Source organism: Prevotella brunnea (genome assembly GCF_008016795.1).
Taxonomy (GTDB): domain Bacteria; phylum Bacteroidota; class Bacteroidia; order Bacteroidales; family Bacteroidaceae; genus Prevotella; species Prevotella brunnea.
In genome coordinates this window covers 1-43,806 of sequence record NZ_SDIK01000015.1, presented here as the reverse complement: position 1 = coordinate 43,806, position 43,806 = coordinate 1, and the positions used below count along the sequence as shown (strand labels likewise).

At 44.4% G+C, this 43,806-nt stretch carries 41 protein-coding genes and 4 pseudogenes; 30 read left to right on the top strand and 15 right to left on the bottom strand.

The genetic code is table 11. From position 1 onward, the window contains the following. Positions 1–348: 348 nt before the first annotated feature. Both ETF27_RS02285 and ETF27_RS02280 read right to left on the bottom strand, forming a co-directional pair. A pseudogene (locus tag ETF27_RS02285) lies at positions 349–1,296 on the bottom strand (DNA topoisomerase); the annotation flags it as partial. Positions 1,297–1,317: 21 nt separating this feature from the next. Beyond that, positions 1,318–2,718, bottom strand: a complete 1,401-nt coding sequence (locus ETF27_RS02280; RefSeq protein WP_007173278.1) for a DUF4099 domain-containing protein — start codon at positions 2,716–2,718, stop codon at positions 1,318–1,320. Between the two features lie 243 nt (positions 2,719–2,961). Between ETF27_RS02280 and ETF27_RS02275 the strand changes: the two genes are divergently transcribed. The 9 genes from ETF27_RS02275 to ETF27_RS11625 all read left to right on the top strand — a co-directional run bounded on the left by ETF27_RS02275 (position 2,962) and on the right by ETF27_RS11625 (position 12,751). Then, positions 2,962–5,445: an outer membrane beta-barrel protein gene (locus ETF27_RS02275; RefSeq protein WP_147785424.1), complete on the top strand. Its 2,484-nt coding sequence runs from the start codon at positions 2,962–2,964 to the stop codon at positions 5,443–5,445. Positions 5,446–5,562: 117 nt separating this feature from the next. Next, complete coding sequence (locus ETF27_RS02270; protein WP_048741237.1) at positions 5,563–6,975, top strand: leucine-rich repeat domain-containing protein; 1,413 nt, start codon at positions 5,563–5,565, stop codon at positions 6,973–6,975. Between the two features lie 61 nt (positions 6,976–7,036). Beyond that, a complete protein-coding gene (locus ETF27_RS02265) occupies positions 7,037–7,567 on the top strand; it encodes a hypothetical protein (protein ID WP_007173281.1) in 531 nt (176 codons plus the stop codon). A 6-nt stretch (positions 7,568–7,573) separates the two neighbouring features. Beyond that, a complete protein-coding gene (locus ETF27_RS02260) occupies positions 7,574–8,251 on the top strand; it encodes a DUF4903 family protein (RefSeq protein ID WP_007173282.1) in 678 nt (225 codons plus the stop codon). Then, positions 8,238–10,394, top strand: coding sequence for a TonB-dependent receptor plug domain-containing protein (locus ETF27_RS02255; protein WP_048741232.1), 2,157 nt, complete (start codon positions 8,238–8,240; stop codon positions 10,392–10,394). The genes ETF27_RS02260 and ETF27_RS02255 overlap by 14 nt, the downstream gene beginning before the upstream one ends. Further along, positions 10,394–11,140, top strand: a complete 747-nt coding sequence (locus ETF27_RS02250) for an HmuY family protein (protein WP_007173284.1) — start codon at positions 10,394–10,396, stop codon at positions 11,138–11,140. Before ETF27_RS02255 ends, ETF27_RS02250 begins: the two co-directional genes overlap by 1 nt. Positions 11,141–11,159: 19 nt before the next feature. After that, positions 11,160–12,041 (top strand): hypothetical protein, encoded by an 882-nt coding sequence (locus ETF27_RS02245; protein ID WP_007173285.1) that lies wholly within the window; start codon positions 11,160–11,162, stop codon positions 12,039–12,041. 77 nt (positions 12,042–12,118) lie between these two features. Further along, the gene (locus tag ETF27_RS02240; RefSeq protein ID WP_048741229.1) at positions 12,119–12,508 is read left to right on the top strand and encodes a hypothetical protein; all 390 of its coding nucleotides are present in this window, start codon (positions 12,119–12,121) and stop codon (positions 12,506–12,508) included. A 108-nt stretch (positions 12,509–12,616) separates the two neighbouring features. Then, positions 12,617–12,751: a hypothetical protein gene (locus ETF27_RS11625; RefSeq protein WP_007173288.1), complete on the top strand. Its 135-nt coding sequence runs from the start codon at positions 12,617–12,619 to the stop codon at positions 12,749–12,751. A gap of 309 nt (positions 12,752–13,060) precedes the next feature. Here the strand turns inward: ETF27_RS11625 and ETF27_RS02230 are convergent. Then, a pseudogene (locus ETF27_RS02230) lies at positions 13,061–13,366 on the bottom strand (hypothetical protein); the annotation flags it as partial. Between the two features lie 475 nt (positions 13,367–13,841). Here ETF27_RS02230 and ETF27_RS11690 point away from each other — a divergent pair. From ETF27_RS11690 to ETF27_RS02215, 3 genes and pseudogenes are all read left to right on the top strand, one after another. After that, positions 13,842–14,613: pseudogene (locus ETF27_RS11690) on the top strand (class I SAM-dependent methyltransferase). A 77-nt stretch (positions 14,614–14,690) separates the two neighbouring features. Further along, positions 14,691–15,305 (top strand): tail fiber domain-containing protein, encoded by a 615-nt coding sequence (locus tag ETF27_RS02220; protein WP_007173291.1) that lies wholly within the window; start codon positions 14,691–14,693, stop codon positions 15,303–15,305. A gap of 6 nt (positions 15,306–15,311) precedes the next feature. Further along, a complete protein-coding gene (locus tag ETF27_RS02215) occupies positions 15,312–17,120 on the top strand; it encodes a S8 family peptidase (RefSeq protein ID WP_080975323.1) in 1,809 nt (602 codons plus the stop codon). Between the two features lie 99 nt (positions 17,121–17,219). Here ETF27_RS02215 and mobC read toward each other — a convergent pair whose 3' ends face one another. The 3 genes from mobC to ETF27_RS02200 form a co-directional block, all read right to left on the bottom strand. Then, complete coding sequence (gene mobC, locus ETF27_RS02210) at positions 17,220–19,223, bottom strand: conjugal transfer protein MobC (protein WP_007173293.1); 2,004 nt, start codon at positions 19,221–19,223, stop codon at positions 17,220–17,222. 65 nt (positions 19,224–19,288) lie between these two features. Continuing rightward, positions 19,289–20,569 (bottom strand): conjugal transfer protein MobB, encoded by a 1,281-nt coding sequence (gene mobB, locus ETF27_RS02205; protein ID WP_007173294.1) that lies wholly within the window; start codon positions 20,567–20,569, stop codon positions 19,289–19,291. A gap of 6 nt (positions 20,570–20,575) precedes the next feature. Then, positions 20,576–20,989, bottom strand: a complete 414-nt coding sequence (locus tag ETF27_RS02200) for a plasmid mobilization protein (RefSeq protein ID WP_007173295.1) — start codon at positions 20,987–20,989, stop codon at positions 20,576–20,578. 590 nt (positions 20,990–21,579) lie between these two features. Between ETF27_RS02200 and ETF27_RS02195 the strand changes: the two genes are divergently transcribed. The 17 genes from ETF27_RS02195 (at position 21,580) to ETF27_RS02115 (ending at position 35,262) form a co-directional block, all read left to right on the top strand. Beyond that, positions 21,580–22,374 carry a division plane positioning ATPase MipZ gene (locus ETF27_RS02195; protein WP_130828315.1) on the top strand — a complete coding sequence of 265 codons (795 nt, stop codon included), beginning with the start codon at positions 21,580–21,582 and terminating at the stop codon, positions 22,372–22,374. After that, positions 22,361–22,888, top strand: a complete 528-nt coding sequence (locus ETF27_RS02190) for a DUF3408 domain-containing protein (protein WP_006045106.1) — start codon at positions 22,361–22,363, stop codon at positions 22,886–22,888. Before ETF27_RS02195 ends, ETF27_RS02190 begins: the two co-directional genes overlap by 14 nt. Next, the gene (locus tag ETF27_RS02185) at positions 22,885–23,658 is read left to right on the top strand and encodes a hypothetical protein (protein ID WP_130828316.1); all 774 of its coding nucleotides are present in this window, start codon (positions 22,885–22,887) and stop codon (positions 23,656–23,658) included. Before ETF27_RS02190 ends, ETF27_RS02185 begins: the two co-directional genes overlap by 4 nt. 158 nt (positions 23,659–23,816) lie before the next feature. After that, positions 23,817–24,119 (top strand): DUF4134 domain-containing protein, encoded by a 303-nt coding sequence (locus ETF27_RS02180; protein ID WP_004378854.1) that lies wholly within the window; start codon positions 23,817–23,819, stop codon positions 24,117–24,119. 5 nt (positions 24,120–24,124) lie between these two features. After that, on the top strand, positions 24,125–24,460 hold the full coding sequence (locus ETF27_RS02175) for a DUF4133 domain-containing protein (protein WP_147785423.1): 336 nt from the start codon (positions 24,125–24,127) through the stop codon (positions 24,458–24,460). Further along, positions 24,457–26,970 carry a TraG family conjugative transposon ATPase gene (locus tag ETF27_RS02170; RefSeq protein WP_147785422.1) on the top strand — a complete coding sequence of 838 codons (2,514 nt, stop codon included), beginning with the start codon at positions 24,457–24,459 and terminating at the stop codon, positions 26,968–26,970. The genes ETF27_RS02175 and ETF27_RS02170 overlap by 4 nt, the downstream gene beginning before the upstream one ends. Positions 26,971–26,998: 28 nt before the next feature. Then, entirely contained in the window at positions 26,999–27,628 is a 630-nt protein-coding gene (locus ETF27_RS02165; protein ID WP_147785421.1) for a DUF4141 domain-containing protein, read from the top strand. Positions 27,629–27,680: 52 nt separating this feature from the next. Next, the gene (gene traJ / locus ETF27_RS02160) at positions 27,681–28,718 is read left to right on the top strand and encodes a conjugative transposon protein TraJ (RefSeq protein ID WP_004358249.1); all 1,038 of its coding nucleotides are present in this window, start codon (positions 27,681–27,683) and stop codon (positions 28,716–28,718) included. 50 nt (positions 28,719–28,768) lie between these two features. Beyond that, a complete protein-coding gene (traK, locus tag ETF27_RS02155; protein ID WP_130828320.1) occupies positions 28,769–29,392 on the top strand; it encodes a conjugative transposon protein TraK in 624 nt (207 codons plus the stop codon). A gap of 4 nt (positions 29,393–29,396) precedes the next feature. After that, on the top strand, positions 29,397–29,699 hold the full coding sequence (locus ETF27_RS02150) for a hypothetical protein (RefSeq protein ID WP_040555682.1): 303 nt from the start codon (positions 29,397–29,399) through the stop codon (positions 29,697–29,699). Then, entirely contained in the window at positions 29,692–30,960 is a 1,269-nt protein-coding gene (gene traM, locus ETF27_RS02145; protein ID WP_130828321.1) for a conjugative transposon protein TraM, read from the top strand. Before ETF27_RS02150 ends, traM begins: the two co-directional genes overlap by 8 nt. A 48-nt stretch (positions 30,961–31,008) precedes the next feature. Beyond that, complete coding sequence (traN, locus tag ETF27_RS02140; RefSeq protein WP_147785420.1) at positions 31,009–31,959, top strand: conjugative transposon protein TraN; 951 nt, start codon at positions 31,009–31,011, stop codon at positions 31,957–31,959. Further along, on the top strand, positions 31,953–32,543 hold the full coding sequence (locus tag ETF27_RS02135; RefSeq protein ID WP_061315496.1) for a conjugal transfer protein TraO: 591 nt from the start codon (positions 31,953–31,955) through the stop codon (positions 32,541–32,543). Before traN ends, ETF27_RS02135 begins: the two co-directional genes overlap by 7 nt. Positions 32,544–32,555: 12 nt before the next feature. Beyond that, the gene (locus ETF27_RS02130; protein WP_004336250.1) at positions 32,556–33,008 is read left to right on the top strand and encodes a DUF3872 domain-containing protein; all 453 of its coding nucleotides are present in this window, start codon (positions 32,556–32,558) and stop codon (positions 33,006–33,008) included. An 18-nt stretch (positions 33,009–33,026) separates the two neighbouring features. Beyond that, positions 33,027–33,536: a glycoside hydrolase family protein gene (locus tag ETF27_RS02125; RefSeq protein WP_004336251.1), complete on the top strand. Its 510-nt coding sequence runs from the start codon at positions 33,027–33,029 to the stop codon at positions 33,534–33,536. Positions 33,537–33,732: 196 nt separating this feature from the next. Then, a complete protein-coding gene (locus tag ETF27_RS02120) occupies positions 33,733–34,698 on the top strand; it encodes an IS30 family transposase (RefSeq protein ID WP_147785419.1) in 966 nt (321 codons plus the stop codon). Between the two features lie 69 nt (positions 34,699–34,767). Continuing rightward, on the top strand, positions 34,768–35,262 hold the full coding sequence (locus tag ETF27_RS02115; RefSeq protein WP_449421271.1) for a Csac_0668 family 2Fe-2S cluster-binding (seleno)protein: 495 nt from the start codon (positions 34,768–34,770) through the stop codon (positions 35,260–35,262). A 324-nt stretch (positions 35,263–35,586) separates the two neighbouring features. Here the strand turns inward: ETF27_RS02115 and ETF27_RS02105 are convergent, their stop codons facing one another. Further along, on the bottom strand, positions 35,587–37,713 hold the full coding sequence (locus ETF27_RS02105; protein ID WP_147785418.1) for a heavy metal translocating P-type ATPase: 2,127 nt from the start codon (positions 37,711–37,713) through the stop codon (positions 35,587–35,589). A 275-nt stretch (positions 37,714–37,988) separates the two neighbouring features. On the opposite strand from ETF27_RS02105, the gene ETF27_RS11410 reads away from it, so the two are divergent. Further along, positions 37,989–39,236 carry a TIGR02391 family protein gene (locus ETF27_RS11410; protein ID WP_060941326.1) on the top strand — a complete coding sequence of 416 codons (1,248 nt, stop codon included), beginning with the start codon at positions 37,989–37,991 and terminating at the stop codon, positions 39,234–39,236. Between the two features lie 144 nt (positions 39,237–39,380). Here the strand turns inward: ETF27_RS11410 and ETF27_RS02095 are convergent, their stop codons facing one another. From ETF27_RS02095 to ETF27_RS02060, 8 genes and pseudogenes are all read right to left on the bottom strand, one after another. Continuing rightward, on the bottom strand, positions 39,381–39,611 hold the full coding sequence (locus tag ETF27_RS02095) for a hypothetical protein (protein ID WP_130828328.1): 231 nt from the start codon (positions 39,609–39,611) through the stop codon (positions 39,381–39,383). Positions 39,612–39,615: 4 nt separating this feature from the next. Next, the gene (locus tag ETF27_RS02090; protein WP_130828329.1) at positions 39,616–39,870 is read right to left on the bottom strand and encodes a hypothetical protein; all 255 of its coding nucleotides are present in this window, start codon (positions 39,868–39,870) and stop codon (positions 39,616–39,618) included. Positions 39,871–39,897: 27 nt separating this feature from the next. After that, entirely contained in the window at positions 39,898–41,172 is a 1,275-nt protein-coding gene (locus tag ETF27_RS02085) for a PcfJ domain-containing protein (RefSeq protein ID WP_130828330.1), read from the bottom strand. A gap of 4 nt (positions 41,173–41,176) precedes the next feature. Beyond that, a complete protein-coding gene (locus ETF27_RS02080; protein ID WP_130828331.1) occupies positions 41,177–41,596 on the bottom strand; it encodes a PcfK-like family protein in 420 nt (139 codons plus the stop codon). A 5-nt stretch (positions 41,597–41,601) separates the two neighbouring features. Further along, positions 41,602–42,033, bottom strand: a complete 432-nt coding sequence (locus ETF27_RS02075) for a hypothetical protein (RefSeq protein WP_130828332.1) — start codon at positions 42,031–42,033, stop codon at positions 41,602–41,604. 412 nt (positions 42,034–42,445) lie between these two features. Then, entirely contained in the window at positions 42,446–42,865 is a 420-nt protein-coding gene (locus ETF27_RS02070) for a hypothetical protein (RefSeq protein WP_240048105.1), read from the bottom strand. 140 nt (positions 42,866–43,005) lie between these two features. Continuing rightward, a complete protein-coding gene (locus tag ETF27_RS02065; RefSeq protein WP_147785417.1) occupies positions 43,006–43,473 on the bottom strand; it encodes a DUF1896 domain-containing protein in 468 nt (155 codons plus the stop codon). A 37-nt stretch (positions 43,474–43,510) separates the two neighbouring features. Beyond that, a pseudogene (locus ETF27_RS02060) lies at positions 43,511–43,774 on the bottom strand (tyrosine-type recombinase/integrase); the annotation flags it as partial. Between the last annotated feature and the right edge of the window lie 32 nt (positions 43,775–43,806).

Below are 43,806 nucleotides of genomic sequence, written 5' to 3'. Positions count from 1 at the left end.
TTTAATTTGCAAGGAATTGCATGGATTTTTTTGTTTTTGATATATAAAAGGGCGAAAAGAACAATAAAAAGGAAGTTTTTAACAGCAAATTCACGATGAGATGGGCTTTGGGCATAAAACGGCAATTCAAGTGCGGAAAAATGAAACGGACTGATAAAAAAGTGTGGCTTTCTCTTGTTTTCATCGAAAATAAAGACTACCTTTGCAACGTTAGGTAAGTGGTCTTTGAGACATTGCAGAATAAAGAAGGGGAAAGAAACTCGCTCGTTTCCAAATCGTAACCCTTTTCTTCTTTATTCGGTGTTATTCTATTGATTATCTGAAAGATATAAAATTCTGAAATCTTTTGCGGGGATAGGTCGTGATTTTCTTCTCATAGAGGCTCTGGGCAATCGAGAGGGTCTTGTCTGCTGAAAAGCCGTGGCGTCTGTTGGTTTCCTTCTGCAAGGCAGTAAGGTCGTACAAGAGTGGTGGTGACGTATGTCCCACCTTTCTTGCGACCGATTCAACTTTAAGCTGGCTCTGACTGCGAAGCGAGGCAAGAGCAGTCTGTGCCAATGCTTCATTCTCATAGTCTTTACAGCCAACGGCTTTCAGCGATATGCCCTCTTTCTCCATGAGTGCGGAGAGTTTCCAATAAGGTACGGAAGAAAAATCATGGTTCTCTATGTACCGACGGCAGACCATAGCAAGGGTTGGAGTCTGTACCCGTCCCAAGGAATAGCCGCCTTTGCGGACGATGGACAATGCACGGCTGGCATTGATACCCACGAGCCAGTCGGCTTCGCTTCTTGACTTGGCGGAGTAATATAGATTGTCGTAGTTGTTTCCCGGTTTGAGATTGGAAAGTCCTTCACGAATGGCTTTGTCCGTCAATGATGAAATCCAAAGACGGTCGAAAGGCTTTCTGCAACCAAGATGTTGATAGATGTAGCGAAAGATGAGTTCACCCTCACGTCCTGCATCGGTGGCTACGATGATGCGGTCTGCTTTGTCAAAGCAGGAGCGTATCACTTTGAGCTGTTTGAGTGCTGCGGGGTCTGACGTGTAGTCCTTATCCTTACGAACTTGTCGCACGATAAGCTGGAAAGGATTGGGACGGATGGGCAGATCTTCGGCTTTATAGGCTGCAAAACCGTAGGCTTCGGGCATGGCAAGGGTGATGAGATGTCCCATCGCCCATGTTACCACATAACCGCTACCTTCCAAAAATCCGTCTTGTCTGGTATTAGCTCCTACTATACGGGCTATATCTCTGGCTACCGAGGGTTTCTCGGCAATAATACAAGTAATCATAGTCGGGTTTGGTTTTAAGGGTTACATCTTGGGTCCACGGCGCTGCTGTTTCTTCTCGTCCTGTTTCTGCTTTTGGGCGGCAGTGGGCTGTGTCTGCCCGGACTTTAACGGCTCGTTCACGTTCTTGGTGGCTTCGTTGGTCTTGCCTTGGTTGTTCACTGCAACCTGTGTCTTGTGTTCTTCGGCTACGGCTACCACCTTTTCCTTGCCGGTCTCCTGCTTCTTGTCTGGATTCCACTTGTAGAAACGCGGGCGGTTCTGTTCCTTGTCCATCTTGACGTAGGCATTAAAAGGTTGCCCTTCCTTGTCCACCATGTTCTTCAGATAAAGTGTGCGACCGCTGTCCAAGGCTTCACGCTGCTTGTCGGAGAGTTCCAAACCGCAGAGCTTATGTGGTGCGCCTTGTTGTTGGCTGTGCTGCTGTCGCTCCTTCAAGCCTTGCTTGTTGTTGAAGATAAACTCGATGCCTTTCTTCTCGGCATTGACTTGCAGGGTAGCATCAAAGGACTTACCACTCTTAGCGGTCATTCCTTCCACTTTCACGGCTTTGCCCTCTACAAGGTCTTTGTACTGCGCATCGGAAAGCGTAACGCCTTTGATTTCCTTTGGAATAGCCACACGGTCGGCACGAAGGGCAATGAGTTCGTTGGTCTGAGGGTCAATGGAGACGTATGCGGCAAAAGGTTCGCCCTTTTTGGGCGTTATCTCGATGGTCTTTCCAAGATTACCCGTTGCAAGGAGTTGTTCTTTCTCTTCATTAGAGAACTTGTGTCCCATATAGGGGAAGTCGAGCTGTGGCTCTTTGCGAAGCGGGTGAACTGCCAAGCCGATATTACCCTCGCCATCGGTACGAAATGCCAAACGGGCATCGGTGTAGATGGTGGTATCACCCATAGGTATGGCAATGGTAACAAGGTTACTCTTCTGCCAGTTGAGCATTTTTGCCAACTCTCCACTCTGTTCCAATCGCTCACGGGTAAGTCCGAGGTTGTCGAGCTGCTTCCAATCTATCTTTGACTCGTCAATCGCAGTGGCATTCTTCTGTTTGGGTAGGAAGTCGTCAAAGCGCACTTGACTATCTGCCAACTGCTGCTTGTTCTCTGGCTTCTCACGGTTCTGAAGCATGGTGTGGAGCGATGCCACACCTTGTTCTACGTTGTTAGCTACTACTTTGTAGAGTCCGAAACGGGACGGCTCGTTGAACTGTTTGAGGAAATTGGTCATGAAGTTCTTCAACAAGCCATCCTTGTTGTTGAACTTCAAAAAGGCTACCTGATGCACGTTTTTGGCTTCCGTTGTTTGGAGCTTGCCTTTGTCGTCAATCCCAGAGACCACTGAGAGTTTCCCAGCTTCATTCTCGTTCTTCACTTCCGCGCGGTCTTCTAATACCAGCACATAATTGTCATTGTTGTTCGATTCCATAAATCATTTATTATTGAATGAATAATTCATTATCGAACAGCAAAATTATAGCAATAATATTATGAATTTAGAAATGAGGAAATGTTGGGAAGTAGTAGGAAATACCAGGAAAAGAAAATTATTGGTTGAGCAAACAATAATCAAAAGCAGAATTAAAAATACAAATTTATGTATTTATGATTTTTGCAAAATCGCCATTTTAAGGTATTGCATATTCTGATTGACAACCATAACTTTGCAAAAATGATGACTCTAAGGCCTTTTTTGACATTTGTCCTTCTGTTTCTGTTTAATCTCACAGCTAATTCCATCATATTGGATATTGTTGTGGGTGATACCATATCCCCCACACTCAGGTCGGATTCTTTACTCAAAAAAACGATAGAACTTGATGAAGTTCTGGTTATCGGCGAGCGCAAACTGATTACAATGCGGAAGGATACGACCTTTATCAATACCAATTGTCTGCGGGTGAGACAGGGAGCTAATCTGGAAGACCTGATACAGGAAATTCCGGGTATGGAGTATGACAGGAACAACAAAACTTTGTCGTTCAAGGGAAAAATTCTCAATGGGGTAAATATCAACGGAGAAAAGTTCATGGGCAACGACATCATTGCTGCTTTGGAAAACCTGCCTGCCGATGCCGTGGAGTTGCTGAAGCTATACGACATGCTCAGTGCTCTAGAGAAAATGACGGGTGTGGACGACGGGGCTGACAACTTCGTGCTGGATATCAAGACGAAATCTTCCTATAATGGCAGCCTGACGGGTTCTCTTACGGCAGAGCATGGCAGCCAAGACAGGCGTAAGGATGAGATGCAGGGTAATCTGTTCAATGCGAATGGCGAAAACGCGACGCTGACAATCCGTTCAGACAACCTGAGCAACACGAGCGTGGGAAAAGATAATTTTCAGAATATACTGGCGGGAAACATCGTGAAGAAATTCGGTAAAAAAATTACGTTTAATGCTAACCTCTCGCTCAACACCTTCCATAATGAAAGCACGAGCGACGACTTCTATGAGCAATACCTTACATCTGGAACAAATTATCAAAAATCCACGTTATTCTTCCTTGGTAAAAGTCATAACCATTCGGCAATTATAAGCTTTCAGTACAACATCAACGAAAAGACACTGTTGAATGTCATGTTCAACGGAATCCTCGGGAATTCGGACAACCTGACTGACAACACGACCTCTCTTTATGAGCAAAACAGCACGAGGGCAGACACGTTGACCTCGGGAATGCTGAGAAGCGGTGCTAAGGGAAACAACAGGAAATATTACTTTTCTTCCGACTTCACCCGACGCATCGGTAAGGGTGGAGCCTCCATCACTTTTGAGACATCACTCAGCGGCAGTTCAGACAGAACGGAGAACAGCAGCCTTTCAAAGACCAGATTCCATCATCTGCTCAATGCGTTAGGTAATGACTCCGTTCTCCTTCGCAACCTCTGCCAGCAGATGCCTTCACGACGAAACGAAGCCCTGATGTCTCTGCGCTACACACAGCCCATTGGCAAACAGCTGAGATTGCAGGTCAGTTATGGGTTGCGAAACGAGAAGAGCATGAACACAAGCGATACTTATGACGATGCCATGCAGCATCTACATATCGACAGCCTTAGCTATGAAAGCGCACTATCTACATTGGGACAGCAGATCAGGCTGCAAATGGACTATAAGGGCAGTCGATGGAAAATCAACGGAGGCATTAATGTGGAGTGGCAGCAGCGCCACATCAGCCGCCGGCACACACTGCAAGCCGTGGACTCCACCGTCAGAGCCGTTGAATACAAGCCTATGTTCAATGTGAAATGGAACGGACGAAGCCTGGATATGGAACTGCGTTACAGCGGCAGCAGTCAGCTGCCCTCCATTCAGGAACTATTGACGATTGACGACAAGCGTAATCCGCTTTACCATGGACTGGGAAATCCTAACCTTAATCCATCATTTCGTCAGCAGCTGTCTTTTAGTTTGGATCATCAAAAATCCGGATTGACCCTGACGGGCAACTGGAGGAACACATTCAATGATCTTGCGAACGAGGTGTCGTATGAAGAAAATACGGGCGCACGGACCTACAGGACGGTAAACGTTGGAGGAAACTATTCCGTTTCCGGAATGCTGCAATGGCAAAAGCAGATAAAGCGTCTCGTGCTGTCGGGCAGTACAGGAGGTTCTTTTCAGAACCACGTCTATTTCCTGAACGAACAAACGCAAGGCAACTCCTCGAAATGTAAGACGCACATATACGGAAACTCTATCTCCATTAGAGGCAGTTATCAGCCTAAATGGGGAAGTATAGACCTGCATGGCAGTTTGCAGACGAGTCGTTCACATAACCTTCTGACAGACATTCGTGTCAACACTTTTGATTACGATTTTGGTGTCAGTGGCACAATCGACATTCCCCATGATGTGCAGATTTGGGGCGACGCAAACGGTCGCCTGCATCGCGGAACCTATGCGGTGACTGATGACGACCAGTGGCTGCTGAACATCGGAGCATCGTGGCGTTTCCTCAAAAAGAAACAGGCAACCCTCTCGTTCAAGTGGAACGACATTCTGAACAGGCGCACCCCCCTTATGCGCTCTGTTACGGAATACGGTTATCACGAGAGCTATCGTCCACAAATCAGAAGCTATGTCCTTCTCTCTTTGAGATACCGTTTTAGCATAAGTAAGCGTAAATCAGAGGGAAATCACCACAAATAGTTATATCCTCATAAATGAGGATAGGGAGTTGTCCGCTAAAATCATAGATTTTGGGTATTGTGGCATCATTATAAATAACCTATCTTTGCACCAAAACAGTTTAATTAATATAAAAAAATGAGAACCATAAGAAAAATCGCACTGCCAGTAATGGCATTTCTTGTAATGGGGCTTGCCTCATGCAACAAGGACGAGGCAATTAATTACAGTACAAAGTCCCTTAAAAACACAGAGTTGATGGACATTCTGAAAAAGAGGGGCTTTGCCTTTGACAAAGACGGCAAGTTGGAACTCAACGACTTGGCGGAGAAAACCACCACATTGGATTTAAGTGGAACCAAACTCAAAGATCTCAGCGGACTTGACATTCTGCCCAACCTGAAGGAGGTGAAGCTGTCGAACAATGACTATAAACTTTCATTCGACTTTTCACAACTCCCCTCGCAAATCACCGGTGTTGATTTAACCGGCAATGAGATTTATGAGTTTACAGGGTTGACCAAAGAGGACGAAACCGGCAATATCACGATATTGCATCATCTTAACAAACTTTACCTGCCCAACAGTGCAAAATACAACGAGGACGAAATCGTGAATTTCTTCACGACTGCAAAAGACGTTGATATGCAGATGAGCGATGAAAAAGGAACTTTGCAGAAGTACAACACACTGCGCGAGGTGCCGGACGAAGTGCTGCGCAAGGGTATGAAAGAGGTTTTCCCCAGTATTTTTACTGGCGACAAGGTAGATATTGCCAAACGAATTGTTAATCCAGAGGAGGCTGTCATGCCAACGGCATTTATGGAGGCAGATATTAATAATTTCGAGGGATTGCAATATATCATACACAACAAGGGCTGGAGAGGTACTACAGTTGTTACCTACACGGAAAGCGAGAAAGAATTTACAACGTCGATACCATATCTCAAGATTCCTAAGACGGTGCAGGGCTTGATATTGACCAATGTCAGTACGCCAAATGGTATAGACATCAGTGCTTGCACGGATCTCATGAAAGTGAGCATCAACGATAACCCATCTCTCAAGGAACTGGATTTTAGCATGGTAAAGGCATGGGGACAGCGAGGTTATCAGACGGAAATAGCCTCTGAAGGGATGAGCTATATGGAAATCGTGAACTGTGCGAATTTGGAGAAGATAACGCTACCAAAAGAAGCGAAGCACACCAGTACACTGAGTTTCATTGCACTGCCGAACTTGAAAGAGCTGAATTTTGCGAACTTCGCCTTTGTGCCAAACATGGACCTATACGATTTACCTAAGTGTAAAATAACTTATCCGACGAACAAGCTTGAAGAGCATACAGTTACAATGCCTAATGGCACAACTGAGAAAAAAGAGGCTATATTTACTATTTCCAAGGAATTGTTTGATGCGACTAATGCAAAGGAATATGTTATGAAAAACAAGGGAACTTTGCGTAGTGGCACGTCGTTTTCTTGTATGAACTCCGTTCTCGACAAAATGGCAAGAAAAATGAAAGCCTATGACTGGTCTAAGGATTATTAAGTGATTTCACCACTTATGTTCTTTCATTTTATTCATTCACAACTTTTTGATTTTTTAAAACATGAGAAAGTTATTTTTGATGCTTGCGTTTATCGCAACAAGTTTATTCACTGCCAATGCGCAGGTGAATGGGTTTAACAACGTTCTTTTCGCACAAGGAAGCGAGAAAGTGGCAGGAGTTTACACGGGCAAAATCATTCATGCCTATATGAACAAAAAGAAGGATGTGGCCTACCGTTTCCAAGACTATGTGAATTTCGAACTGGTTGACAGGGGAGGCGGTATGTACGCACTTCGCGGTATTTTGGAATTCCAAGCTGGACCTGCAAAACACGAGATTGACTTCTCGGACGAACGGGTTACGCTCAACACCGATGCCAATGGCAACATCATCAGCGCGACTGGCAAAGGGCATATCAGAGTGTCCGTTTGGAAACAGGATTGGGTGAACAGTGATTTCACGGTAACAGTTCCCGTTGGCACATCATACGCAAGGGACGGAGTCCTCAATCTCAGGTTGGAGTGCGATGTAGTTGGTGGTGTACTTGGCAAGCCGTATAAGGCCATCTTCGAGTTTAATGGTAATAAGTAAGGAGACATGACTAAGGAAAAGTTTTCGCTTTTACTTGGTTTGGCACTCACCGCCTGTTTGGTCTTCTCGTCGTGCAATAGCGACGAGAAGATTAACTCCACTCCCATTCAGGACGAGGTGATACTCGCTAAAGCCAAGGAATTGCTGACCAAGGAAGAATTTATAGTGCTTCGTGCACGCGCGATGATGGGCCCTGAGGACAAGACGCGGTTGCCCGAGGGGTGTCCGCTTAAATATTATTTCTCGTGGAACACCGCTGCAGGTAAAGCCGACCGTCCGCTCAACATCAAACTCATCAAATTCACGGTAGGAAGTATGCCACTCACGGTAGATTTCAACATCCACTGCAAGTTCATTCCGCTTAACAAGTGGGAACGCGACGAGTACAAGGGCGACGGATGGATAAAGTTCGTAGGCGAGAAAGGCGACGTGGGATACATACCTAACGAGAAAGACGAGAAGGGTATCTACACCGATGGAGAAGGTGGATTGGGCACCGTAGTGGGCTATCTCAACGTAGACACCAAAGAGATAGAATTCTCAACCAATTTCAACGTGATGCTGATGCAGAGTTTTGTCTACCGACAAAAGATTGATTACTCTAAAAAACTTACTTATGAACAGGACTTCAAGCAGTACGAAGAGGATCTTGCGAAGTATAAGAAAGAGCATGGCATTCTCTAATGTAATGAAGATACCTGTACGAAATAACAAGTGGAGTGAAATGAACGGGAAATTATCCATCCCGTTGCTGCTGTGTCTCCTCCCTGTTGGGGTAGTGGCACAGCAGCCGCATATAAACAGTGCAGACAGCGTGAGGAGTCTCGGCGAGGTGATAGTAACGGGATCACGTACGCCACGCCCTGTGAATTCGTCTCCCGTGACCACGCAGTTACTCAGTGGCAAGGTTATGAGAGATGCTGGCTTCGGAGATTTTCAATCGGCTTTGCAGCACCTCACGCCCGGACTCAATGTGCAGAAGGTGGCTTTCGGCAGCGAGATGAGTATGGACGGCATGGATGCACGCCATGTGGTGATGCTGCAAGATGGTGAGCGCATGACGGGCGATATGGCTGGTAATTTGGACTACGAAAGGTTCAATATTCACGGCATAGACCGCGTGGAAGTCGTCAAGGGAGCCAGCAGCACGCTTTATGGCAGCCGTGCATCCGGAGCAGTGATCAATGTCATCGGAAAGAAGACGCACAAGCCTCTTGACATAGATGTGGGCGTGCGCTGGGGACAGATGAACGAACGCAACTACAGGAATCCCAAGAAGAAGGATTTTATCTATATGTTCGAGAAGAATGCCGACCGTCCCAACCTCTCGGCGTGGCTCTCAGCGGGTGCACACCAGGGCTGGTTCACGTCGCAGACCGATGTGTGGTATAGTTCCACAGATGCCTTCTATCTTTATCAGAAAGTGGGCGATCGCAAGGTGTACTCGCGCGAAGCTAATCCATGGCTGCACAAAGACACTGTGTTGCAAAGCACCTTCCCTCGCCCGCCGATGGGCATCGAGGGCAGGGAACATATAGTGGCTTCGCAGAAACTGTGGGTAGAACCCATGGCAGAACTGTCGGTGCAGCTCTATGGGTCGTGCTTCTTCATGAATAGTTACGACCTGGTGCAGGACCTCGTGTTCACCCAAGCGCGCGACTGGACTTACGGTCTGAAGGCATCGTATCGATGGAAGGACTATCTCACGGCGAAACTCATGCTTCACACCGACCGCTACGCCAGCTTCAAGCGACACGAGCGGCGAGACGAGCGCAAGCCGGTCTATAAGTCGCGAATCCTTCAGCCGAGACTCACGCTGCAAAGTCGCTATTTCGACGGTCACGAGCTGAACGCCGGCATCGAACTGTTTGACGACGTGCTCACCTCTGACCGTTTCGTGAATCACAAGGTGACCACACGCACCCTGAGTGAGATGGAATGGTTTGTGCAGGACGACTGGTCGCCCACGCAGCAGTGGACGGTGTCGGCAGGACTGCGCACCAACTACTCACGCGTGTTCGGACTGATATGGCTGCCCAAGGTGGCAGTGAAATGGCAACCAGATACTCACTGGGCCTTGCGTGCGGTCTATTCCAAGGGCTCGCGCTCACCCAGCATCAAGGAACTGTTCTTCAACTGGGACCACCTCGGCATGTTCGTCATCAGGGGAAACGAAAATTTACAGCCCGAAAAAAACCATTACCTCTCCTTGGGCGTGGAGTATGCTTCGCCTAAGCTCTTCGTCAACGCAAACGGCTACGCCAACCTCTACCGCGACAAAATAGAGGGCGTGTGGAAGATTTACGATATGCAGTACAACTTCCTCTACACCAACCTCGCACGGCAGACCGTGGCTGGCCTTGACGTGCTGGCACGATGGAAACCGTGGACGTGGCTCACACTCGATGCCAACTACTCCTATGTGTATATCACTGCGGAGAAGGGGCGGCGGTTCTCCACCACCTCACCCCATGCGGCGACAGCCAATGCGACGTATAAATATAGCCGCCGCGGCTACAACCTCGGCGTGACGCTCTCTGCCCAAATCATGGGTGAGAAACGCTACGATGTGCAGGATCGTCTCTTCCTCCCTTCCGAGGGACGCGGGCGCGATGCCTATTTCCGCTGCACGCTACCGGCCTATGCGCTGTGCAACCTCAACGTAGCACAGACTTTCAGTGACAAGTACCGGCTTTCGGTGGGTGTAAACAACCTGCTGAACTACAAGCCCAAGACTTTAGGCTCAGGACTGACCACGTTTAGCGTACCGGCGGAGGCGGGTGCAAGGCTCTACGTGCAATTTGAAGTAAAAATCGACAAGAAGTAATGATGAAGAATAATCTTACAGATAAGACCATCGGCATACTCATGGCAGCAGCCTCTGCAATATTACTCGGAAGCTGTGTGCATTACGATGCCGACGAGTTCGAAGGAAAGGTGATGCCTCGCGCCACAGGTGCCTATACGGGAGTTACCGACGACTGGCTCTACTTCAACCTGCGAACGGGCAAGGCGTTCAATCTTTCCGCTCCCAATCAGGATATCACAGAAGGAGACCAGTTGAAACGTCTGGACTGGGACATCGCCTTCTGCGGAGCGCATATCCGCACCAATGGCGGCACGTCGGGTCCGGGCAAGGGGGCGGCGGCAGACCTCGGTTTCGGCGACTACGACCACTGGCAGGACAGAGTGCAGATTCCCGACGATGTGAAGTGGGTGGAGGACGACACAACCTCCGTCTATGTCACCTACTCGCAGCGCGAGTGGTACAACTACGTGAACACTCACTACCTCAAGCCCGACGGCACACCCGACAACGACGGACACCCATGGTTTGACCCCAACCGCGGACCGGCACGACGGCTCACCAGTGGCAATCCGCTCTTGGAGCAGTGCATCAAAATAGAGGGACCTCCCATGACTTACACGCCGTCCTATCACGTCTACGTTATACGCTGTGCCGACGGTGTGCGGTGCTTCAAACTACAGGTGGTGAGCTGGTTCAACCAGCAGTCGTCCATCGATGACGAGGGCGGCGGGCAGATGAGCTATTACATCGATGAACTGAAATAATAATAACAACATATCATCAATGGAGACAAAACGTAAAATATATCCTTGGCGCACTATCGTATCGTTCTTACTGGTACTCTTTGCCATGCCGTTGGGACATGCGCTGATGATACTAATGGAGAAGTTTATGGACGAGGGCGCCATGCATGTAGCAGGGTTTGCGATGGGTTTCGTGGGGCTTGTCCTCGTTATCGTCGGCGTGTTCGTGAAAGGCGACACCCGCCAGACGCTGTGGGGACTCTTCGGCGGACTGCTCTTCTGGACGGGATGGGTGGAATTTCTCTTCCTCTACTATGCCCGCCGCTACGGCGTGCAGCCTGAAATGGAGAACGGCGTGGTGGTGACCAAGCCCGAATATCTCATCATGCCGGCCTCATTCGGACTGTGGATGATGGTGATGACGATGTACATCTTCAGCACCAAGAACGGCTGCGACTTCATCACGTGGATACAGAAAATGGTGTTCCGCAGCCGCCGCAAGGTCATCGCTGCCCAGCCCATGACACGCCACACGAGCATCGTGACGTTCATGGAACTCAACATGATGCTGTGGGGACTGTACCTGCTGCTGATGTTCTGTTACGACAAACGCTTCGTCGGCGACCACCATCCCGTGACGTTTTTCGTGGGCCTGGGCTGCCTCGTGGCATCAGTGTTCATGTTCCTTAAACAACTGCGCATCGCCTCGTGGGGAGCAAACATACGTATGGCGATAGCCACGGTCATCGTATTCTGGACGCCCGTGGAAATTCTCGGTCGCATCAATTTCTTTAAGGAATTCTGGGTTGAGCCCGAGAAGTACAGGTTGCAGATGATTGCAATCCTCGCGGTCTTCATTGTTCTCGGCTTTTATCTTTGGATAAAGAGCAAACAGCACAGGAGAGCTAAGACGAATGATTGAACTCCACGCATATAGCAAACCTAATCATAAACCCAAAAGACGGCTTGATAGCCGGTCTTGATAAAAAAACTTCAACGATGAAAGAAAATTTCAAAATCTCTATTCTCTGGGTGTCGATAATTGCAGGTATGTCTGCACATTCATTAATGGATATGATACCCCTTTTCTGGAATGCAAACATAGCAATCTCCAATGACGGTGTGGCTCCTATGTCGATGCTTGTGTTGATGGCGGTCGTTTCTGTCACCTTGCCGATGACGGGACTGCTGCTTTCGCTCTATGCCTGTAAAAGTCGGTATAAGTTAGTGCATTTCTGCCTTGCCGCACTCATTGCACTGTTTTGCACAGCACATTGCACGGAGCTTATATTCACTTTCGAGTTTCCACAGCTCTTTATCCACCCCATGCTAGTTGTGCTGAGCATAACGCTTGCCTATGAGTCGTGGAAATGGTATAAGGAGGCGTAAGCCTTTTATCATTATAAGAAACGCACTTGTCTTAATGATATAATGCGTTTTTTTATCTCACGTAATGAATACTGTTCACTTTTCCAATAAATCTCGTTATTTTCAACAATGAATAAAACGATATTCACCTTTATCTTATCGTTCATTCCCTTTTTCGGGTGGGCACAGGAACAGACCGTTTCGCCTTTTCACAAGGACGACCACGAGGGAGGACTGTTTGCAGGCGGTGCCGTCACTTATTAGAACAACACCAAGACCAAAGCCACTACGCTACAGTTGTATCCCGAGGTAGGCTGGCGGTTCAACGAGACATGGGCTACGGGCATCATGTTGGGTTATGCCTTCGGCTCGGAACGTGGCGAGAACGGACGAGAGAAAACCCATGCCCTGAAACTGTCACCTTTCGTACGCTACTACTATCTGCATAAAGGACTGTTCAACCTGTATTTAGACGGCGGTTTCGGCTACAACTACATCACTCCCGTCGGTTCTGCCGGAACTTACAGGCATCATGGCTTTGAGGTAGGGGTGCGTCCGGGCGTATGCGTGGATCTGAAGCATGGTGTGGAGCGATGCCACACCTTGTTCTACGTTGTTAGCTACTACCTTGTAGAGTCCGAAACGGGACGGCTCGTTGAACTGACGTAGAAAATTGCTCATGAAGTTTTTTAGAAGTCCGTCCTTGTTGTTAAACTTCAAGAACGCTGCCTGATTGGCAGCGATTACTTCGGTGGTTTTAAGGTTACCCTTGTCGTCAATACCGGATACTACGGAGAGTTTTCCCGTTTCTTTCTCGTTCTTTACCTCAGTGCGGTCTTCCAAGACCAGCACATAGTTGTCATTGTCTTTTGGCTCCATAATTATTTGTTATTTATTTGTTATTGAGTTACTATGTTGAACGACAAAGATATAAGCAATAATCAGATTGTTTATAACATAAAGAATTCACGGGAAAAGAAGGGAAAATAAAGGTATTATTGAAAGGTGTTTTGTAAACCTTAATTTGATTACTTACCAAAATATGATGTCGATTTCTTCGCTATCTGAGAACATGAAGTTTTAATGAAAAAGGAGATGTTGAACTTCTGTTATTACACTCTATCACACCAAATGTTGGATGAGGCAGATTTAATATTAAACCATTGATACATACTATATAGAATAATATCACCAATATTAGGTATATACAGATAAGTTTTTTTTTGTAAAAACTCCGCAAGTCATACCGTCTTATTGGTATTTTTATGGTACTTGCAAAAAAAATAATGATATTAGTTTGCTTATTTGTTTTTTTTGCTTTCTTTGTAAAAAGAACTAATACAGTTAAGAATATATGCAATACCGACAATCTGATAGAAAGCTATATTTTCATGAACTTTCCACAACAAGCCAAAAATATTTTATTCCTTATATCGAAAAATATAAGGAAATAACTCATGGAATAAATGTTTTGGAAATAGGTTGTGGTGACGGAGGAAATCTTTTGCCTTTTTCTAAAAAGGGATGCAACACTCTTGGGGTTGATTTGGCAGAATGCAGAATTAGTGATGCTAAAAAGTTCTTTCATGAAGCCAATGCTGCAGGAGAATTTTTTGCTTCAGATATATTTGATATTAAAGGGAAGGATGGGCTTTTTGATTTAATAATTTGTCACGATGTTTTAGAACATATAGAGAATAAGTCTTTTTTTTATATCTTCCTTAAAAAGATTTCTTGCCCCACGAGGGGTTGTTTTTATCTCTTTTCCTGCGTGGCAAATGCCGTTTGGAGGACATCAACAAATTTGTAGAGGAAAGTTCCTTTCTCATCTTCCTTGGTTTCATTTGTTACCTAAAATTTTATACGAAAGCCTTCTCAAACTTGGGAGAGAAAAAGAAGATACAATTAAGGAATTACTTAGCATCAAAAAGACAAAATGTCCTATTGAGCTTTTTGAGAAATTGATAGAAAAGAAATTTAGAGTTCTTGATAGAACTCTGTTTTTCATAAATCCGCATTATGAGGTGAAATTTAAGTTAAGGCCTCGCCTATTACATCCGACAATTGGGAAAATACCCTATATTCGTAATTTTTTCACAACGTCTTGCTTCTATTTATTATCATAATAAATTATTAAACAAGGTAATCTTACTTCCGAAAAGCGATTTCATAATCTCAAATTATTAATTAAAACCTGACAGCAATGAAAAATTTAATGGTTAAGAAGGCTGTTTCTGCTTTAGTTTTTGCTCTTTTTTGTGTAACTGCAAATGCACAAATGAAATTGTACAGTAATGGTCAATTAACAATTGGCAATACTGCACCCTATGGTTTCTACAAACAAACCATTGAAGGTCTTGGAATGTACTTCAAGTGTAAGACAAGCAATTTTTTCCAAATTGACGTCTCACCTGTTGGTACCCGTTTGGCTAGTCATGCCGACCAAGTTGTATTCTACAATACACAGACAAGTACTTTCAACAGTATTCAAGTTAAGGATGTTTATAATTACTCTGATGCAAGAGCGAAATCTAATATTCGTTCTTTACAAAATGGATTAAATTGCATTCTCAAATTGCGTCCCGTGTCATACTCTTTTTCAGATAAACCTACTAGAGAGGCTTCTTTACTAAGGAAAGGAGGAGATGAAAGGGAAATAGGTCTACTCGCACAAGAGGTTGAAAAAGTTTTACCTAATGTAGTTTTAACTGATGCGGAAGGTAAGAAATTGATTAACTATACTGCACTTATCCCTGTAATGATTGACGCTATCAAATCTTTACAAACGGAAATAGAACTTCTTAAAAATAAAAAATAGAATCCTATGAGATACAAGAATTTTATACTACTTTATACGGCGTTGATTTGCTCTTCTGTGGTAATTATATCTTGTAGTGATGTAATAGATAATAATATCATTAACAAGTCCGATAATCAAATTTCGACACGAGCAAGCCACAGACGCCCAACGGATTATTATTATTGGTATAATGGTAAAAAAATAGAAATATCTTCTTTACGAAATTTATACTATATTTCATCATCCGATAGTTCAAAGTTAGTGGCTATTGACTTGAAAAATTCTGCTGTTTCTACAATTACAACAAAGCAAGCAGTACAAAGCCAAAAAGGCTCTCAGTCGCGTTTTTGGAAAATAGTTGAAATAAGACCAGTTGGCAATGTAACTACGAATGGAATTCTTAGTTCAATGATACAAAAATTGAAAGGAAACAAAGATGTTCAAGTTGCGCCAGTGTTTGGACTTGATGAACAAGACTATATATCAACAAGTGAGTACTTTTATATAAAGTTAAAATCATCTCAAGACTATAATCTTCTCCAAAGTGTTGCGAAAGACTTTGACGCAAAGGTTATAAAGGAAGTTGATTACATGCCTAATTGGTACATTCTAAAGTCGCCGATAAATTCTAATGGTTTGGAAACTTCAAACAAATTCTACGAAACAGGCAAATTTGCGGATGTAGACCCTGCTTTTATGTTTAATTTTAAGACAAATAATTGTACCTCTGAGCCTGATTTTAATCGGCAATGGGGACTAGAAAAGGTCAATGCGTGCAATGCTTGGAAATTAACTAAAGGCAAACCTCAAATTACTGTTGCGGTTTTAGACCAAGGTGTAGATCAAAACCATAGAGAGTTCGCGAATAATTATAGTCCATTGTCATATGACATACATAATGGTCATTCTCCATCTGTTGTACGTGGAAGGCACGGTACTCATGTAGGAGGTATTATAGGTGCAAACCATAATGGAATTCAAATAGCAGGTCTTGCCCCTCAATCCACAATTTTATCCATCAGTCATGGATTGTACATTTCGCCAACTATTAGTAGCGAGTTAGCAACAGGGTTTGGATATGCGACATCTCACAATGTTGATGTTATCAACAACTCTTGGGGAGATCAGGGTGGAGCCTTTTACAAAGAAATGCATAGTGCTATCTTGGAAGATGCTATTAGGACCGCAATGACTTCTGGTAGGAATGGGAAAGGAATGATTGTTGTTTTTGCTTCTGGAAATTATAATAAATCAGTGCCAGATTATCCCGCAAATTTCCATCCAGACATTCTTGTTGTTGGTTCCGTAGACCAAAGGGATAAAAAATCTAGTTTTTCATCTTATGGGAAAGCTCTTGATGTTGTTGCACCAGGTAGTAATATTTTATCAACAGTTCCTAACAATGGTCTTGATGAGATGAGTGGTACTTCTATGGCAGCTCCTCATGTGAGTGCCATCGCTTCATTAGTTTTATCTATTAATCCAGAATTGACAAGAAAAGATGTTGTAGATATAATAGAACAAACTGCACAAAAGGCAGGAAATTATGTATATTCTACTTTACCTGATAGAACGAATGGAACTTGGAATGAGCAAATGGGATATGGTATCTGCGATGCCTTTTCAGCTGTTTCAGCAGCACAAGGAGGGATTGTTTACTTCTATGATCAAACAGTAACATCCAATAGAAATGTAGCAGGATGGATTATTAAAGCAAAAAATTTTAATGTTACAAGCAATTCATATTTGAAGTTCACATATGGTAATATTGTAACTATTGATGCTCCATTCACCATAACGAAAGGTTCTGTATTTGAGATCTCCAAGAAATAATTATCTTTTATATGCAGAAGAGGGATAAAATTTATCTGATAAAATTTATCCTTCTTCTGTCGTTCTTTTTAAGGATATTTCTTCCTTTTTCACCCTGAATTAATCTTTGATAAGATGTGATAATGATGGATCAGACTTTATCCTTTCCGTTTCCTTGCCAACAAGATTTAAAACCTCTCTCTTCACTCGTTTATAATTTTCCTCTATTGTTTCTTTGAGAGTATCTTTCCCCTCTTCATCTGTGAACTCAACAATCACAGGAATTGATAGATAGGCTTTCATCTCAGCGGAGACTTTGACACTATCCACCACTATTTCAGCATGGAAAATCTTCTGGTCGATGCGTTCATCGAAGTTGTCAGATACTGCTCCAACGAACATACCTTGTGTAAGGTTGGAAATCTTACTTGCAGGGATAAGACTATCCATCTGTGTTGAAATGGAAGTGGATTTGTCGTTACGGTTGATGGTCATAGACTGTCGTTGCTGGAGAACCTTTCCAAATCGTTCAGAAAGCGTCTTGGCCGTTTCTCCGACGACTTGCCCGGAGAAAACATTGCCTACCGTATTCTGAATCACTTTGCTCTCCTTATCCCCATAGTCACGGGTAAGCTGCGAAAAGTCCTGAAAACCCAGACACACTGCTACTTTATTACTTCGTGCAGTGGCAATCAGATTGTCCAAACCACGGAAGTAGATTGTCGGCAACTCGTCGATAATCACTGAGGATTTGAGTTGCTTCTTCTTGTTGATGAGCTTCACGATACGGCTGTTATACAAACCAAGTGCAGCCGAGTAGATATTCTGACGGTCGGGATTGTTACCCACAACAAGGACTTTCGGCTCATTGGGATTGTTGATGTCAAGTGAGAAATCATCACCTGTCATTACCCAATAGAGAGCTGGCGAAATCATACGTGAAAGCGGTATCTTGGCACTGGCAATCTGTCCCTGTAGCTGGTCTTGCGCTCCGCCCTCCCAAGCATCCATAAAGGGAGAAAGGTAGTTGGCAAGCTCATCGTAGGAAGTAAGTATCGGAAATATCTGTGCGTAGGGACGGTTCAGGAATTCTATGGCATGTGGAAAGGTGCAATACCTGCCGTTCTCATATATCTTCAGAAACCAGATAATGGCGGCAAGCAAGATAATCGGTGATTCGACGAAAAAATCTCCTTGCTTCTGAATCCACGAACGGTTCAGATTAAGCATAATGGTATAGGCACTCTCGTAGGCATCCGATATATCCGTCATAAAAGCAGGATTGATAGGATTGCAGCGGTGCGATTTGCGTGGGTCATCAAAGTTAATCACATAGAACTGAGGCTTTACTTGGTAGGCATCAAGGTGGTTGAGCAAATGGTTGTAGGCAATCTCGGAAAGGTCGGGAAACTTATAATCATAGATATACATGGCAAAGCCTTTCTCTATCTGTTGCTTGATGTAGTTGTTCACGATAGCGTATGACTTACCAGAGCCGGGTGTGCCGAGCACCATCGAGGCACGGAATGGATTGACTACATTGATCCAGCCCTTGTTCCACTTCTTCTTATAGTAGAATCGTGTAGGAAGGTTTACCGAGTATTCGTTCTCCATCAACCGAGTTTCCTGCATAAAGCTCTCATTCTCGGTATTGAACACATCGTCCATCAAGTTGTTTTTGAGCAGTCGGCTCATCCACACACCTGCCATCAGCAGACAGATATAGCCCACAGACAGCGTAAAGATATAGAGCGAAGCAGTACCCACCTTACCAATGGGCAATGCCAACAGCCACCAATTCAGAAAAAAGAGCACAAAACCTGCGAAAAGCACCGTCCAAATCTTTGGCCATGTGATTTTCTCTTCCTTCACGCCTTTTGTACCTAAACAGGAGAGCGCAAGGAAAACCACACAAAAGAGTTTCGTCCAAAGGATGGACGAGAACAAGCCCGTAGTCCGCTCAAAATTCATCAGTATTTTGTTGATGATGCTCAATGTGAAATGCCATTGCTGGAATGCCTCGTAACAAAACCAATAACAGTTAATCAGGAGGAATATCACAGATATACCCCGCATAAAGTCCATAACTTTACCCAATGCCCTTAAATCATCTTCTTGTGCCATAATAATGTATTTGTAGCCTCCCCCCAACCCCTCCGAAAGGAGGGGAGTTGGAATTGCTCGTTTATTTAATGTTTTCTTCGTCTAAGATTTACCTTACTTTGCTTTCGGAGTTTACGCTGCCATGCCGCTTCTTTCCAATCATCATTGCCCGATGCAGAGAAAGTTTCTCCCACCATATCGTCGATTAGTTCATCAACAAGGTTGTCGCCTTCCTCTGTGTCTTGTTGTAATAACTGCATGTTATTTATCTGTTCATGGCTAACGGACGGATTACCATAAAGCGATTCATCCAAGAATGGATTGTGAGCAGGGTTAGAGAAGTACTCGTTAAACTTATTGGCGGCATATCCCTTCCCCAATCGTGAGCCGTTGAGCGCAACGCCTCCTTCGTCGTCTATGAAGGTAATGCCATAGATACGTCCGCTTTCATTCTTTCGGATTGCCACACGCAAGCCCTGTTCCTCCAATCTTTGTCGAAGTTCTTCCTCTGTCTTTGGAGAGGTACGCATAACTTCCAATATCTTTCTTCTAACGGTTGGTATCAGCGGCTTGATGGCTTGCTTCGATTTCCGCATCCTGTTCTGCACGGCAGTGTGGCCTACACCACGGCCGATGTCTGAGGCATGGATGGGTGTGCCTGCCTTGTTTCCCTTGTCATTAGTCGAGACATAGACAAGCCCGTCGTATTTCCTTCCCCGAAACTCCTTCCTGACTTCTTCCACTGCAAGATTGTATGCGGAGAGAACGGCGTTCAGTTCACCCAATGAACAGAAGCGATAATGCTTCAGCACCCTGCGGAGGACGCTTGCCACCTGCTCCTTGATGTTTCCTTTACCCATATCCACCTTGGGCGTTTCTGTTTCTGCCTTATTACTAATTTTTGAACTTGGAATAAGATTATACTTCCTTTCCAAGGCATCGGTAATCTGCTTGCTCCGCCGCTTCTCAAACTTATCGTTCATCTTTCTTCCTTTGCTGTCCACCCGAAGCGACACGATGTGTATATGCTCACGGGCAATGTCATTATGCTTGAAGACGATGTAGGGTTGCTTGCCATAGCCGAGTGCCTCCATATATTCCTTTGCAATCTGCGTGAGTTGCTCATCAGATAGTTTCTCGTCTGGGTGCGGATTGAGGGAGCAGTGAAAAACCGTTTTCTTTGTCCTGCATTGCTCTGGTATCGTCTTTTGCATATCGGCAAGTACCTTATCCATTTGAAAAGTGCCATCGAAGCCTTTCCGAAGTTCGTTCACGCAGAGGACTACCGCTTCGTTGTGCTGCATCTTTTTGAAGTTATACCCCAATGCTCCTCCAAGGTTCTCGGTAGAAGAAATCTTTGCAATCATATTCCTTTATCGACTATCAAATTGTTCCGTCAGTTGGATGGCTTTCTGTTGTAGCGTGATGATTTGACCAGAGATTTTTTCCAATTTTTCAAGTAAAATCTGTGCAGTTTTCACGCTGTGATAAGAGTTTATTGCGCGTACTGTTTGGTTGTAGAGTACGCCTATCCGATGATTTTCGGCAATCAATTCCGAGAGTTTACGATAATAATCCACAGCGGATTTATCTACTGTTATCACCTTGAACTTCTCCCCAAGAATACAGCCACGCACAAAATCAGACTTCGATTTTGCACCGGATTTATGGAAAAGTTCAATGACTTTTTGCTGGTCTTTGGGGTTGGGCAACCGTACATGCCAGTTGTCCCAACGTGGCTTTTCTGCCGTCTTTTGTTCTGAACCGTGTTCCGTTTCCTTTTTCATATTCGTTTTGGCTTCTAATTACGACTTTGGAGTAATTCATCTCCCCTTCGGGGCAAGGGTATTTGTGGTACAAACGTCGGTTTGTGTTACAAAGACACACCTTGCCAATATCAAGAGTTGATGCAATAGAAGCATCCACCTGTAAGGGTGTCCGCTTCGGATAGTTTACCTCCATGTTTTCTATCTGCCTGCAAAGTTACAGTGGATTTTCAAATATCTCATTATCAGCGACATTCACTCTTTTTCCTTTCATTTCCCTGCATTTCATAGGCATCATAAAATCAGCCGAAATATCATTTATTTTGCAATCAGAACGAGCGAACAATGGTATGATAACACAAGCAAAAGATATATCATATTATCGCCTGCTTGCACCAAAGATGACAAGAAGGAACAATACATATTCATAACAATTTATTGTCATGACAAACTATTGTCAATACAACAAATTGTAAGAACTTGAAATCGTCCTTTTGGACTATCGCCCAAACCATACACAGTCAGAGCAAACTGTCTGCTGATGACTCTTAATAATGAGAGAACATCCAAACATCAAATAGACAAATAATATGAACTAAGAAATTATCATTATGGAGAACAAAGAACAACGCCCCCTTTTTCTGGGCTTCTCTTCCCAAAAGGGAGGAGTGGGAAAAAGTACTCTTGCCGAAATCGTAAGCAGCATATTGTACTACGAGCAAGGCATCAACCTCTTCGTGATGGACTGCGACCTGTCGCAAGACTCTTTCTACAAACTGAGGGAACGTGAGAAAAGTATCGTTCAGGAGAGCGAAGAACTTTCCAAATCCATGCAGGAGTACTTTCATCACCTTGGCAAAAAAGCATACAGAATTTACAAGTCTGCACCCAAGGAAGCCGTCAGGACTGCACGAAGTAAAATCGACGGTATCAGCAACGAGAAGTACCAGTTGGTTATATTTGATTTCCCGGGACATGCTGGAACAACCGAACTGATGGAACTGTCCCTTCAGATGGACTATATCCTTTCTCCGATTGAAGCCGATATTCAGTCGCTGGTTTCATGTCTGGCATACGCCAAGACTATCACGGAGATTGGAGTTTCGATGTCCGACTCCCGGATAAAGGACATTATTCTGTTCTGGAACAAGGTGGACAGAAGAGTAAGGAACATCATCATCGACGAATATACAAAGCTCATCGACGAATACGAACTCACGCTCCTGCCCGGCTATGTGTATGCCACGCACCGCTTCTCTCACGAACTTTCCACATACGGACTGTTCCGCTCTACCTATCAGCCTCCTGCAAGGGGATTACGAATGGGTACAGGGCTGGACGAACTCGTCAATGAGATAATTCAACGTCTCAAACTAAAAACGAAAACAGAAAATGGCAACGATTGAAGAAAGAAAGCAACAGCTGGAAAACAAGCTGAAGAAAATGGCAGAGGACAATGTCGTGGTGAAACCTGTCACGATACCAAACTCCTTCGACCCTTCCGAGGATACTGAGTCCTCCCCAGCAACATCAGGGGAGGAAGACAATAATTTAGAAGAGACGAAAGAAACGAAAACAGCAAAAGAAAAACCGGTAGATGAAATAGAAAGAGAGGAAACGGGGAACACGGAACAGAAACGGGAAAGGAAGCCGAGAATGGAAAAGCCCGGCGTATCCTCCCTTTCCATCGAGGACTACCGTTCCCTGTACTTTCATCCCGTCCGTTCCCAAATGCGGACAGCCTTCTCTATAAATCTGGAAACGCTGCAGAACCTGCGCAACGTATTGCAGGACTTGGGGGAGCGTGTCTCCATAGCCGCATATATAGACAACATTCTTAGGGAACACCTGCGTGAACATTTGGAATTGCTCAACAGTGCGGCAGCAAAACAAAGACGCAAGACAACAATAACACTATGATGGAAACAATACTTTTCAGTTTTATACTGATACTCATCATCATTTGGATAATGCTGGGTATCCTGTACTTCTATATGCGGTATGTATCTCCGTATGGCATCCTTATCAAGAAAAATAAAAAGGGCAATGAGCAGACTAAGGAGAATGAAGCGACGAAGAAAAAAGACGGACAAAAAGGAGAAGGAACAGAAGATCAAGCCGAGTTTGTACTGATTGGCAAAAGCCGTTCCACTTCCCCTATTATCCCACAAGTTCCCTCTGCTTCATCATTAGAAAATTCAAAGCAGAATAGTAATAATTTTGTAACGCAAAACTCCGAAAATAAAGATGACATGAAGGAAGAGGATAACGAGATGGAGGTTAGCTACGAGATGGAAAGAGAGGACGAAAACGAGGTTGCTCGCGAGGAGCTGAGTCTGCCCATTGAGTCCGCATCTGAAGATGGCGAGGTATCCAGTCAATCTATCCTCGCACGTGACTTAGGTCGCATGAGAAAGTGGCGTAAGAACAGTGATGAGGTAGATGATGCCGAAGTCAAGGAAATTGTCGGTCAACTTAAAGGCACTGACTTTATGGAGAAATACAAGGAGTATGTCGCCAAAATGCAAGGTGAGCAGTCCATCCTGCTGGATAAAATCCGAAGCGCAGAGGAAGGAGAAGAGCAGACAGATGAATTGTCCACTTTCGATGCCTCCAGAAAGAACTCTTCTGACAATCTGATGACGGAAACTGACGATATGGGTGAGCGTCCACTGTCATACTATCTGTAAAACCAATGTTCATATTGTAGAAGTGTAAAGTGATGCGGGGGTGGCTCAAAAGTAAAACAATCAACCAATATCTGTCATACGATAAAACCGAGCTACCCCTTGCCACTTTCACCCTAAAAAGAAAATAATTTGTTTAACAACTTAAAATAAAAACAGCAATGAACAACAAAAAGAAAATCACAATGCTGCTCCTGATAGCCGCCACTGCCACAGGAGCGTACGCACAGGGCAACGGCATGGCGGGTATCAACGAAGCCACCAAAATGGTGACCTCGTACTTTGATCCCGGTACGAAACTTATCTATGCCATCGGTGCCGTGGTGGGCTTGATCGGAGGAATAAAAGTCTATAACAAGTTCTCTAGTGGCGACCCCGATACGAGCAAGACCGCCGCCTCTTGGTTCGGTGCGTGCATCTTCCTCATCGTGGCTGCCACCATCCTACGTTCTTTCTTCCTATAACCACTATGGCGAGTTGGGAAATCAACAAAGGTGTAGGTCGGACGGTGGAGTTCAAGGGCTTGAAGGCGCAGTACCTCTTCCTCTTTGCAGGAGGCTTGCTTGCCGTCTTCATCCTCGTGGTCATTCTTTATCTCTGTGGAGTGAGCCAGATAACCTGTCTGGTCATAGGCATAGTGGGTGCCACCCTCGTGGTGTGGCAAACGTTTGCCATGAACCGAAAGTATGGGCAATACGGACTCATGAAAAAGGGAGCCGTGAGAATGCACCCACGCTACCTTTTGAACCGCCGGACGGTCTATCACCTTATCCGTAACCTTCAACCCAAAAGAAAGAAGCAATGAGAAACAACAGTAAGATAACTACCTTGGAATCGAAGTTCCCGCTGCTCTCCGTCGAGCAGGGGTGTATGGTGAGCAAGGACGCAGATATTACGGTCGCCTTCCGTTTGGAACTACCCGAACTCTTTACCGTCACTTCTACAGAATACGAAGCGATGCATTCTGCTTGGCATAAGGCAATCAAGGTGCTACCCAATTACAGTATCGTACACAAGCAGGACTGGTTTATTAAGGAGGACTATCAAGGAAAGCTCTTCGATGGCGGACTGAGTTTCCTTGCCCGTTCCTCTGAACGGCACTTCAACGAACGTCCGTATCTACACCACTCGGTCTATCTCTTCCTAACCAAGACGAACAAGCAGCGTATGGCACAGCAGAGTAACTTCTCTTCGCTTTGTCGTGGACATCTGCTGCCCAAGGAAATTACCAACAAGGATGAGGTGATGAAGTTCATGGAAGCCGTAGACCAGTTCGAGCGTATCATCAACGATACCGAGCAGATAAGGATTGTCCGCATGACTGAAGATGAGTTAGTTAGCACAAATGAAAAGGGCGGCCTGCTTGACAGGTATTTCTCTCTTTCAGAAGAGGGACATGCCTCATTGGAGGACATCCGTCTGGGTGCAGACCTTGTGCGTGTGGGCGACAATATGCTCTGCTTACATACATTAAGCGATACAGATGATTTGCCCACAAGTGTGAGTACTGATAGCCGATATGAACGGTTATCCACCGACAGGAGCGACTGCCGTCTTTCCTTTGCCGCTCCCGTGGGTCTGATGTTACCGTGTAACCACATCTATAACCAGTATCTCTTCATCGAAGACAGCGATGCCAACTTGGAACGCTTCGAGAAACAGGCACGGAATATGCACTCGCTGGCACGCTACAGCCGTAGCAACCAAATCAACGAGGAGTGGATACAGGAGTATCTCAATATTGCCCACTCACAGGGACTGACCTCTATCCGTGCCCACTTCAATGTGCTGGCATGGAGTAGTGATAAGGAAGAACTTCGCCAGATCAAGAACGATGTGGGTTCTTCCCTTGCCTTGATGGAGTGCCACCCTCGCCACAATACCATTGATGCGGCAACGCTCTACTGGGCGGGCATTCCCGGCAATGCGGCAGACTTTCCTGCAGAAGAGTCATTCTATACTTTTATCGAGCCTGCCCTTTGTTTCTTCACGGCAGAGACGAACTATAAGGACTCGCTGTCTCCCTTTGGTATCAAGATGGCTGACCGACTTTCGGGTAAGCCCATCCACCTTGACATCTCCGACCTGCCAATGAAGCGCGGCGTGATTACCAACCGTAACAAGTTCATCTTGGGTCCTTCGGGCAGTGGTAAGTCTTTCTTTACCAACCACATGGTACGTCAGTATTACGAACAGGGAGCGCATGTCCTCTTGGTCGATACCGGAAACTCATATCAAGGCTTGTGTGAACTTATCCACCGCAAGACCAAAGGTGAGGACGGTGTGTATTTTACCTATACCAATGAAAATCCGATATCCTTCAACCCTTTTTATACGGATGATTACTTCTTCGATGTTGAGAAAAGGGAGAGTATCTGGACATTATTACTTACACTTTGGAAAAGTGCTGATGAACATATCACCAAGACCGAAGCAGGCGAACTCGGTTCTGCCGTCAATGCCTATATCGAACTTATCAGGACGGATCATACCATCGTTCCCTGCTTCAATACCTTCTATGAGTATCTGCGGGACGTGTACCGCAAGGATATGGAAAAGCGTGACATCAAGGTAACGCTCTCGGACTTCAACATTAACAACCTCTTAACTACATTGAAGCAATACTATCGTGGCGGTCGTTACGACTTCCTTTTGAACTCGGACAAGAATATTGACCTGCTCTCCAAACGCTTCATCGTCTTTGAAATCGATCAAGTGAAGGATAATAAAGACCTTTTCCCTGTGGTAACGATTATCATCATGGAAGCCTTCATCAATAAGATGCGCCGATTAAAGGGTATCCGCAAGATGATACTCATTGAGGAAGCGTGGAAAGCCATCGCTTCGGCAAACATGGCGGACTACATAAAATATTTGTATAAGACCGTCAGAAAGTATTTCGGGGAAGCCATTGTGGTAACGCAGGAGGTGGATGACATTATTCAGTCGCCCATTGTCAAGGAGAGTATCATCAACAACTCCGACTGCAAGATACTGCTCGACCAGCGCAAGTATATGACCAAGTTCGATGGTATACAGGCGATGCTCGGTCTTTCGGAAAAGGAAAAGAGCCAGATACTCTCCATCAATCAGAACAACGACCCCAACCGACTCTACAAGGAAGTGTGGATAGGCTTGGGCGGTATGCAGAGTGCCGTCTATGCCACGGAAGTGAGCATGGAGGAATACCTCACCTACACCACTGAGGAAACCGAGAAGGTAGAGGTCATGCAGCGTGCGGAACAGCTCGGTGGCGACATCGAGACCGCTATCCGCCAGCTTGCCATAGAGAAAAGAAGCAATAAAAAGAAATAAGTAATAAACCATCAAAACTATAGCAACAATGAAAAAGTACATTTTCATGGCTCTCTTAGGATTGAGCCTTTCAGTTCCCAAAGCCCACGCACAGTGGACGGTCTATGATCCGGGTAACTTTGCCGGCAATATTGCCAATACGGTCAAAGAGATTGCTACCGCCTCGAAGACAGTAAAGAATACCCTTGACGGATTCAAGGAGGTGGAGAAACTCTACAACGACACCAAGAAGTATTACGATGCCTTGAAGAAAGTGAATAACCTTATTGGCGATGCCTATAAGGTCAAGGAGTGTATTCTCATGGTGGGTGACATCTCGGAGATTTATGTTACCTCATATAAGAAAATGCTCTCAGACAAGAACTTCCGCCCGACAGAACTCGCCGCAATGGCTTCGGGCTACACCAAGCTGCTCGAGCAGAGCGGTGAGAGCCTGAAAGAACTCAAGTCCATCGTCAAGAGTAATGTATTCTCCATGAACGACCACGAGCGCATGCAGCAGATAGACCGTATCTATACAACACTACGTGAGTACCGCTCCTTGGTGTCGTACTATACAAGGAAGAATATCTCCGTGAGTTATGTCCGTGCCCGTGAGAAGAACGACCTTGCCTCTGTTAAGGCGCTCTACGGCAATACGGCAAGCAGGTATTGGTAAATCCACAGACAAAAAAGAACTTGAAAGAACTTTCATAAAAAAACTTTTGCTTATGGATTTTGCCAGTTTACATGAGCTGCTACGCTCAACCTATGACGAGATGATGCCGCTCTGTGCCCAGATGACAGGCATTGCCAAAGGCATTGCGGGCTTGGGTGCACTCTTCTATATTGCCCTTCGGGTGTGGGCTTCCATTGCCCGTGCCGAGGCAATCGATGTGTTTCCGCTTCTCCGTCCCTTCGTGCTGGGCTTTTGTATCATGTTCTTTCCGACAGTCGTACTCGGTACGATGAACGCCGTACTCTCACCTGTGGTGCAAGGAACGGAGATGATGGTACACCAGCAGGAAGGCAATTTGGCGGAACTGACCGCAAAAAGAGATAAGCTGCAGGAGGAAGCCTACCTTAGGAATCCTGAAACGGCTTATTTGGTTTCCAACGAAAAGTTCGACCAGAAGATAGAGGAAATGGGCATCATCGGTCCGGAGGATGCCGTGACGATAGCGGGGATGTATGCCGAGCGTGCTGCCTATCAGACCAAGCAATGGGTCATGAAATTGGTACACGATTTTTTGGAATTACTGTTCCATGCTTCGGGACTCATCATCGACACGCTTCGCACCTTTATTCTGATTGTCCTTTCGATACTCGGACCTATCGTGTTCGGCATAGCCGTATGGGATGGTCTTGCAGGCTCACTTACAGCTTGGTTCTCACGCTATATATCGGTCTATCTGTGGCTGCCTGTCAGCTCTATTCTTACGGCACTGCTTACCAAGATACAGGTGCTGATGATGCAGAAAGACATCGATGCGCTCAGCGATCCGAACTATCTGCCTGATTCGGGAACGTGGTATTACATCGTCTTCTTCCTTATTGGTATTGTGGGCTACTTCTGCGTGCCTACCGTGGCAGGGTGGATCATTGAAGCTGGTGGCGGTATTGGCTCCTACGGTCGCAATGTCAACCAGACGGCACAGCGTGGTGCGCAAGGTGCATATACAGGTGGCAAGGCTGCTATGGCAGGCGCAGGTGCTGCTGTAGGAAATGTCGGTGGACGTATCAAGGGAGCCTTGCTCAAAGGGAAATAGAAATGGATCAACAATACTTAATTCATCAACAGCTATAAAAGGAAAAAGGAATGGAATTCAAATCACTTAACAATATCGAGACCTCATTCAGACAGATAAGGCTCTATGCCTTTGTTTTTGCTTTTGTCTGCTTGGCGGTGAGCGGATATGCCCTCTATGCCTCGTACAGCTTCGCCAAGGAGCAGAGGGAGAAAATCTATGTGCTTGACCAGGGAAAGTCGCTCATGCTGGCTCTCAGTCAGGATGCAAGTAGAAACCGTCCCGTGGAGGCAAGGGAACACGTCCGCCGTTTCCACGAACTCTTCTTTACCATTGCACCCGACAAGGATGCCATCGAGAGGAACATGGAGCGTGCCTTCCTGCTATGCGACAAGTCGGCTTTCAACTATTACAAGGACTTGGCAGAGAAGGGGTATTATAACCGTGCCATATCGGGCAATGTCAACCAGCGCATAGAGGTGGACTCTATCCACTGCAACTTTAATACTTACCCTTATGTGGTAACGACCTATGCACGGGAGTTTATCGTCCGTCAGAGTAACGTTACAGAGCGCAGTCTTGTTACGACCTGCACGCTGCAGAACTCAGTCCGTTCGGACAACAACCCGCAAGGCTTCCTGATGGAGAACTTCCTTGTGAAGGAAAACAGGGATATACAGACTTATAAACGATAAGGCTATGGCAAGAAAAGTAAACTATTTGCTCGCTCACCATTATCTGAGATTTCACCTATGGCTTCGCCATCGGTGTGAAAGGCTCACGATAAGGCAGAGAAAGGAAATCGTCTATGGGCTGAGTTTCATCTATCTGCTCTGCTCGCTTTGGATGATAGCGCAGTTTTTCCTTCCTCCAAAGAAGGAGAAACTACCCATCCCCACGGGAAAGCTGACGGACAGTCCGATACAGACGGACAGTACTTTACAAGAGTTACACGGCAATTTTTACCTACAACATCATCAAACAATCAAAGAAAATGGATAATAAACAGAAAGAACAAATGAAAAAAGGCCTGGTCTTTGGAGGACTGGGACTGCTGTTTGCCCTTTCGATGTGGTTTATCTTCGCACCTTCGGGCAAGGATAAGACTGCTGCGGAACAGGGGCTCAATGACAGCATCCCGCAGGCAACGACAGAAAAGCTCACCGAAAACAAGCTCAAAGCCTACGAATTAGGCGACAAGACACACGAGGAAGAGCAGGCCCGTGAGGAGATGGGCAGACTATCGGACTATTTCGCACAGAACACTGCTCCATCAGAGGCACAGCGTGCGGAGGTGGCTGCATCGACAGCGAAGATAGAAAGCTCCATGCACCGCTATGAGGAGAATAATCGCCTCTTGAACTCTTTTTACGCTCCCGATCCGCATGAACAGGAGCGTGAGGCAATGAGACAGGAGATTGACAACCTCAAAAAGGAATTGGCTTCCAAAGACAGCAGGGAGGACAATGAGGAGAAACGGCAGCTTGTCTTGATGGAAAAGAGCTATCAGATGGCAGCAAAGTATCTACCCAAGACATCATCCGTGCCGTCGTCATTGAGTAATGCCTTTACGGAAAGCAAGAGAAACACCACTTCTACCACCGATATGGGTGTGACTAAAGGGCAGGCTGCGCAAGTTGGTACACCGTCAATGGAGGTCTTGGCGGAGCGCAAACAGGTGGTGACTTCACTCGGTCAGCCGATGAGCGATGCGGATTTTATCAAGGAATATGGAACAAGAGCACGCAACATGGGCTTCCATTCGCTAACAAGTACGGCTGCACCCACGATGCGCAACACGCTCAAAGTGGTGGTGGACAGAACGACCACGCTCAAGGAGGGAGACAATGTGGTGCTTCGTCTGCTGGAGACTGCCAAGGTGCAGGGACTGCGTATTCCACGTCAAAGCCGACTCATAGCCATTGCTAAGATTGAAGGCAACCGTATGCACCTGCTTATCAAAAGCATTGAGGTGGACGGACATATCATAGCCGTCAAGCTCTCGGCATACGACACGGACGGACAAGAGGGCGTGTATATACCTGGCTCGGAGGATATCAATGCGCTTAAGGAAGTTGGAGCGAACATCGGCGGTTCAATGGGGACATCCTTTACCTTCGCTTCCTCTGCCAAGGACCAGATTATCTCCGAGGCTGCCCGTGGAGTGATGCAGGGTGCAAGTCAGCTACTTCAGAAGAAGCTGCGCACCGTCAAGGTAACGCTCAAAGGGGGTTACCGCCTTTTCTTGGTTCAGTCCAAATAAAACAATCGAAAATGATAAGTAAAAAATAACATCAAATCAAAAGGAACAATGAAGAAAATTATTTTATCACTGGCTATGCTTGCCATGGTGGGAGCAACAGCCACAGCACAGGAAAACAATGATGGTCTGACACCAAGCCGTCCGCTTACTTCGGGAGAACTTTTTCAAGGTATGAGCCGTGCTATTCCAACGGGACGTGTCGTACTACCGTATGGTCTGGAGGTTACCTTTGACAAGACCGTGCATCTTATCTTTCCTTCTGCCATTCGCTATGTGGACTTGGGGAGCAATAACTTGATTGCAGGCAAGGCGGAGGATGCAGAGAACGTGTTGCGCGTGAAGGCTGCCGTGAAGGATTTTGAGAAGGAAACCAACATGAGCGTGATTTGCGAAGACGGCTCGTTTTACGCTTTCAATGTCAAATATGCCGATGAGCCGGAGAAGTTAAGCATCGAGATGAAGGACTTCCTGTCACCAACGGACGGACGACTACCGAGCAACCGTGCCGACATCTATTTCAAGGAACTCGGCAACGAGTCGCCCGTACTCGTCAAACTGATGATGCAGACCATCTATCAGAACAACAGGCGTACCGTCAAACATATCGGCTCGCAGCAGTTCGGTATGAAGTTCCTGCTCCGTGGCTTGTATGCCCATAACGGCTTGCTGTATTTCCACACTCGTATGGAAAACGGCACGAATATGCCATACTCGGTGGACTTCATCACGTTCAAGGTGGTTGATAAGAAGGTGGCAAAGCGTACCGCCATACAAGAGCAGGTGATGCAGCCGCTTCGTGCCTATCATCAGGTGATGCAGGTGCGTGGCATGGGTAGTGAACACGCTGTGTTTGCGCTCGAACAGTTCTCTCTTGCAGAAGACAAGCAGCTTGAAGTGACGCTCTATGAGAGAAATGGCGGTCGTACACTGACTTTTTATGTAACGGCAGAAGACCTGCAGTTGGCAAAGAAGATTGATAATCTCAAACTGAAATGGTAATGAAAAAAAAGAATATCATTTTGACAGTATGCGTTGCGGTGGCTATGACTTTCAGTCTGCCATCGCAGGCACAGCGACTTATCCCCAAGCAAAGGGGAATAGAGGTCGTAGGGAGTGTTCCGCTTATCAAGGGAGAGAAGCTTTTTACAGGTGATAATTTCGGTGTAGGCATATCGCTTCCCCGTTATCTCAAAAAGGAGAACTACACCTTTGTTATGGCAGAGTATGAACAGCAGAATATGCCGTACAGGAGTTATAACGTAAACCTCAAGGATGCGCTTTTGCAGGTAGGCTATATGCACCAGATACTCTCCGACAATGGCAAGAACGTGTTCCTCTATGGTGGCATATCCGCATTAGGTGGTTATGAAGAAATCAACGAGGATCAAAAGCTGCTGCCCGATGGGGCTACGCTGCTCGACCGTTCCCGCTTTGTCTATGGTGGTGCCGTGCATGGATCGGTGGAAGTATTCCTTACGGACAGGCTTCTGTTTCTTGTCAAGGCACAAGGGCGGTTGCTCTTCGGCTCTGACGTGCATCGTTTCCGTCCTGCGCTTTCGGCAGGATTTAGGTTTAATCTTTAACTGGTAAAAGCAATGAAAAAGAAAATATTGAGTACTATTTGGGTAATGGGTGTGCTGACTCTTGCCGTGTTTTGCCTATCTGCTTGTGATAGGGAATTGGATGTTCAGCAGTCTTATCCGTTTACGGTGGAGACAATGCCGGTTCAGAAGGACATCATAAGAGGACAGACGGCTGAGATACGCTGCACACTGAAGAGAGGCGGTGAGTTTGCCGACACTCGCTATACTATCCGCTATTTCCAGCCCGATGGAAAGGGAACATTGAGGATGGACGATGGCACAGTGTTTAAGCCCAACGATTGCTATCCGCTCACCAAAGATGTGTTCCGCTTATACTACACCTCGCTGTCATCTGACCGTCAGACGATTGACGTGTACGTGGAGGATAATATGGGCGGTATGCAGCGACTGACCTTCAGCTTCAATAATGAGAAGGAGGATAAGGAAAAATCCACCGCACAGTAGCTACCAAAGCCTTGAACGATACGAACGGTTAAACGCTTTGCTTTATTCTGTATGGTGTGCTTGTTCTGCCATCCGATTCTTGCCCAACGCAGAGTACGGCTGGCAGACTTGCCACCTTTTGAGCGTGCGGTAGTTGTTGTTAAATACTTTGAGGGACTTCATAATAAGCCGAAGGATTTTCCGTATGTTGGATATGGTCATCAGCTGCAACCAGGAGAACGTTTCACTGCGGATATGACGGAACGGCAGGCTGACTCACTGCTCCGTGCCGACCTTTGGAAATGCTTTGAACACTTCAAAGGCTATGGTAAGGATGCCCTGCTGCTGACCTTGCTTGCCTATAATGTGGGTGTAGGACGATTGCTTGGTTATGGCAAGCACCCCAAGAGTAGGCTGCTACGAAAGATAGAAGCAGGAGATAGAAATATCTATCGGGAGTATGTTTCGTTCTGCCAATATAAGGGAAAAGCCTTGAATGGGTTAGTTAAACGCAGACAGGTGGAGTTTGCGCTGTTTTATATTCCATGATTTTACACAGAATGACTCTTGTGCAGATTCAAAATCGAAGTGCAATAAAAGAGTACCCCTCGCCGAGAGATGCAGACGTTCTCGAAGCGTAGCGAGAGGTTGTCTGCATCTCTCGGCGAGGTAAAGAAACAATCAGCAATACAAATAAAAAAAGGGAGACCGAAATCTCCCTAAGATTAATTAATTTTGTATTGCTATGTCAAATCAACTAATCGAAGCACAAAGATACGAAATCTATCTTGGACTTCAAAGGAAATGGAGCAAATCCCGTATAGCAAAGGAAATCGAAGTGTCCTGCTCAACGGTCATCCGTGAAATCAGGCGAAACTCCAAGCCAGACGGCACGTATGTGTGGAAGTATGCACAATCCAAGTGCGAAGCCCGCAAGCACGGCTTTAAAGGCAATCACCGCAAGCCTGAGGACTTATGGTGGCGTGTTGACCGCATGATAGAGGATGAGGACTGGTCTCCCAGCCAAATTGCAGGCGTGCTCAGACGTGAGGGTATTCACATCGTGAAGCAGACCATCTACAACCACGTCCATGCAGACACCACCGGAAAACTTGCTTCACATATGCCACATAGGCTCAAATACACAAAGAGGAGCAAGGCGTTGCGTCCTACGAAGGCTACCAATATCCCTAACCGTATAAGCATACACCAGAGACCAATGCAGGCTGACGGCACGCGCTTCGGAGACTGGGAACTGGACACTATCGTCGACTCGTACGGTCATGCCATTGTCACCTTAACGGAACGCTCGACTAACTACATTCTCATGGAAAGACTGCCGCAGGGACGGAAGGCGTTACCAACGGCAAAGACCGTGGCAAAATTGCTCTTTCCATATAGGGAATCACTGCTTACCATTACCACTGACAATGGATGTGAGTTTGCCGCACACGAGGAAATAACAAGGCGGCTCAGCATGAATGGAAGAAATCCGGTGGTGGTTTACTTCACCGATTCTTACTCCTCCTGGCAGAAAGGTGCTGTAGAGAACGCAAATAAACTCATTAGAAGGTACATACCAAAAAAGGCAAACTTCAACGATTTCTCTGACCGAAAAATAATGGAAATACAAAAGAAAATAAACAGAAGACCAAGAGAAAAATTAAATTTTGATACCCCTAAATACAAATTCTTCGAAAACTTTCCATAAATTTGCATTTGCTGTTGGACTCTACAAAATTGGTTTTACCTAGTTTAAAAAAGAAATTATAATGAAAATATGGAGGCTAAGAATATGAAGATTAATAATGAATGTTGTTGTGGATGCAAAACAGAAAAGCCGGATCAAATTAAAGACAATTGTCCTGTATGTAATAATGAAGGGATTTCCGTTAGTAAAGTAACTGTTGAACATCTAGTGGTAGATGATTATCGTACTGCTGTTAACGGAGATCAATATAAGATTTGCATGAACGAGGACTGCGACGTTGTTTACTATAACTTAGATAATGAAATAAAATTCTTGAAAGACCAAGTTAGAGTTCCTATCTGGTTTAAGAAAGATGCAGATCCTAAGTATGCTTGTTATTGTAGCGAAGTCACAGAAAATCAGGTAATTGAAGCAGTTGTAAAGCATGGCGAGAAATCCGTAAAAGAAGTAAATGCCATCACTGGGGCAATGAAAAATTCTAATTGTAAAGAAAACAATCCGTTGGGAGTTTGTTGTCATAAGATTATTCAGGAAGCTATCGATAAAGGCTTGAAAATGAAATAATTACAGTCGATATGTTCCTACAAACGAGAGCCAATCTTTGATATGTTTCCATCTACGAGCGTGGATATGTTCCCCATAACCATAGGGGTTGAGACTGTAGTATTGATGTCAAGAAAATAGAATAACAAGCTATAAAACTTATAAAATCAATGGCTTATAGGATTTTAAAAGAAATCAGTTTTATAATAAATTAAAAATCGTGTTGGTAGAAAAATCGTCTACTTCTACCAACACGATTTTACAAAGAGCCAGTACTTACATCTCTTTTTCTCCTGTAAAACTATTGTATATTGATACTTTAAGGAGTTTCAATCATTCGATCTGTTAACCGTTATTTTTTGGATCTAAACTTAATAAAATAGCATTAATGGCGACGATGACTGTTGACACAGACATTAGAATTGCTCCTAATGCAGGGCTTAATGTGATACCAATAGGAGCCAAAATTCCTGCAGCTAGAGGGATAGCTATAATGTTATAACCAGCTCCCCAAAAGAGATTTTGTTTCATTTTACGAGTTGTCTTGTGTGCTAATTCAATAAATGATTCAATATCTCCTGGATCAGATTGAGTCAAGATGACATCAGCTGAATCCAACGCCACTTGGGTTCCAGCGCCTACAGCTATACCAACATCTGCCAAGGCAAGAGAAGGAGCATCATTGACACCGTCACCTACCATGATAACTTTCTTTCCTTCTTCTTTAAGTGTTTTTACTAACTCATATTTGTCTTGTGGAGATTGATTTGATCTATATTCAATCTCTAAATCTTCTGCTGCTCCTTGAGCTGCTTTTTCATTATCACCTGTTGCCATAATCGGCTCTATATTGTTCTTTTTAAGAGCTTTAATTAACTCTTTGCTCGTTGGTTTTAATTCATCCCCTAAAGCTACAGCACCAATAGCATCATCGTTTTCTACTAAGACACTGAGAGTTGCTCCTTTTGGAATATCCATATCCAGATTACGTCCATATGCTTTTTGGCTGATTAATTGGTAACTATGGCCCTTGGCTTTGCCTTCTACGCCAGCACCGGAAATCACATCAATTGAATCAAAAGATACTGGACTTATACCTTGCTGCTTAGCGAAACTAATAATTGATTGAGCAATTGGGTGGCTAGATCCTCCTTCAATACCTGCCAGTAAGGCAATGATTTCCTCTTTATTATATTTGTTATTAAAAAGTTCAACGTCTAATACTTTAAACTCACCAGTTGTTAAAGTACCTGTCTTATCTAAAATCATCACATCTGCATCTTGAGCTATTTCTAAGGCTTGGCGGTCTTTTACTAGTAAGCCACGACTTGCCCCTAAGCTTGTGCTACGAGCGGTGACCAATGGAATAGCTAGACCCAAAGCGTGAGGACAAGCAATAACTAATGTAGTAGTAGTAAATATAACTGCCGTTGGCACATCTTCTATAACCATCCATGTTACAAAAGCAATTAGCGCGACAATAACAGCAATATAGAAGAGCCATCCTGCAACCTTTTGAGCAATATTTTCTGCTCTGGAAGGCTGACTTTGAGCTTGGCTGATTAAATTCTGAACTTGAGATATAAAGGATTGATCACCTGTCTCATTCACTTTAATATAAAGAACCCCTTCTCCATTTGTTGAGCCTCCGATTACTTCATCGCCAGGACCTTTTTTAACTGCTTTTGATTCTCCAGTTAGAAGAGCTTCATTTAAACGTGATTCGCCACGCTCGATAGTTCCATCTGCTGGCACATTTTCTCCAGCTTGAACTCGAATTAAATCACCTACCTTTAAGTCAGCAACTGGTCGTGTTTCTATTGAATCGTCATCTAATACTACATGAGCATCTTTTGGTACTAGCTTAGCCAGTTCTTCTTGTGCATCTCCTGCTTCTCCAATAGCTTTCATCTCAATCCAGTGACCTAATAACATGATTAATAGTAATGAAGCAAATTCAAAGAAAAAATCCATAATTTGTTCACCTGTTACGTAGCTTGCTATTACAGTATAAATACTATATAAATATGAAACACTTAAACCTAAAGAAACGAGAGCCATCATTCCAGGTTCTTTTTGTTTAAATTCGTCAACTGCCCCTTGATAGAATGGACGTCCACCATAAATAATTAATATAGTAGATAAAATAGCTACTACAATATCAGAATATGGAAAAGCAAACTGGAATGGTAGTTCAAACCCAGCCATAGGGGATAAGAGCATAATAATGATTCCTAGTGGCAATGACTTTAAGAAAAGTTCCTTAAAGTTACCGTGATGATGATGCTCATGCCCACCGTGCCCGCTGTGATCATGCCCACTGTGCCCGCTGTGATCATGCCCAGCATGATGTTCTTGATGTTGATCCTTATAGTCTCCATGTTCTTCCGTGCTTACGTGCTCATGTTTTGAATGATCCATGTCGCCATGATTATGGTGACTGTGGGATAAATGTTTGTTGTAATTGTTCATTTTAAATTCCTCCTTATACTTAATAATGATGTAAATGACATTTGCATTGTCTATGCGATTCCTGAAAAAAGTACACAGTTGATTGAATAGTACTGGGACTGTATACCGGTCATTGGATTAAGACCTGAGAGTGTACACACCCGAAACGGGTTAGGTGCCAACTCATATACAAAGGTACATATATTCTCTCGTTTGGCAAAATCCGACTTTGCACAGAAACGATCTGTGGCGTCCCTTTCGGCTTAAATGATGCCGCAATAAATTATATTTGGAATTTGGCAATTTATGATTTGTACCGTAAAATTATTTCCTATGGTATTGAATATTTCTCCAGTGCGATTAATTGGGTGGGTAAAAAATTAAAAACAATTGAAGACTTAAGAGAAGTAAAAGATTATCAAATTATCTCTGGTACTTTTTCTCTCGGCATCATTCCACATGAGGCCCATTTCTATCTTGAACAGTGTCGAGAAATACGGAATAATTTCTCAACAGCTCATTTTCCTATGGGTGCATTAGATAAGATAGAGACATTTAATTTTATCAAGAATTGCATAAAGTATGTTCTTACATACGATCTACCAGCTCCAGGATTGCAGATTAAAGACCTCATAGAAAATTTGTCATCAGAAAAACTTGAGAAAGGTGAGGAGATATGTGCTATTATAGAAAATCAGTCGTCAAAAATTCATGGTCCTATTTTACATAATTTGTTTTCAAATTATATCAAACCTGATTGTAATGCAAATCTAAAATACAATGTAAAATTGATTGCTCCATCATTATGGAATATTGTTTCTGAAGATGTAAAAAGTAGTATAGCTGTTAAGTTTGCATCTCTGCGAGAAGTTAAAGGGAAAGATGGAGCTAATGAAGCACTAAGCTTTTTAAAACTAGTTAATGGTGTTTCTTATATACCAGAATCTTATAAAGAAGTTATTTTTAAGAAACACGCTCAGTTTCTCATAGATGCTCATTATGAATGGAACAATTTTTATAATGAACCAAATTTTGCCAAAGAACTTGATGCCTTAGGATATGAAATTCCAATTGCATCCTTAAACACCTATTTAAAAGCAGTTTTATTATCTTATTTAGGAAATTGTTATGGAGTTTCTAAAGATGCCCAAGAATATAATGAAAAGATGCTTTTAAATTTAACCCAAACAGGAATAAGAGGATTGTTTAGATTAATTGACAAAAATGTAGATATCGTAAGAATTTTATCAAGTATAGGTCCTGTTAATAGGCTCAAATCCCTTATGGATTTAATAAAAGAAAAAACAATGCTCCCCGAACAACAGAAAATTATGGCTTTTAATACATTGAGAACTCCTTCAGAGGAAAGTGAACATAAAGGGTTTAGCAATTTTATAAAAGGTTTTTTTAGTATGTATCGTAATCCAAAAGCTCATACTCCAAGAATGACAGAGGATACACAATTATCAGCCATGATAGAGGTTTTAGTCGTTGCTTCCATAATTCATAACAAATTAGATATAACATATAAGACAGGATATTAGTTATTTGGCTTTTTGTTACTTTTGAGCCGTCTCAACTCACTGCCAAAAGTAACGAGGTATTTTTTGTTGGGGTTTCTTTGCTCCTTTCTTTGTCCGCCCGAAGCTCACGAAAGAAAGGAGCGGTCGGCAAATCTGCCGACCGCTTTACGTTGTGTGCTCTTTTTGAACGATTATCCGTCCCGTCTTTACTTCGGGGTGTGTGGAGAAAGCCCAATTGATTTCCTCATCGGGAAGTGTGCTGTGAATGCTGCCACCCATAACCAACCCACAATTTTGCAGGACTTTCTGCCGTGCGTCTTCCTTGCTCTCCGCAACCACATCAAACACTCCTTCAAAGATGTATTGCGTCCGAACTCTGTAAAATTTCTTCTTCATAATCTTAAAATTCAACCTTTAATAATCTATATTCCTTTGGCTCTCCATTAGATAATTTGCGGTGTGTGAGCCAAAAGTGATGTGCGCCATAGCCGTATGCAAAGAACTTGTCAAGCTCTGTTTCTTCAACTATTTTGTTGATAGCTGACCTTAACTCCTCTTTGCTGTCGGATAGGGTTATTGCGTTGATAACCCTAATGAGAATATGCGGTATCTCATCCGTCCAATTGTAGATGATGTTTTCAATCTCTGTTTTCATATCTCTGATAATTTAATGGTTCATACTTTATGCTGTTGCTTTCATTCTTCGGCTTATAAGACCTCGATTGGCATTCACAAGGTTTACTATCTGCTCGTGGTATTCCGTATTCTTGTTGCACACCCCACGACTTTGTACCACCTCCAGAGTTCGTAATGATACTTCAATGGTTTCTATTCGCTTGCCTTCAATGGTAGCCGAAAGGATAAGGGAGTCCTCCTTGAGGTAGTATGCATTAGAAAATACGCAATGGTGCATTGATACACCTTCTTCCAAATGTTCCTGCACGCTCTCTAAAACGTGGACTTGAATTGTGCCGTCCGTGAAAGTGATACCAAAAAACTTGGATTTGAGTTCCTTGAAACGCTTTTCATCTTCCATTGCCTTCTTTTGCTTCTGTTCTATCTCTTCCCTTTCACGTAATCTGAGAAGTTCCTCGTGTCTGCGGTCGTGTTCGGCTTTAAGGTCTGTTGGGCATAAATATTTTGGATTATGAATATCCTTACCTAATCTTTTAAGTGTATCTACATAATCACTCCAAAAAGAAATGTCTGCTATCTCATAGCCGTTACGGACTGCTATCTTGTAGGACTGCCATAATTCTTCAAAAGCCTTCTTGTTGCCAAGAAAGTAACGTAAATGGTCTGTGCGACCTGCTTTTAGCAATGTTTCCACTCGGCTGTCTGTAAGTAATGCAGGAATAAACTTAGTAGGCACGATGCCATAGAAATTATCCTTAAAACCATTTCTACGAAGTATGTCTGTAACCTTGAACTTCGGATATATCGGTGAGTAGGCAATATGCTGATAGGCTTCATTATCGTTGCGTATCGCCATAGGACTATAATAGGAAAAGGTATCAACATAGTGTCCCAATACCCTCTGTATGGCAACCATAGCTTTTCGTCCCTGCATATTCCACCAATATTGCCCAATCTCAATTATAGAAGTTTGTGCTTTGTAACCTTTCTCCATACCCACAATAAGTAGGAACATACGCAATACTTGAAACTCTCCACAAGTGGTAAGTATGGTGAAATACTGCTTCTGCTGCAACTTGCGCTCATAGGTTTCCTTGACCTGCAACTTTGCCCTACAATGAGGGCAAGTGCAAGTTTCTCTATGTTTGTCCATTATCCAACTATGCCCACAATCCATACAAGTAGTGCGACCTTTTGGTAAGCGGTAGGCGAAGTGGTCTATGCACTCACGAAATGCCCACTTACTTTGTGTCGTGGTTATCGGGCGAAGATGCTTGCTTTGTTCCAAAACTGCCTTTTCAAATTTGTTTCTTGGTTTCATAGGCTTAAAAATCGAATAGTGATGGTTGTACTTGGGTTGCTATGTTCTCAGTCTTTTTCACTCGTGCGTTACGGCTCTGTAACTTGGCAAGTTCCTCACGCTGATATTGCTTAATGGCTTCCTGCCTTGCTTCGGCTTTTTCTTCCTCTGTGATTTCTACAATGTGATTAACGGCTACTTGGCAAGAAACAGCCTTACCTACTTCTATATCGTCCTCATCGTAGTAGTGAACAGCCATAGAGAAGATTTCATCATCATCAAAGCCATTGCAACCGCTTTTCTGTACTTCATTAAGAATGTAGGTGATGCACTCCTCGATATTCTTGTTCGGTTTCATCAAGTTAGGGGCAAACAAAGGGTCTGTCATAGCACGCTGATTGAGATACTCGGCTATTGTCCGTGTGAAATGTTCTGTTCCTTTCATATTGCTTAGTATTTTGGGATTTCTACTATTTGATTGATACGCCCATATAGGTAGGTTCTTAGGCTTGTTCTGTCGGGTGCGTAATACTCTGTCCATTGTCCGTACTGATTGACAAGGTATTTCTTCAGCACGTCAAAGAAGTCAAAGCGATAGCCTTGTAGGGGAACGGCTGTGCGGAAATAGGTGTTAGAGTTCACCGCCTCACATAGCCAATTCTTTTCCTCACGGCTCATACACTCGCCACGATTGAGTTTTGCACGCAGGAGATATACTTTGCTGTTACAAAGGTTCTCCAAAGGGGAAACGTCCCATTGTACAAACTTCATTGCCAACACTTGCTCACTCTTTTCAGCCGTAGGGTTAATGCGGTAATGAGAGAAGGAGCTATATCCTTTTCTGTTCATCGAAGATGTTGTATTTACTTTTTGCTTATCCATAGCGACATTTTTTTTATGTGTCCAAAGATCGGAGTATGCTGATTTTTCGGGCAAGCCCTCAACAACTCGTCCTTTTTGTAGCAAAATAGAGGTAGCGGGGCGGGCTTACACAAGGTTTTGTCGGAAAATACTACCCGTAGGTGTGGAGATTTTCCAGACAAACCAAGCGGCACAGACCTTTTGACGAGTTGTTGAGAGCTTGACTCGAAAAAAGCCACAAGCCCCATACTACCTTTGCGGATAAAAAGGGAACAGCATCCGTCTTCTTCATTTCGCATATTGTGGAGCATTGGAAAGGAAGCGAAAGTGCAACGCCCATAGTGGGAAATAGAAAAGGTGGCTATCTCGAAATGTGAGATAACCACCTGATGAACGATAAATGAAAGTGTTTACAGATTCATCGTCGTGCTTCTCAAAGCACGCAAAGCAGGATGGCACAGAGAATCGCCAGCCAGAAGAGAATGCTCAGCAGCGTAAATGCCACTTTCAGAATTACCCTGACTATAAAGCGTAGTATCAGAAAACCTGCAATGGCTGACACGACAGTTACGACTTGTGCCGTTACTATCTTTGAGATCAGCCAAATGGCACCGATAACGATGGAAAGCAGGAAGCCAAGTTCGATGAAGCGTGTCCAACCGAAGCGGCGGACTTGCTTGGGAGAAGTCGGCTGCTGCTTGTTCTTATCGGTTTTGTTCGATGCGTCTGCCTTGATGAAGGCAGGTGTGTGAACGATTTCGTTAAGCCGTGAGGACAATGGAAGCTCGCTTCTATTGTCTCGGCGAGAAATCGCACTTTTAAGAACGTCTTGATTCATGATGATTGTATTCATAATCGGAGCTTTTAATAGTTTCAAGAGCACCGGCAATATGCTCTAACGACCCAAAGGCAAGTGTTTGTAAAACTCTTGGCGTGTGGAGTGGAGCGTTTATCTTGGCTCTTGACACTACAAAAGCTCCAGATGGTGCTACATCAAGTCATGTTCTCATCGCCTATCGTTGGCAGACCATTGACCTCAATGAGCAGAACGATTGTTCCTGTCAATTCGGTGTAGAGTCTCTCATACTCTGGTGTTGCGCCAAAGTCGTCTGTCAGTTCATACTTGTCGAAAACGCTTTGCACAGCCTTATTCTTCAGAAGCATTGGTGTTAGTCTTTCGGGGAGCGGAGAGGGCAGTTCCTTCTCAAACTCATTCTCCAAGACAGACACAAGTGTATCATACTTTGAAAAATGCAGTCCTCGATGCAACACTTCGTTTGCCATACTCTCCGCTTCGGGATGCGAGAAGCCTTGTGCCACTGCATCGCAGTAGGTGGAAAGTGCTTCATCGGCTCTTGCCGTTATGAATGGTTTGTCACTCAGCATTTCGGGGAAATGCTCACCGAGATAGTTCTCTAATTTCAGACGGAAGTAGGATAGTTCTTTCTTTGTCGTTTCCATAATTCATGTTATTTTTAGGTTATACATTATCATATTATCAGATGCCCATCGCCTTATTGAACTTGCCGAGTTTGTCAGCAAGCTGTTCCATGTCATGCTCCACTTTCTTGTTGGTTATGCGGGCATAAATCTGTGTTATTCTGATGTTCGTATGTCCGAGCATCTTAGACACAGACTCCATTGGAACCCCTTTGGATATAGACATAGTGGCGAAAGTATGTCTTGCCATGTGGAAGGTGAGATTCTTCTTGATTCCACAAAGGTCGGCAATTTCTTTCAAATATGAATTGATACGTTGATTGCTCATCATTGGAAATTATTACTGTCCGCTAA

Bases quoted from the DNA above. Each gene is read 5' to 3' on its own strand.
- ETF27_RS02280 (WP_007173278.1), bottom strand. From the start codon at position 2,718: ATGGAATCGAACAACAATGACAATTATGTGCTGGTATTAGAAGACCGC.
- ETF27_RS02275 (WP_147785424.1), top strand. From the start codon at position 2,962: ATGATGACTCTAAGGCCTTTTTTGACATTTGTCCTTCTGTTTCTGTTT.
- ETF27_RS02270 (WP_048741237.1), top strand. From the start codon at position 5,563: ATGAGAACCATAAGAAAAATCGCACTGCCAGTAATGGCATTTCTTGTA.
- ETF27_RS02265 (WP_007173281.1), top strand. From the start codon at position 7,037: ATGAGAAAGTTATTTTTGATGCTTGCGTTTATCGCAACAAGTTTATTC.
- ETF27_RS02260 (WP_007173282.1), top strand. From the start codon at position 7,574: ATGACTAAGGAAAAGTTTTCGCTTTTACTTGGTTTGGCACTCACCGCC.
- ETF27_RS02255 (WP_048741232.1), top strand. From the start codon at position 8,238: ATGGCATTCTCTAATGTAATGAAGATACCTGTACGAAATAACAAGTGG.
- ETF27_RS02250 (WP_007173284.1), top strand. From the start codon at position 10,394: ATGATGAAGAATAATCTTACAGATAAGACCATCGGCATACTCATGGCA.
- ETF27_RS02245 (WP_007173285.1), top strand. From the start codon at position 11,160: ATGGAGACAAAACGTAAAATATATCCTTGGCGCACTATCGTATCGTTC.
- ETF27_RS02240 (WP_048741229.1), top strand. From the start codon at position 12,119: ATGAAAGAAAATTTCAAAATCTCTATTCTCTGGGTGTCGATAATTGCA.
- ETF27_RS11625 (WP_007173288.1), top strand. From the start codon at position 12,617: ATGAATAAAACGATATTCACCTTTATCTTATCGTTCATTCCCTTTTTC.
- ETF27_RS02220 (WP_007173291.1), top strand. From the start codon at position 14,691: ATGAAAAATTTAATGGTTAAGAAGGCTGTTTCTGCTTTAGTTTTTGCT.
- ETF27_RS02215 (WP_080975323.1), top strand. From the start codon at position 15,312: ATGAGATACAAGAATTTTATACTACTTTATACGGCGTTGATTTGCTCT.
- mobC (WP_007173293.1), bottom strand. From the start codon at position 19,223: ATGGCACAAGAAGATGATTTAAGGGCATTGGGTAAAGTTATGGACTTT.
- mobB (WP_007173294.1), bottom strand. From the start codon at position 20,569: ATGATTGCAAAGATTTCTTCTACCGAGAACCTTGGAGGAGCATTGGGG.
- ETF27_RS02200 (WP_007173295.1), bottom strand. From the start codon at position 20,989: ATGAAAAAGGAAACGGAACACGGTTCAGAACAAAAGACGGCAGAAAAG.
- ETF27_RS02195 (WP_130828315.1), top strand. From the start codon at position 21,580: ATGGAGAACAAAGAACAACGCCCCCTTTTTCTGGGCTTCTCTTCCCAA.
- ETF27_RS02190 (WP_006045106.1), top strand. From the start codon at position 22,361: ATGGCAACGATTGAAGAAAGAAAGCAACAGCTGGAAAACAAGCTGAAG.
- ETF27_RS02185 (WP_130828316.1), top strand. From the start codon at position 22,885: ATGATGGAAACAATACTTTTCAGTTTTATACTGATACTCATCATCATT.
- ETF27_RS02180 (WP_004378854.1), top strand. From the start codon at position 23,817: ATGAACAACAAAAAGAAAATCACAATGCTGCTCCTGATAGCCGCCACT.
- ETF27_RS02175 (WP_147785423.1), top strand. From the start codon at position 24,125: ATGGCGAGTTGGGAAATCAACAAAGGTGTAGGTCGGACGGTGGAGTTC.
- ETF27_RS02170 (WP_147785422.1), top strand. From the start codon at position 24,457: ATGAGAAACAACAGTAAGATAACTACCTTGGAATCGAAGTTCCCGCTG.
- ETF27_RS02165 (WP_147785421.1), top strand. From the start codon at position 26,999: ATGAAAAAGTACATTTTCATGGCTCTCTTAGGATTGAGCCTTTCAGTT.
- traJ (WP_004358249.1), top strand. From the start codon at position 27,681: ATGGATTTTGCCAGTTTACATGAGCTGCTACGCTCAACCTATGACGAG.
- traK (WP_130828320.1), top strand. From the start codon at position 28,769: ATGGAATTCAAATCACTTAACAATATCGAGACCTCATTCAGACAGATA.
- ETF27_RS02150 (WP_040555682.1), top strand. From the start codon at position 29,397: ATGGCAAGAAAAGTAAACTATTTGCTCGCTCACCATTATCTGAGATTT.
- traM (WP_130828321.1), top strand. From the start codon at position 29,692: ATGGATAATAAACAGAAAGAACAAATGAAAAAAGGCCTGGTCTTTGGA.
- traN (WP_147785420.1), top strand. From the start codon at position 31,009: ATGAAGAAAATTATTTTATCACTGGCTATGCTTGCCATGGTGGGAGCA.
- ETF27_RS02135 (WP_061315496.1), top strand. From the start codon at position 31,953: ATGGTAATGAAAAAAAAGAATATCATTTTGACAGTATGCGTTGCGGTG.
- ETF27_RS02130 (WP_004336250.1), top strand. From the start codon at position 32,556: ATGAAAAAGAAAATATTGAGTACTATTTGGGTAATGGGTGTGCTGACT.
- ETF27_RS02120 (WP_147785419.1), top strand. From the start codon at position 33,733: ATGTCAAATCAACTAATCGAAGCACAAAGATACGAAATCTATCTTGGA.
- ETF27_RS02115 (WP_449421271.1), top strand. From the start codon at position 34,768: ATGGAGGCTAAGAATATGAAGATTAATAATGAATGTTGTTGTGGATGC.
- ETF27_RS02105 (WP_147785418.1), bottom strand. From the start codon at position 37,713: ATGAACAATTACAACAAACATTTATCCCACAGTCACCATAATCATGGC.
- ETF27_RS02095 (WP_130828328.1), bottom strand. From the start codon at position 39,611: ATGAAGAAGAAATTTTACAGAGTTCGGACGCAATACATCTTTGAAGGA.
- ETF27_RS02090 (WP_130828329.1), bottom strand. From the start codon at position 39,870: ATGAAAACAGAGATTGAAAACATCATCTACAATTGGACGGATGAGATA.
- ETF27_RS02085 (WP_130828330.1), bottom strand. From the start codon at position 41,172: ATGAAACCAAGAAACAAATTTGAAAAGGCAGTTTTGGAACAAAGCAAG.
- ETF27_RS02080 (WP_130828331.1), bottom strand. From the start codon at position 41,596: ATGAAAGGAACAGAACATTTCACACGGACAATAGCCGAGTATCTCAAT.
- ETF27_RS02075 (WP_130828332.1), bottom strand. From the start codon at position 42,033: ATGGATAAGCAAAAAGTAAATACAACATCTTCGATGAACAGAAAAGGA.
- ETF27_RS02070 (WP_240048105.1), bottom strand. From the start codon at position 42,865: ATGAATACAATCATCATGAATCAAGACGTTCTTAAAAGTGCGATTTCT.
- ETF27_RS02065 (WP_147785417.1), bottom strand. From the start codon at position 43,473: ATGGAAACGACAAAGAAAGAACTATCCTACTTCCGTCTGAAATTAGAG.